This is a genomic window from Delftia sp. 60 (genome assembly GCF_002754395.1).
Lineage (GTDB): Bacteria > Pseudomonadota > Gammaproteobacteria > Burkholderiales > Burkholderiaceae_C > Comamonas > Comamonas acidovorans.
In genome coordinates this window covers 2,445,139-2,501,871 of the sequence record NZ_PEFD01000001.1, presented here as the reverse complement: position 1 = coordinate 2,501,871, position 56,733 = coordinate 2,445,139, and the positions used below count along the sequence as shown (strand labels likewise).

Sequence of the window (56,733 nt, the reverse complement as noted above, 5' to 3'; positions counted from 1 at the left end):
CTTCCTGTCGCGCATGTTCAACCCGCTGATCAGCCTGCTGCGCCCGGTGTCGCCGCTGGCCTGGCTGCCCATCGGCCTGCTGGTCTTCAAGGGCGCCAACCCGGCGGCCATCTGGACCATCTTCATCTGCTCGATCTGGCCCATGCTCATCAACACCGCCGTGGGCGTGCAGCGCGTGCCCCAGGACTACATGAACGTGGCGCGCGTGCTCAACCTCAGCGAATGGAAGATCGCCACCACCATCCTGTTCCCCGCCGTGCTGCCCTACATGCTGACCGGCGTGCGCCTGGCCGTGGGCACGGCCTGGCTGGTCATCGTCGCGGCCGAGATGCTCACCGGCGGCGTGGGCATCGGCTTCTGGGTCTGGGACGAGTGGAACAACCTCAACGTCAAGAACATCATCATCGCGATCTTCGTGATCGGCATCGTGGGCCTGCTGCTGGAGATGGCCCTGGTCAAGCTGGCAACGGCATTTACGTTCGAAGAGGTGAAGGCATGAATGCATCGTCCAAGTTCATCGAGGTCCAGGGCGTGGAGCAGAGCTTCAAGACCGCCAAGGGCCTGTTTCCGGCGCTGCGCAATATCGACCTGACCATTGCGCGGGGCGAGTTCGTCTCGCTGATCGGCCACTCGGGCTGCGGCAAGTCCACCCTGCTGAACCTGATCGCGGGCCTGACCACGCCCACCACGGGCGTGCTGCTGTGCGCCAACAAGGAGATCAAGGGCCCCGGGCCCGAGCGCGCCGTGGTCTTCCAGAACCACTCGCTGCTGCCCTGGCTGACCTGCGAGGGCAATATCCACCTGGCCGTGGAGCGCGTCTATGGCCGCACGGAAAGCCGCGCCCAGCTCAAGGCACGCACCCTGGCCGCGCTGGAGCTGGTGGGCCTGGCCCATGCCGCGCACAAGCGGCCCGGCGAAATCTCCGGCGGCATGAAGCAGCGCGTGGGCATTGCGCGCGCGCTGTCGATGGAGCCGCAGGTGCTGCTGATGGACGAGCCCTTCGGCGCGCTCGATGCGCTCACGCGCGCCAAGCTGCAGGACGAGCTGCTGGAGATCGTGGCGCGCACGCAAAGCACCGTGGTCATGGTCACCCACGACGTGGACGAGGCCGTGCTGCTGTCCGACAAGATCGTGATGATGACCAACGGCCCGGCAGCCACCATCGGCGAGGTGCTGGAAGTCGGCATCGCCCGGCCGCGCAACCGCGTGGCGCTGGCCGAGGACGACCGCTACCGCGAGTGCCGCAAGGCGGTGATCGACTTCCTCTACACACGCCAGGGGCATGTGGAAAAGGCGGCCTGAACCTTCGCCGGTCCTGCCGCCTTCCGGGCCCTGCACATTGCGGGCCGGCCGGGCCCCGGTTCAGTGCCGGCCCGAGATGTAGTGCTCCAGCTGCTCGATGATGAACTTCTGCTCGGAGATGATGTCCTTGACCAGGTCTCCGATGGAGATCAGGCCCAGCAGCTTGCCGCCCTCGTCCACCACGGGCAGGTGGCGCAGCCGGTTCTCGGTCATCACCGCCATGCATTCCTGCGTGGTCTGGGTGGGGCCGACGAAGAGCACGTCGCGCGTCATCACGTCGCGCACCAGGGTGGCGCCCGAAGTGCGCCCCAGCAGCGCGATCTTGCGCGCGTAGTCGCGCTCGGTGACGATGCCTGCGATCTCGCTGCCCTCCATCACGAGCAGGGCGCCAATGCCCTTGTCGGCCATGAGCCGCAGCGCGTCGAGCACGGAATCGGTAGGCGCGATGCTGTACACCGCGCCGCTGGCCTTGGACTTGAGAATGTCTGCAACTGCTGTCATGGGTGCCTTTCAGTCGTTCGCCAATTCGGTTCTAGTGTCATCCGAACTGCGCCCAAAAAGCAACAGGGCCAGCGCGTGTATGCACACGCACCGGCCCTGCCCGTTCCCCTGATCCCAACCTATCCGTTGGTCCTGCAATAGAGCCGCCTGCAGCGCATAAGACTGGCGCTACCTAAGCGAGGGACGCCGAGCAAGAGCCGCCTCGCAGGGACGGCGTCGTTCCCCTCCCGCGAAGCGAGAGAGGGGGCGCCGTGCAACGGGAAGCCGCGAAGCGGCTCAGGGGGTGTTGCATCATTTCAGCGGCGGCCGCCCAGCAGGCTGCCACCAATCTTCATCAGATCGCTGAGACCTACCTGGCCGTCGCCATCCTGATCGAGCAGGCTGCCCAGCAAGCCACCACCCAGGCCGCCCTGCTGCTGCGCCTGCGCATGCTCGCGGCCCAGCACCTGGCCCAGGCCGCCGGCATCCATGCCGCCTGCGCTCACGCGCTGTGCAAGAAAGGACATGACGATGGGTGCCAGCAGCTGCAGCAGCTGGGCCGCGCCGCCGCTGCCCAGGCCCGTGGCCTGGCCCAGTCCGTCCTGCGCGCGCTGCTGGTTGCCACCCAGGATGTGGCCCAGGATGGCCGCGCCATCGAGCCCGCCACCTGCATTGCCGCCCGCGCCTGCGCCGCCGCCCAGCAGCGAGCCCAGCAGGCCGCCGAGGTCCAGACCACCGGCGCCGCCGCCGCTGGCCGCGCCATGGTCGCGCTGCAGAGCGCCGAAGAGATTGGCCGCGCCCTGCGGATCGGCCGCATTGCGGCCCAGCGAGGCCAGCAGCACGGGCAGGGCCGCGCCCACGGCGCTTTCGGTCTGGGCGGGGCTGGCGCCGATCTGGTCCGCCATCTGCTGCATGGGCGCGCCCTGCAGTTGGGCCATCAGTTCGGCGGCCAGGGAAGAGCTGGAGTTCATGGTCGTTCCTTCATCCGGTCGCCCGGTCAACGCAAAGCCACATGGTATGCGCAAGCCGGCGCAGTGCACATGACGGTGCCACGTCCAAGTGTCAACGATGTTTTCCAGCGGCCGCAGGCCCCCGCAGGGGTCAGCTCGTGGTCAGCACCCTCTGCGGCTGCGCGCGCGCCTGCCGCATCTGTGGCGGGCTCTGCACCTGGCTGCGTGACTGGCTCTGTGCCTGGGCCTTCATGGACCGGCGCAGGGCCACGGCATCACCCGCTGCGGCAGGCGAGCGGCCCGTGGCGTCCAGCCGGAACACCTGCACGGTTTCCGACACGGTCTGCGCCTGGGCCTGCAGGGCCATGGCCGATGCCGCGTTCTGCTCGACCAGGGCCGCGTTCTGCTGCGTGATGCTGTCCAGATGCGCCACGGCCGCGTTGACCTGCGAGATGCCGCTGAGCTGCTCGCTGGAGGCGCTGTGGATCTCGCCGATCAGCAGGCTCACGCGCCGCACCAGATCCAGCGATTCGATCATGGTCTTCTGCGCCACCTCGGTCCTCTGGTTACCGTCCAGCACCTTGGCGGCGGAATCGTCGATGAGCTCGCGGATCTCCTTGGCCGCCGCCAGCGTGCGCTGCGAGAGGCTGCGCACCTCGGCCGCCACGACCGCAAAGCCCCGGCCCTGGTCGCCTGCGCGCGCGGCCTCCACGGCAGCGTTCAGCGCCAGGATATTGGTCTGGAAGGCGATAGAGTCGATGAGCTGCGTGATCTCGCCAATGCGCCCCGACGCGGCCTGGATCTGCTTCATGGTGGCGGCCACGCCATCGACGGCGCCGCTGCTGCGTTCGGCCACCTCGCTGGCCTGGGCGGCCAGGTCCGTGGCCTGGCGGGCCGAGTCGGCCGTGTGCTTGACGGTGCCCGTGATCTCCTCCATGGAGGCCGCCGTCTGCTGCAGGTTGCCCGCCTGGGTTTCGGTGCGCGCGGACAGGTCATGGTTGCCCTGCGCGATTTCCCGGCTGGAGATCTGCATCTTGTCGCTTTCCTCGCGCGCATCGCGCACGATGGACAGCAGGTTCACGTTGAGCTGGCTCAGCGCCTTCTGCAGATCGCCTACCACGTCCTTGCGCGTGATGCGTATGGTCTGCGTCAGGTCGCCGGCCGCCAGGCGGTTGGCCAGCAGCACCATCTGCGCCAGCGGCGCCACGGTCAGCCGGTAGGCCCAGGCCCCGGCCAGGCCCGTGAAGATGCAGACCGCCAGCCAGGCCAGCGCAGACCATGCGTCCAGCGTATGCCCACCGGCCAGCGCCGCGCCAAAGGCCGCCGCCACCACCATGAAGAAGATCAGCACCAGCTTGCCGGCCAGGCCCAGGCTCAATGCGCTGGCCAGGCGGCCGCGCAGGTTGTTGCGCAGCAGGTGGCCGGCACGCAGCACGTGGACCCGGCGCCCGGCGTCCTTTTCTGCCCGCATGGTGGCGTAGAGGCGCTCGGCCGCATCGGTCTGCTCGCGCGTGGCCTCGGTGCGCACCGACATGTAGCCCGAGGGCCGGTCGCCATCCATCAGCGGGGTGACATTGGCCATGACCCAGTAGAAGTCGCCGTTCTTGCGCCGGTTCTTCACGGGGGCGGACCAGGGCAGGCCCGCCGAGATGGTCTCCCACATGTCGCGGAAGGCTTCCTCGGGCATGTCGGGGTGGCGGATCATGTTGTGGGGCTGGCCCAGCAGGTCTTCGCGCTCGTAGCCGCTGACCTCGATGAACATCGGGTTGCAGTAGAGGATGCGGCCCTTCAGGTCCGTGGTGGAGACCAGGGTCTGGCCCTTGGGAAACGAGTACTCGCGCGTACTGACCGGCAGATTCACTCTCATAGGCATCCTCCCTTGAAGAAGAAAATCCTGCGTGCCCCATCCGGCCCAGCGAACCGCTGGCCGGAGTTCACAGTTTTTACCCCGAATCGCCACATTTGAAACAAATAAAAACAAAACCTCCATTGGATTCAGACATCTGATATGACCGTATCGATAGCACGCGCACCGCTTTGATGCATGCGGCGCACCAGCCTGGCACGGCCGCGCGGACTCGCGTCCCCGGGCGATCAGTCGCCACAGGGCAGCAGACCTGGCACGCAGCTTGCTAAATCCAGGGCGTGGCCATGCAGGGCCGCAGGGCCAGGCGCAACGACGTGCCACGGCCCGGGACAAAGGCGTCACCCCGCGCGCAGCCATCGGCCGCGCAGCGTGGGGACGCCTTTTTTGTTTTCTGAACCGCAACGGGGGCACGATGAAAAAATCCAGGCTGGTGATGGTGGGCAACGGCATGGCCGGCGTGCGCACGCTGGAGGAGCTGCTCAAGATCGCGCCCGACCTCTACGAGATCACGGTATTCGGGGCCGAGCCCCACCCCAACTACAACCGCATCATGCTGTCGCCCGTGCTGGCGGGCGAGCAGCGGCTGGACGAGATCATCCTCAACGACTGGTCCTGGTATGCGCAGCACGGCATCACCCTGCATGCGGGCTGCCGCGTGCACGCAGTCGACCGGGCGCGCCGCGTGGTGCACGCCCTGGACGCGGCCGGACAGCCGGTGAGCGCCGAGTACGACCGGCTGATCCTGGCCACGGGCTCGCGCCCCTTCATGCTGCCCGTGCCCGGGCGCGAGTTGGAAGGCGTGCTGGGCTACCGCGACATTGCCGACACCCAGGCCATGATCGCGGCGGCCGCCAGCCACCGCCATGCCGTGGTCATCGGCGGCGGCCTGCTGGGCCTGGAGGCCGCCAACGGACTCATGAAGCGCGGCATGGACGTTACCGTGGTGCATGCGGGCGAGCGCCTGCTGGACCGCCAACTGGACGAGACCGCCGCCGCCTTGCTGCAGGCCTCGCTGGCCGAGCGCGGCATGCGCTTTCTGATGCAGGCCCAGACCCGGGCGCTGACGGGCGACGGCCAGGGCCGCGTGGCCTGCGTGCACCTGCAGGACGGGCGCGAGGCACCGGCCTCGCTGGTGGTCATGGCCGTGGGCATCCGGCCCGAGACCACGCTGGCCGAGCAGATGCACCTGCACGTGCAGCGCGGCATCGTGGTCAGCGACACGCTGCAGACCGTGACCGACCCGCGCATCTACGCCGTGGGCGAGTGCGCGGCGCACCGGGGCGTGGCCTACGGGCTGGTGGCGCCGCTGTTCGAGCAGGGCAAGGTGCTGGCCAACCACCTGGCGGAGATGGGCATCGGCCGCTATCCGGGCTCGCAGACCTCGGCCAAGCTCAAGGTCACGGGCATCCATCTGTTCAGCGCGGGCGACTTCCGCGGCGACGAGGGCACGGAGGAAATCGTGCTCAGCGACCCCGGCGCGGGCGTGTACCGCAAGCTGGTGCTGCGCGGTGACAGGCTGGTCGGCGCCTGCCTGTATGGCGACACCGAGGACGGTGGCTGGTACTTCCGCCTGTTGCGCGATGGCGTGGCAGTGCAGGAACTGCGCGACCGCCTCATGTTCGGCGAAAGTCAAGCCAGCCAAGCCAGCCAAGCCAGCAAGGCCAACCAGGCCAGCGGCGCGTGACGGCGCCCGTGCCCTGACCCTCCCTCATCCACCCCAGGCCCACCATGCAAGAAACCCGATCCACCTGCCCCTATTGCGGCGTAGGCTGCGGCGTCCTCATTGAAAGCGATGGTGCGCGCATCACGGGCGTGCGTGGCGATCCGGCGCACCCCGCCAACCACGGCCGCCTGTGCACCAAGGGCAGCACCCTGCACCTGACGGCCTCGCCCGCCCTGGCACAGCAGACGCGGCTGCTGCAGCCCGCGCTGCGTGCCACGCGCGGCGCAGCGCCCCAGGATGTGGGCTGGGATGCCGCACTGGACCTGGCCGCCGGCAGGCTGGCCTCCATCGTGCAGGAGCACGGCCCCGACGCCGTGGGCCTGTATGTGAGCGGCCAGTTGCTGACCGAGGACTACTACGTCTTCAACAAGCTGGCCAAGGGCCTGATCGGCACCAACAACATCGACACCAATTCGCGCCTGTGCATGAGCAGCGCCGTGGCCGGCTACAAGCTCACGCTGGGCGCCGACGCGCCACCGGCCTGCTACGAGGATGTGGACCATGCGGACTGCCTTTTCATCGCGGGCAGCAACGCGGCCTGGGCGCATCCCGTGCTCACGCGGCGCATCGAGCAGGCGCGTGCCGCGCGGCCGCAGATGAAGATCATCGTGGCCGACCCGCGCCGCACCGACACGGCCGGCATGGCCGACCTCTTCCTGCCGCTGCGCCCCGGCAGCGACACCCTGCTGTTCCACGGCATGCTGCACATCATGGAACTGGAAGGCTGGCTGGACCAGACCTACATCGCACGCCACACCAGCGGCTTTGCCGACCTGCAGGCCCTGGTGCGGGAGGCCACGCCCGAGCGCGTGGGCGAGCTCTGCGGCCTGCCCCGGCACGATCTGTTCCAGGCCGCGCAATGGTTTGCGCTGGGCGGGGATGCACGCGACGGCGCCGCCCGTGGCGCCACGCTGAGCCTGTACTGCCAGGGCCTGAACCAGAGCAGCAACGGCACGGCCAAGAACGCCGCGCTGATCGGCCTGCACCTGGCCACGGGCCAGATCGGGCGCGCGGGCGCGGGGCCGTTCTCGCTCACGGGCCAGCCCAATGCCATGGGCGGGCGCGAGGTGGGCGGGCTGGCCAACCTGCTGTCGGCCCACCGCGACCTGGCCAACCCGGCCCACCGCGCCGAAGTGGCCGCACTGTGGGGCGTGGACGCCGTGCCGCCCCGCCCCGGCAAGACCGCCGTGGAGATGTTCGAGGCCGCCGCCGAGGGCGAGATCCGCGCGCTGTGGATAGCCTGCACCAACCCTGCGCAAAGCATGCCCGACCAGGCCCTGGTGCGGCGCGCGCTGCAGCGGGCCGAATTCGTCATCGTGCAGGAGGCCTTTGCCACCACCGCCACCTGCGCCTACGCCGACCTGCTGCTGCCCGCCACCACCTGGGGCGAGAAGATCGGCACGGTGACCAACAGCGAAAGGCGCATCTCGCGCGTGCGCCCCGCCGTGGCCGCACCCGGCGCCGCGCGCCATGACTGGCGCATTGCCGTGGACTGCGCGCGGCGCATGGAGGCGCGGCTGCGCCCGGGCCGGCCCAGCCTCTTCCCCTACGACACCGAAGACGCCGCTGCCGGCGCCCAGGCCATCTGGAACGAGCACCGCGAGAGCACGCGCGGGCGTGACCTGGACATCACCGGCCTGTCCTGGGATCTGCTGGACGCGCAAGGCCCCCAGCAATGGCCGCTGCCCGAAGGCGCAGCCCAGGGCCGCGCACGGCTCTACGAAGACGGCCGCTTTCCCACGCCCGATGGCCGCGCACGCTTTGCCCTGCTGCCCTGGCAGCCGCTGGCCGAGCCGCCCGATGCGCACTATCCCTTCAGCCTGACCACGGGCCGGCTGCGCGACCAGTGGCACGGCATGAGCCGCACGGGCCAGCTGGGCCGCTTGTTCGGCCATGCGGCCGAGCCCTGCCTGCAAATGCACCCGCGGGACATGGCCGAGCGCGGCCTGCGCGCGGGCGACCTGGTGCAGATGAGCAGCCGGCGCGGCGCCCTGCTGGTGCCGGTGCAGCCCGACGACACGCTGACGCCCTCCCAGCTCTTCATGGCCATGCACTGGGGCGGCGAGTACCTGGGCGGCACTTCAATGGGCGGCGTCAATGCCCTGACCACACCGGCCTTGTGCCCCGGCTCCAAGCAGCCCGAACTCAAGCACACGGCCGTGAAGCTGCAAAAGGCCGAACTGCCCTGGACCCTGCTGGCCATGGCCTGGCTGCCCGAGGACCGGGTGCTGGCCGTGCGCGAGCAGTTGTCCGCCCTCATGCCGCACTTCGGCTTTGCCAGCTGCGTGCCCTTCGGCAATGCCGTCCCGCTGCAGGACGCCGCCCGGGCCCGGCACGGCGTGCTGCTGCGCGCCGCCGCGCATGAGGCGCCGGGCGAGGCCGTCCTCGCACGGATCGAATCCCTGCTGGGCCTGGATGTCGCCGACACCCTGCGCTACAGCGACCGCCGCCGCCAGCACAGCCGCGCGCTGCGGCTGGACCGCCACAGCCTGTCCACCACGGTCGAGGCCCTGCTGCTGGCGGGCGACACGCGCGCGGGCAGTTGGCTGTCCACCCTGCTGCAGGACCAGATGCCGGCACAGGACTATGGCCGCCTGCTGCTCATGCCCTCGGGCTCGGCGCCGCTGGCCATCCAGCCGCGTGCACGCCAGGTCTGTACCTGCTTCGATGTGGACGAGACCGCCATCGCAGGCGCGCTTGCGCGCTGCGAGGGCAGCGACGACGCTCGCCTGGCCGCGCTGCAGGGCCAGTTGCGATGCGGCACCAATTGCGGCTCCTGCCTGCCCGAGCTCAAGCGTCTGGTGCGTCACATCCCCCTGGCGAAGAGCCAGGAGGCCGCATGAAAGAGGCGATTGAACAACGGGTTTGCATATATAGCGAAAAGTAATGAAACCTGCGGGAAAATATGCCCCCACAGGATTCCACCCACGATTGCAACGCCATGGGCATCAGCCAATACATCAAGGAAATAGGCCGCGGCGCACGCGGAGCCAAGGCGCTGGAGCGCCCGCAGGCGGCCGACCTGTTCGGCCAGGTGCTGGACGGCGGCGTCAGCGACCTGGAGATCGGGGCCTTTTGCATCGCCATGCGCATCAAGGGCGAGACCGTCGAGGAGATGAGCGGCTTCCTGGACGCCGTGCATGCGCGCGTCGCCCGTTTTCCCGCCGCGGCCAATGGCCGCCCCGTGATCGTGCTGCCCAGCTACAACGGCGCGCGCCGCCTGCCCGTGCTCACGCCCCTGCTGGCCCTGCTGCTGGCGCGAGAAGGCCTGCCCGTGCTGCTGCACGGCATGCGCACCGAGGCGCGCCGCATCCTGGCCAGCGATGTGCTGCAGGCCCTGGGCATTGCGCCGCTGCCATCTCCCCAGGCCCTGGCCGGCGGCCAGGTGGCCCATATCCATACCGAGCATCTGCACCCGGCCCTGGCGCGCCTGCTGTCCGTGCGCGAGGTCATCGGCCTGCGCAACCCGGGCCACAGCGTGGTCAAGCTGCTGGCGCCCTGCGACGGCCCCTGCCTGCTGGTGACGGCCTACACCCATCCCGAGTACCTGCCCATGCTGCACGGCACCTTCGGGACACTGGGCATGAATGTCCTGCTCTCGCGCGGGCTGGAAGGCGAGGTCGCGGCCGACCCGCGCCGGCTGCCGCGCTACGACGGATTTGTGGCAGGCGCCCACCAGCTGCTGGCCGAGCAGCAAAGCGGCACCGCCTCCGACGTGCCGGGCCTGCCCGCCGAGATCGACGTGGACACCACGGCGCGCTACACCGAAGACGTGCTCGCGGGCAGGCTGCCCGTGCCGCCCGCGCTCACACGCCAGGTGGAACACATCGTCCACCTTGCCGATCAGATTCGCTGAATACCCCAGAAAAAACGGAGCCCCGCCATGACGACCCCGTCCCACACCCCCGCGAACACCGCCCGGCGCGGCACCTGCACCCTGGTCGGCGCCGGCCCCGGCGACCCGGAGCTGCTGACCATCAAGGCCCTCAAGGCCATACAGGCCGCCACCGTGCTGCTGGTCGATGACCTGGTCAGCGACGCCATCGTGGCCCATGCCGCGCCCACGGCGCGCATCGTCTACGTGGGCAAGCGCGGCGGCTGCAAGAGCACGCCCCAGGCCTTCATCGAAAAGCTCATGCTGAGCGCCGTGCAGGAGGGCGAGACCGTGGTGCGCCTGAAGGGCGGCGACCCCTTCATCTTCGGGCGCGGCGGCGAAGAGGTGGAGCACCTGCGCGAAGCGGGCGTCGAGGTCCAGGTCATCAACGGCATCACCGCTGGCCTGGCCGGGCTCACCAGCCTGGGCGCCCCGCTCACGCACCGCGACCGGGCGCACGGCGTGGTCTTCATCACGGGCCACGCCAAGCCCGGCGACAGCGGCACTGACTGGCGCCAGCTGGCCGCCACCGCGCGCGATGCGCGGCTCACCCTGGTGATCTACATGGGCGTGAGCAGCGTGGAGCACATCCGCGCCGAGCTGCTCAATGGCCTGCCCGCAGCCACGCCCGTGGCCGTGATCCAGCACGCCAGCCTGCCACAGCAGCGCCACGCGCTGACCACGCTGGGCGCGCTGGTGGAGTGCATTGCCGACACGGGCCTGGGCAGCCCCAGCGTCATCGTCGTTGGCGATGTGGTCCATGGCGTACGGGCAATGGCCGAACCTCAGACGCAGCTCACCGCTGCGGTTGCAGCCGCCTGAGTGCGAGATTGCTGCAATCAAAAATCTATCGATTCATAAAAGTCATTAGTTTTCATTAAAAATCCCCTGTTGGCTGCCGAAACGGCGTTTAGACCGTTTTGGCAGACCGTCAGCTCCGCCAGGCGGCGGTAGCGCCATCGGGGGATTCCATGAAAACACCAGGCCTTAATTTCACTTCCACAGCTGCGCAGATACGGCTGTCCGCATGGCGGCGCACGTGGTCGCCGCTGCTGGCCGGCTGCGCGCTTGGCATGGCCCTGCTCATGCCCGGCCTGGCTGGAGGCGCCGAAATGGTGCTGGCCACGCGCGTCACGGCCGGTGCAAAACCCTGGCTCACGCCCGCGCACCGCCAGTGGCTGCAGGCGCGCGGGCCGCTGACCGTGGGCATTTCCCTGCCCGACCATCCTCCCCTGGAAATGATCGATGGCGAGCGCTTCCAGGGCATCACGGCCGACCACCTGGGCCTGCTGTTTCCCACGCCGGTGCGCTTCAAGACCTATGGATCGCGCGTGGCCGTGCTCGATGCGCTGCGGCGCGGCGAGATCGACCTGGCCTGCGAGGGCACCGAGCTGGAGGCCGAACGCGCCGACCTGGCCCTGAGCGTGCCCTACCTGCCCAGCCAGCCCGTGCTGGTGTCGCTCTCGCATGCGCCCTTCGACGCGGAGCGCCGGGGCGCGCGGCTGGCCATGACGCCCGACCAGCTGTTGCGCTCCCAGGTTGCGGCCGCCTATCCTCTCAGCGAGCTGCTGACCTATGAAACACCCCGACGCGCGCTGGAGGCGCTGAGCCTGGGCGAGATCGACGGCTTCGTCGGCGACACGGTCACGGTGCACTACCTGATCCAGGCCAACTACCTGCTCAACCTGCGCGTGCAGGGCTTTGCCCCCATAGAAAGCCGGGGCTTCGGCATGCTGGTGCGGCATGACGATACGCAGTTGAAGGCCTATCTGGACCAGGCCCTGCCCGCCATCACCTTGCAGCATGGCGACGACATTCTGCACAGCTGGAGCGGCAGCCGCCGTCCGCTGCTGGGAAGCGACCGCGTGGCCCTGACACCCTCGGAAAAGCAGTGGCTGGATGCCCATCCCCGCATTCCCGTGGTGCTCAACAGCTCGCTGGGATCGCTGGGAAAGCTGAATGCCGACCGCCAGGCCGAGGGCATAGGACCCGACTACCTGGACCTGATCAGCCACCGCGCCGGCCTGCAGTTCGACTACGTGACCGCACGCAACTACACCGAACTCGAGGCCATTCTGGGCTCGGGCAAGGCCCTGCTCACCCCCGTCTACACCTCGCCGCCGATTGCATCGCCCGATATCAAGCTGCTGCCGCCCTACCTGCGCAGCGCGGTGGTGGTGCTGGCCCGGCCCGAGGCGAATGCGGGCACACAGCGCGACAAGGGCATACACCACCTGCAGGGACTGGAGGGCAAGCGCGTGGCCATGGTGGCTGGCTTCTTCCTGGAGGACACGGTGCGCCGCGAGCATCCGCGCATACGGCTGCAGCTGTATCCCGACCTGGCCCAGGCCCTGGCCAGCGTGGCGGCCGATGACAGCGATGCCTTCGTCGGCAACGACTACGCAGCGCGCTATGCCAACGCCCAGCAATTGGGCAACCAGTTGCAGCTCACCGGCATCCTGGAGGACTACACCCGCCCCGTGAGCCTGGCCGTGCATGCCGCCGAGCCCGAGCTTCTGAGCATTCTGGAGAAGGCCCAGCTGTCCATCTCACCCGAAGAAATGGCCGAAATCGTGCGCCTGTGGGCGCCGCGCGATAGCGGCAGCGGCACGCGCTTTTGGCGCGAGCACCGCCAGCGCCTGCTGCTGCTGCTGGCAGCGCTGGCGCTGGCCACGGCCACCTCCCTGGTCTGGGGCTTTTACCTGAGCCGCCAGATGCGCAGGACGCGCCGTGCCGAGCGGCGCGCCGAGGCCGCCAACCGGGCCAAAAGCCTGTTCCTGTCCACCACCAGCCACGAGATACGCACGCCGCTGAGCGCCATCATCGGCCTGCTGGAGCTGGCGCAGGACCGCGAAAAACTCGGCCTGCCCCACCGCGATACCCTGGCCGCGGCCCACAAGGCCTCCCAGGGCATGCTGCTGCTGCTGGGCAATGTGCTGGACCTGCACCGCATCGAGTCGGGCCACATCGACTCCACGCCCCAGCCCGTGGCGCTGCGGCCGCTGATCGAAGATATGGCCCCGCTGCTGCAGGGCCTGGCGCACGGCAAGCGGCTGTCGCTGCGCACCCAGGTTGGCAAGGGCGTGGACCACAGCGTGACGGCCGACCCGCTGCACCTCAAGCAGGTGCTGTTCAACCTGCTGAGCAATGCCATCAAATTCACCGAACGCGGCAGCGTCACCCTGCGCGCGCAAGGCACCCGCCGCCATGACCGCCTGCTGCTGCAGATGGAGGTGGAGGACACCGGCATCGGCATTGCCCCGCAGGACCAGGCCCGGCTGTTCAAGCCCTTTTCGCAGGTGCCGGGCGCCCATCAGGACCAGGCCTTCGGCAGCGGCCTGGGCCTGAGCATCACGCGCCGCCTGCTGGAGCACATGGGTGGGACCATCACCCTGGAGAGCGTGCCGTGCCGGGGCTCACGCTTCACGGTCAGGTTGAGCCTGCCCCTGGTGGAGACGGACGACAGGCCGTCGGCCGAAGAAGTATTGCCCCGGATCATGCCCGCGCCCCTGGAGCTGCGTGCAAAGGCCGATACAGGCACCGGGCCCCTGCCCGAAGTCCCGGCCGAGCCTGAACTCAGAATCCTGGCCGTGGAAGACTATATGTTCAATCGCGAGCTGCTCAAGAGCCAGCTCACCGCGCTGGGCCACGGCATCTCGCTGGCCGGCGATGGGCAGGAGGCCTGGGCGCGTTGCCTGGTCGAGTCCTTTGATCTCATCATCACCGACGGCCGCATGCCGATCATGGACGGCTTCGAGTTCATCCGGCGCCTGCGTCGGCGGGAAGCCGAAAACCAGCTGCGCCGCTGCCGCGTGATTGCGCTGACCGCCAGTCCCGAGGCCTCCGAGGCCCTGCGCTACCTGCAGGCCGGTGCCGACGAGGTGCTGTCCAAGCCGGCTTCCATGGAAGACCTCAGGCGCGTCATCGAGCAGGTGCGGGACGAGTTGCAGGGCAGCGCGCCCGGCACCTGGCATCGGCCACCGGCCGCACCCTCCACGCTCAGCCCGGCTTGACCGAGCTGCTGGCCGTCACGCGGCTTTGCTCGAAGCGCTGGGCCAGCTCGCGGCGCAGGTCCTTGCGGATCAGCGCGGCCTGCCAGCGGCGCTTTTCCTCGTCGGTGGCCGGCACCAGCGTGGGCACGGGCGCAGGCTGCTTGTTCTCGTCCACCGCCACCATGGTGAAAAAGCAGCTGTTGACATGGCGCACCACCTGGGTGCGGATGTCCTCGGCCACCACCTTGATGCCGATTTCCATCGACGACTTGCCCGTGTGGTTGACGCTGGCCAGGAAGGTCACCAGCTCGCCCACGTGGATGGGCTGCAGGAACATCACCTGGTCCACGCTCAGCGTGACCACATAGCGGCCCGCGTAGCGGCTGGCGCAGGCATAGGCCACCTGGTCGAGCTGCTTGAGAACGGCGCCGCCATGGACGTTGCCCGAAAAGTTCGCCATGTCGGGCGACATGAGCACGGTCATGCTCAGCTGGTGCGATGGGAAATTCATCGCTGGATTTTAGGTCCCCCCTGAGTCGCTGCGCGCCTTCCCCCAGAGGGGGACGACACCCTCGGTGCGGGGCGGCCCTTCCTCGGTGTCCCTGGCTTCAGGACACGCCAGTTTCACAGGGCACGCGAAGGGCTGGCACAAGTGCGCGAGAATGGGCGCCCTTTTGCCCCCCGAGTGACGTTTTTGTGACCTCTTCCCTCTCTTTCGACGCCATCGTCATCGGCGCCGGCGCGGCCGGCCTGTTCTGTGCGGCCCAGGCCGGACAGCGTGGCCTGTCGGTGCTGCTCCTGGACCACGCGGAGAAGGTAGCCGAGAAGATCCGCATCTCGGGCGGCGGCCGTTGCAACTTCACCAACCGCGATCTGGACGTGCGTGCGCCGCACAAGCACTTCGTGGGCGGCAACCCGCAGTTCTGCCGCTCGGCCCTGTCGCGCTACACGCCGGCCGACTTCATCGCGCTGATGGACAGGCACGGCATTGCCCACCATGAAAAGCACAAGGGCCAGCTGTTCGCCGACCGCTCGGCCGAGGACATCATCGCCATGCTGCTGGCCGAATGCCAGGCCGGCGGCGTGCAGCGCTGGCAGCCCTGCAAGGTCGATTCCGTCGCGCATGCGGATGGCCAGTACCGCCTGCAGACCAGCCGTGGCGCCGTGCAGGCGCCCAGCCTGGTCATCGCCACGGGCGGGCTGTCCATTCCCAAGATCGGCGCCACCGACTTCGGCTACCGCCTGGCCCAGCAGTTCGGCCTGCCCCTGGTCGAGCGCACGCCGGGCCTGGTGCCGCTGACCTTCGACGGCGATGCCTGGGCCCCCTACGCCCAGCTCGCGGGTCTGGCCCTGCCCGTGGAGATCAGCACCGGCAGCAAGAAAGAGCGCATGGCCTTCATGGAAGACCTGCTGTTCACGCACCGCGGCCTGTCCGGCCCCGCCGTGCTGCAGATCTCGAGCTACTGGAAGCCCGGCACGCCCCTGTGCATCAACCTCGCCCCCGAGGTGGACCTGCAGGACGAATTGCTCAAGGCCAAGTCGCGCTCGCGCAAGCTCATCGCCAACGAACTGGCGCAGTGGCTGCCCTCGCGCCTGGCCGATGCCTGGGTGCAGCAGGACGCGGCCTGGCAGCGCCCCATTGCCGAAGCCTCGGACAAGGCCCTGAACCAGCTGGCCGAGCGCCTGTCGCGCTGGGAGATCGTGCCCACCGGCACCGAAGGCTACAAGAAGGCCGAAGTGACGCTGGGCGGCGTGGACACGCGTGCGCTTTCGCAACAGACCATGGAATGCAAGACCCAGCGCGGCCTGTACTGCATCGGCGAAGTGGTGGACATCACCGGCTGGCTGGGCGGATACAACTTCCAATGGGCCTGGGCCAGCGGGTATGCGTGCGCGCAGGCCTTGCCTTGTGCGTGATTTGTCAGATCGCTTTCGTCTCGCGTATAATCGCCCGCTTTGCTGGCAATTGCCCCGTCGGCCAATACTAGTTAACTATTGACGGGGACCAACCGCTGAACATGGCTCTCAGGCCCGATCTTCCCGAGAACCCGCTGTCAGCACAGATATCTGGAAATCTAGCTAATGACCACCATCCGCGTAAAAGAAAACGAGCCCTATGAAGTTGCCCTGCGCCGCTTCAAGCGCACCATCGAAAAGCTCGGCCTGCTGACCGACCTGCGCGCTCGCGAGTTCTACGAGAAGCCCACATCCGAACGCAAGCGCAAGAAGGCTGCCGCCGTCAAGCGTCACTACAAGCGCGTTCGCAGCATGCAGCTGCCCAAGAAGCTGTACTGATCAGCCCTTGACCAGCCGGCTCTCGTCAGCCGCAAAACCCGCGCTCGGGACGCCAGGCGCGGGTTTTTTGTTTTTGTTTTTTGGTTTTTGTTTTCCGACGCCACTACCTCAGGAGAAATGCCATGAGCCTCAAGGCCCAGATCACCGAAGACATGAAGACCGCCATGCGCGCCAAGGACAGCGAACGCCTGGGCACCATCCGCCTGCTGCTGGCCGCGATGAAGCAAAAGGAAGTCGATGAGCGCGTCGAGCTCGACGACGCCGCCGTCATCGCCATCGTGGACAAGCTGATCAAGCAGCGCAAGGACAGCATTGCCGCCTTCGAGGGCGCGGGCCGCCAGGACCTGGCCGACAAGGAAAAGGCCGAAATGGCCGTGCTGACCGCCTACCTGCCCGCACGCATGTCGGCCGAGGAAGTGGCCACCGCCGTGAAGGCCATCGTGGCCGAGCTGGGCGCCTCCGGCCCCGGCGACATGGGCAAGGTCATGGGCGCGGTCAAGGCGCAACTGGCTGGCAAGGCCGACATGGGCCAGGTGTCCGCTGCCGTCAAGGCCGCCCTGGCAGGTTGAGCCTGCTGCGGCAGCCGCGCCCTTTTCAGGACGCTGCTGCCGCCCATTCCTGCTGAAAGTGCTCCTGCAGGAATTCGACACAGACACGCACCTTGGCCGACAGCTGCAGCCGCGTCGGATAGACCGCCCAGACATTGGCCTCCTGCCGCCATTCGGGCAGCAGCTGCACCAGGCGCCCGGCCTGCAGATGGGCGCCCACATCCCACAACGAGCGCAGCGCAATGCCGCGCCCGTCCACGGCCCACTGCACCACCATCTCGCCGTTGTTGGCCGACAGCGGCCCCGTGACCTTCACCGATTGCTCGGCGGCGCCCGCGCGCAGCCGCCACACGCCAAAGGCCTGGTCGCGCTCCTTGATGGCCAGGCAGTCGTGGGCCGACAGCTCGGCCGGCGTGCGCGGCGTGCCCCGGCGCGCCAGGTAGGCAGGCGCCGCGCACAGCACGCGGTGGTTGTCGGCCAGCCGCCGCGCAATCAGGTGGGGCGCGATCTCGTCGCCCACGCGCACATCCAGATCGAAGCCCTCCCCCGCCACATCCACCAGCCGGTCGAACACATCCAGCCGCACCTGCAGCCCCGGATGGCGCTCCACCAGCCGGGACAGCGCCGGCGCGATCACATGCCGCCCAAAGCCGAAGCTGCTGCTCACGCGCAGCAGGCCGCGCGGCTCGCTGCGCGTGATGGCCACCTCCTGCATCAGCTGGTCCATGTCGTCGAGGATGCGCTGCGCCCAGTGGAATACGCGCTCGCCCTCCTCGGTCACGGCCACGCGGCGCGTGGTGCGGTGCAGCAGCTTCACGCCCAACTCCTGCTCCAGCAGGCGGATGCGCTTGCTCACATAGGCGGGCGATGCACCCAATTCCTCGGCCGCAGCGGCAAAGCCGGATTTGCGGGCCACCACGGTGAAGACACGCAGGTCTTCGGGAGCCGGTTGTTTATTCACGATCTGTAAACAATGGAACCACAGTTGGCCGATTGTATTTAGCCCTGGCGCAGCCAACAATGCCATGCATGCGGCCAGGCTGTCAGCGGCGCCGCTTCATATCCATCCATTCGATCCAAGGACAGACACCATGCAAGACACATTCAAGATCGCCGTCATCGCCGGTGACGGCATTGGCAAGGAAGTCATGCCCGAAGGCCTGCGCACGCTGGAGGCCGCCGCCAGCCGCTTTGCGATCAAGCTCGAATTCCACCATTTCGACTGGGCCCACTGCGACTACTACCTGGCCCACGGAAAAATGATGCCCGACGACTGGAAGGCGCAGCTCTGCGGCATGGACGCCATCTTCTTCGGCGCCGTGGGCTGGCCCGCCACCGTGCCCGACCATGTCTCGCTGTGGGGCTCGCTGCTCAAGTTCCGCCGCGAGTTCGACCAGTACATCAACCTGCGCCCCGTGCGCCTGTTCGAAGGCGTGCCCTGCCCGCTGGCCGGCCGCAAGCCCGGCGACATCGACTACTACGTGGTGCGCGAGAACACCGAAGGCGAATACACCTCGCTGGGCGGCATCATGTACGAAGGCACGGACCGCGAAATCGTGATCCAGGAATCGGTCTACTCGCGCAAGGGTGCCGAGCGCCTGCTCAAGTACGCCTTCGACCTGGCCCAAAGCCGCGAGCGCAAGCACGTCACCCTGGCCACCAAGAGCAACGGCATCGCCATCAGCATGCCCTGGTGGGACCAGCGCGCCGAGGACGTGGCCAAGGCCTACCCGGACGTCACGCTGGACAAGCAGCACATCGACATCCTGACCGCGCGCTTCGTGCTGCAGCCGGGCCGCTTCGACGTGGTGGCCGCCACCAACCTGTTCGGCGACATCCTCAGCGACCTGGGACCGGCCACCACGGGCACCATCGGCCTGGCCCCCTCGGCCAACCTCAACCCCGACCGCAGCTTCCCCAGCCTGTTCGAGCCCGTGCACGGCTCGGCCCCCGACATCTATGGCAAGAACATCGCCAACCCCATCGCCATGGTCTGGTCGGCAGCGCTGATGCTGGACTTCCTGACCCACGGCCAGGGCGCAGGCCGCGCGGCGCACGACGCCATCGTCTCGGCCATCGAGGAAGTCATCAAGAACGGCCCCCGCACGCCCGACCTGGGCGGCACGGCCAGCACCACCGAAGTGGGCCAGGCCATCGCGGCACAGATCGCGGGCAGGTAGGCCTCAGGGCTGCTGCGCCTGCCGGGGCCGGCGCACGGCCCTGATGCGGCCGCTTTCTCCGCCGCCGCAGAAGAAGCGGTCGCCGCCGTCGGATTCCAGCCCCGACACGCCGGTGCCGGCCGGCATCTCCAGCCGCTGCAGCACGGCACCGCTGTCCGGGTCCAGGCGCCGCAGATCGCTCTGGCCCTCTTCCCAGGTGCCGTGCCACAACTGGCCGTCCACCCAGGTGACGCCGGTGACGAAGCGGTTGGACTCCAGGGTGCGCAGCACCGCCCCGGTGTCCGGATCGATCTGATGGATCTTGCGGCCGTGGTACTGACCCACCCACAGCGAGCCCTCGGCCCAGGCCATTCCCGAATCGCCGGCATCGCCGCCGCCCCCGGGTGCAGGAATGGTGGCCAGCACATGGCCGGTGGACAGGTCGATCTTCTGGATACGGTCATTGGCGATCTGGAACAGATGCCGGCCATCGAAGGCCGTGCCGGCATCGCCCGGCACAGGGATGCTGCGCACGATCCGGCCGCTGTCGGGGTTCAGCGCCTGCAATTGGGTGCCGGTGGCGAACCAGACCTGGCTGCCGTCGTAGGACACCCCGTGCACGCAATCGATGCCGGGAAAGGGACCGTATTCGCGGATGATTTCTGCAGCTTCTGTCTTCATGCGGAACTCCTGGTTGCGTTGGTCGGCCCATGCTAGCCAGCCGGCAGCACAGCGGGGAGTAACAAAGTCGTCGTGAATCCCGGCGCAGGCCGGGCCACCCAGCGGCGGGCGCGTCCCCGGCCCACGGGCTGCGCCAGCGCGTCGCGCTCCAGCGCCTCCAGGGCCCTCTGGACGCTGCGCTGGCTCGCGCCCAATGCCAGGGCCAGCGCCGAACTGGCCCAGGCCTCGCCATCGGAGAGCAGCGCCAGCACCGGCCCGCACAGCGTCCCTTGCACTGCTTCCAAGGGCCGTGCCAGCACGGCCACCCGGGCCTGCCGGGGCGCCAGCACAAATCCCAGGGGCGTGGCGTGAACTTCGGCCAGCGGCCGCAGCAGCCGGCGCAGGCGGCCGATTTCGACACGCAGACGCGCACGGTACGACTCATCGGCCTGCCGGGCGCGAAATACCTGCGCCACCAGCGCCTCGCGTGGGACATCGCCGGGCCAAGCCTCGCCCAGCGCGCGCGCCAGCGCAAACAGCACCGGGCGCCCCGCCAGCGAGACCGCCACCGCTCCGGCGCGCACCGCATGGCGGCAGGCATCCACCACCAGCGCGCCCGAGGCCAGCAGGGTCCCGGCCTCATCCAGCGACAGCAGCTTCTGAGCCTGCGGTCCGGCCGGCTCCCGCTCCAGCAGCACTGCAGCAGGCGCGTGCAGGGCCTGGGCGGCCTGCCCCACCTCGGCGGCCAGTGCTGCAATGCCGGCGGCGCCGGCCGCCTGCGCGGCATCGGCCAGCGCACCGTGCGCCGCACGGATGTCCAATCGGCGCATGGCGATACCCGCCAGGGCCAGGCCATGGAACGCCTGCAAGGCGGCAGGCAGCAGCGCGGGCCGCAGTCCGCCCAGCAGACCCTCGGCCTCACCCAGGCGGCCCAGCAGCAGGCAACGGCGTATTTCCAGATAGCCTGCATGCGCGGCGTTCACAGGATCGCCATGCGCCTGCAGCACCGCCCGCGCCGCAACCAACCTGCGGGCCGGCCATGCCAGCTCGCGCAGGGCCAGTGCAATCTCGGCCTCGGCCACTACGCAGCGGGCGCGGGCCACGGCCTCATGGGGGCCGAAGGCGCGCGCAGCGCTGCGCAGCAAGGCCCGGGCCCGTACCAGATCGCCCAGTTGCGCCATGGCGATGCCACGCAGTGCCAGCGCGGGCGCATCGTCGCGCAGCGCCACCCGGTTCAGCGCACCAAGGGGGTCGCCAACCGCGAGCGCACGGGCCGCCGCCGTGATCAGAGAATCCATGCCCATCCCATCCATCGTGTGCGGCACGGCTGTGCCTGCAATCCATCCCGGGCCAACGCACGGTCACGGCCCGGTCATCGGTGGGCGCTAGGCTGGGTCGCCAAACGCCCTGCCAAACGCTCTGCCAAACGCTTTGTCACGCCCACTCCCCCGCCATGATGCTCCGCCGCCATCTTCTGCTGTCCGCCGCTGGCGGCTCGCTGCTGCCCTCCATCCTCCGGGCCCAGTCCGCACCCGCCGCCATCACGCGCGACGCGGCGCGGCCGCTGCTGCCCTCGGGCGTGCAAAGCGGCGACGTGCTGGCTGACCGCGCCATCGTCTGGGCGCGCGCCAGCCGCGATGCGCGCATGTGGATCGAATGGTCCACCACCTCCGGCTTTGCCAACCCCACGCGCGTGCGCGGGCCTGATCTGCTGATGGACAGCAGCGACGGCACGGGCCGCATCGACCTGCAGGGCCTGCCTGCGGGCCAGGACATCTTCTACCGCGTGGTGCTGGAGGACTTTGCCAGCGCCAATGTGCGCTCGCCCGCCGTGCAGGGACACTTTCGCACGCCGCTGGCGGCGGGCATGCCCGCCACGCGGCCGCTGCGCCTGGTGTGGAGCGGCGACACCGCAGGCCAGGGCTTCGGCATCAACGAGGCCTTTGGCGGCATGCGCATCTACGAGGCCATGCGCAGGACCGACCCCGACGTGTTCCTGCACAGCGGCGACACCATCTATGCCGACGGCCCCATCGCCGCGCAGATGAAGCTGCGCGACGGCACGCTGTGGAAGAACCTGGTCACGCCCGAGGTCGCCAAGGTGGCCGAGACGCTGGACGAATTCCGGGGCCGCCACCGCTACAACCTCATGGACGCCAACGTGCGCGCCCTGGGCAGCGAGGTCGCCCAGATCTGGCAGTGGGACGACCACGAGGTCACCAACAACTACTCGGACAGCAAGAGCGTGGCCAACGACGCGCGCTACACCGAAAAGAACGTGCAGCTGCTGGCGGCGCGCGGTCAGCGCGCCTTCATGGAATACGCGCCCATGCGTCCCTTCGGCGCGGCCATGCACCAGCGCCTGTACCGCCGCCTGCCCCAGGGCCCGCTGGCCGACATCTTCGTGATCGACATGCGCAGCCACCGCGGCCCCAACAGCCACAACCTGCAGGCGGCCGAAGGCCCGGACACCGACATGCTGGGCCGCCCCCAGGTGCAGTGGCTGCTGGACGGCCTCAAGCGCAGCCGCGCCACCTGGAAGCTGATCGCCAGCGACATGCCCATCAGCCTCTTCGTGCCCGATGGCAAGGATGCCGAGGGCCGCGCCCAGTGGGAGGCCGTGGCCAATGGCGAGCATGGCGCGCCCCGGGGCCGCGAGCTGGAGATGGCGCGCCTGCTCAAGGGCATCAAGGACGCGGGCATCCGCAACGTGGTCTGGCTCACGGCCGACGTGCACTACACGGCGGCCCACCATTTCAGCCCCGAGCGCGCCAGCTTCCAGGACTTCGACCCGTTCTGGGAATTCGTCTCCGGCCCGCTGAACGCGGGCGGCTTCGGCCCCAACGAGATGGACAAGACCTTTGGCGGCGAAGTCGTTTTCCAGAAAAGCGCGGGCCACGCCAACTCGGCGCCCAGCGAAGGCTTCCAGTTCTTCGGCCAGCTCGACATAGACCACCGCAGCCAGGCGCTGACCGTGGTGCTCAAGGACCTGGACGGCAAGGCGCTGTACACGAAGACGCTGGAGCCGCAGCGCAGCTGAGCCTGCCGCCTGGAGATCACGGCATTGCCCCCGCCGCAGGCCCCTGGCCGGCGAACAGGGCAAGATGGCCGGCTGCGGCATTCGGGCCGCTCAGACACAGCACGGAATCTCCATGAAGCACTACGACTACATCGTCATCGGCGGCGGCAGCGGCGGCATTGCATCGGCCAACCGCGCCGCCATGCACGGGCGCCACTGCGCGCTGATCGAAGCCGGCGAGATCGGCGGCACCTGCGTCAACGTGGGCTGCGTGCCCAAGAAGGTCATGTGGCATGCGGCCCAGATCGGCGAGGCCATGCACCGCTACGGCCCCGACTACGGCTGGGATGCCACCGTCCACCGCCTGGACTGGCAACGCCTGCTGGACAGCCGCAGCGCCTACATCGACCGCATCCATGCCTCGTATGAAAGCGGCCTGGCGCGCAACAAGGTCGAGCTGATCCAGGGCTTTGGCCGCTTCGTGGATGCGCGCACCGTGGAGGTGGGCGGCCAGCGGCTCAGTGCCGATCACATCCTCATCGCCACGGGCACGCGCCCGGCACGGCCCGACATTCCGGGCGCCGAGCTGGGCATCGACTCCGACGGCTTCTTCGCCCTCAAGGCCCTGCCTGCGCGCACGGCCGTGGTGGGTGCCGGCTATATCGCCGTGGAGATTGCCGGCGTGCTGCACGCGCTGGGTTCGCAGACCCATCTGTTCCTGCGCCAGAACTCGGCACTGCGCGGGTTCGATCCGCTGCTGAGCCAGACCCTGATGGAGATCATGGAGGCCGAAGGCCCCGCCGTGCACCGCCAGGCCACCCCGAAGGCCGTGGTCCGCAACGCAGACGGCAGCCTGGACCTGCAACTGCAGGACGGCAGCAGCCACACCGTGGACTGCGTGGTCTGGGCCGTGGGCCGCAGGCCCGACACCTCGGGCCTGAACCTGGAGGCCGCAGGCGTGGCGCTGCAGGACAGCGGCCACATCGCGGTGGACAAGTTCCAGGACACCAATGTGCCCGGCATCCACGCCGTGGGCGACATCACGGGCCGCATCGAACTCACGCCCGTGGCCGTGGCCGCCGGCCGGCGCCTGTCCGAGCGCCTGTTCAACGGCAAGACGGGCGAGCACCTGGACTACGACAACGTACCCACCGTGGTCTTCAGCCACCCGCCCATCGGCACCGTGGGCCTGACCGAGCCGCAGGCACGCGAGCGCTTTGGCGACGATCAGGTCAAGGTCTACCAATCGGCCTTCACCGCCATGTACACGGCCGTCACGCGCCACCGCCAGCCCGCGCGCATGAAGCTGGTCTGCGTGGGCCCAGAGGAGCGCATCGTGGGCATACACGGCATTGGCCTGGGGATGGACGAGATGCTGCAGGGCTTTGCCGTGGCCCTGAAGATGGGCGCCACCAAGCGCGACTTCGACGACACCGTGGCCATCCACCCCACGGCGGCCGAGGAGTTCGTGACCATGCGCTGAACAGGCGCACAGCCTGCACTCAGCGGTTGACCACGGCCTTGGGCAGGGCCAGCGTCAAGAGGCTGCCGGCCACCAGGCAGGCGGCGAACAGCAGCAGGCCTGCGCTCGACGAGTGCGTGAGATCCTTGAGCCAGCCCAGCAAATAGGTGGCCGCAAAGCCTCCCAGGTTGGCAATGGAGGCGATCAGCGCAATGCCTGCGGCCGCCGCCGGCCCCGTCAGGAACGTGGCGGGCAGGCACCAGAACACGGGAAAGGCTGCCATGATGCCCGCCGTCGCCAGAGAGAACAGCAGCACCGTGGCGAACACATGGCCGGTGTACAGCGTGCTCAGCGCCATGGCGGCCGCGCCCGCCAGTGCCGGCAGCACGATGTGCCAGCGCCGCTCGCGGCGCCGGTCGGAGCTGATGCCGTTGAGCAGCAGCGCAGCGATGGCAAAGGCATTGGGAACGGCCGTGAGCAGGCCGATCTCGGCCGTGCTCCTGACCCCGGCCTCGCGGATGATGGTGGGCAGCCAGAAGCTGATGGCATAGGTGGACATCATCAGGCTCAGGTCGATCATGCCCAGCAGCCAGACCCGGCCGCTGGACAGCGCCGCCCACAGCGAATGGTGGGACTCGGCCAGCCTGTCGCTGTCGAGGTTGGCGCGCAGCACGCCCTTGTCGCGCGGCGACAGCCATTTGGCCGACTCGATGCTGTTGGGCAGGTAGACGAAGACCAGCAGGCCCAGCACCACCGAGGGGATCGCCTCCAGGAAGAACAGCCACTGCCAGCCCGCATGGCCACGCACGCCGGCAAAGGCCGTCATGATCCAGCCCGACAGCGGCGCCCCGACCAGGCTGGCCAGCGGCAGGCCGATCAGGAACAGCGCCATGATCTTGCTGCGCATGCGCGTGGGATACCAGTAGGTCAGGTACAGCATGACGCCGGGAAAGAACCCCGCCTCGGCCACACCCAGCAGAAAGCGCAGCACATAGAACTGCATGGGCGTGCTCACGAACATGGTCGCGCCCGAGATCAGGCCCCAGGTGATCATGATCCGCGCGATCCACAGCCGCGCGCCCATGCGCGCCAGCACCAGGTTGCTGGGCACCTCGAAGAGGATGTAGCCCACGAAGAACAGGCCCGCACCCAGGCCGTAGACCGTCTCGCTGAAGCCCAGGTCCTGCTGCATCTGCAGCTTCGCCAGCCCCACGTTGATGCGGTCCAGATAGGCGGCCAGGTAGCACAGGCAGAAGAAGGGCACGAGCCGCCACGTCACGCGCCCGTACAGCTGCCGCCGCTCCTTCTCCTGCTCCCGCAAATGGACCCCCTGCCCCTGCATACCGCCAATGCCTGCATTGCTGTGAACTGACATTTCAGCTCCTTGCTGTGTTGACCATTGCCACCGTTCATGGCCCTGCGTCGCCGCGTTGGCGCACTGCAGCCGGATCCGGCGGAAACATCTGTCTGCAGTGGAAATTTCAAGTGCCTACGCTCAATGCTACGCACGATAGTAAAAAACAAATCAAGTAGTTTCCCGATAGTCATCATCCATCAATGCGCACAAAAATCCCTGCACGCAAAGGAAACAAGGGGCATCAACTCACGCAATGCCTTGGTGCTCCTTTGTAGTGAACCCGACTCAATTCAAGTGCATACGCTTCAAAACCCCGAATCTGCGGAACGAAATCCGTGATCAGAACCGAGGAGACAACCCATGCCCAGACTGCAATCAAGGACAGGACACGCCATTGCCCTGGCCGCCCCGGCACTTGCCCTGCTCCATGCCATCGTCCCGCTGCCGGCGGGTGCGCAGGTCACGCTGCAGGGTCAGATCGATGCCTTCGCGGGGTTCTCGCGCCCGCTGGGCGCGGACAAGGGCACGGGCGTGCTCACGCCAGGCGGCATGCAGACGAATTTCTGGGCCTTGCGCGGAACGGAGGACCTGGGTTCTGGATTGAAGGCCGTGTTTGCACTGGAGGCCTTCTACCGCGCGGACAGCGGCGCCGAAGGGCGTTTTGCCAATGACGCCTTCTTTGCGCGCAGCGCCTATGTGGGCCTGAGCGGCGGCTGGGGCACGCTGCAACTGGGGCGCAACACCACGCCCTACTGGCTGGCCACCATCGCCTTCAACCCGTATGCAGGGTCCTTTTCGTTCTCACCCGCGGTGCTGCACAGCTTCGGGCCCAACGGCACGGCCGCCGCGCCGCTGCGGGGCGACTCGGGCTGGAGCGACAGCCTGCTCTACACCAGCCCGTCCTGGGGCGGATTCACGGCACGGCTGCAGTATTCGTTCGAGCCGCCGGCCGGCACGCCCGCATCCCAGCGCCGCGATGCGGACAAGTACGGCGCCAGCCTCAGCTATGCGGGCGGCGCATTCGCCGCCGCCCTCGCCTACCAGAGCGTGGCCTATCCCAATGCCGCCACCACCGCTACCGCCACCAGCTTTGACCGCCAGAGCGCCTGGCTGCTGGGCGGCTCCTACGATCTGGGCATGGTCAAGCTGTTCGCCCAGTACCAGCGGCTGGCCGACACCGTGGCCGGCGCGGACCGCCGCAGGAACAGCGGCCAGTTCGGCCTGTCCATTCCCGCAGGCCCGGGCGCCGTGCTGGCCTCATATGGCCATGCGCGCACCTCGGGCGCCGAAGACGCCAGGCGCAACACCTGGGCCGTGGGCTATGACTATCCCCTGTCCAAGCGCACGGACATCTACCTCAACAGCCTGCACGACCGCATCACGGGCACGGGCGCCGGCAGCGGCCAGACCTGGGGCCTGGGCCTGCGCCACTATTTCTGAGCCCTGGGCTGGGGCTGGGCCGGTGGCTGCTGCACCACGCGCAACACCGTCTCCACCATGTGGTCGCCCCAGCGCTGCAGCTCGGCCTGCTGCAGCAGCTCCTTGTCGAAGAAGGCGCTCAGCGTGTGGCGATTGGAGAGGTAGAAGTAGCCCAGTCCCATGACCGTGATGTAGAGATCGTCGATGTGCACATCGGGACGGAACAGGCCCTGGGCCATTCCCGATTCCACGGCCTTGCGCAGCAGCGTGATGGCGTTGGGAAAGAAGTCGCGTATGCCCGAGGCCTTCTTCAGGTGCTTGCCCTTGAGCAGGTTTTCGGTGTTGAGCAGGAAGATCAGTTCCGGGTGCTCCTGGTAGTAGCGCCACATGAAGCGCACCACGGCCTCCAGCGCCGCGCGCGGATCGTCGAAGTCCACCAGCAGCTTCGCCTCGGCCTCCACCAGCTTGCGGTAGGCGTTCTCCAGCACGGCGGCGAACAGCTTGTCCTTGCTGCCGTAGTGGTAGTAGAGAAGGCTCTCGTAGCACTTGGCCTGCTTGCCGATGCGCTGCACGCTGGCGCCGTCGTAGCCACTTCTGGCGAACTCGATCTCGGCCGCCAGCAAGATGGCCTCCTTGGTCGTCTTGCCGGTCTTGGCAGTCCGCTTGCGCCCCGCAGACGCCTTGGCAGGGGCCTTGGAAGGTGCCGACTTCGCAGCGGCTTTCCTGGCGGGCGCAGCCTTGCGCTTCGGGGTGGCGGGAACTTCCTCGGGATCAGTGGTCATGGGCACGGCGTCAGGTGAAGGGGGCGTTGCGTCGGCCATTCTAGGGAAAAACGCCATATTGAAATTGAGTGTTCACTCAAACAAAATTGAGTGAACACTCAACAAGGAGAGGCCCCATGGAAACCTATGTACTCGATACCTGGTACCCGCTGACCTGGTCGCGCAACGTGGGCCGCCAGCTGTCGGCGCACCGCATCGTCGAACGTGACGTGGTGCTCTACCGCACCGAGGCCGGCGCCGTCGTGGCCATGGAGGACGCCTGCCCCCACCGCCTGCTGCCGCTGTCCATGGGCAAGCTCAAGGGCGATGCCATCGAATGCGGCTACCACGGCCTGACCTTCGACTGCAGCGGCCGCTGCACGCGCGTGCCGGGCCAGGACATGATCCCGGGCAACGCCGTGGTGACCACCTATCCGGTCAAGGAGAACATGGGCCTGGTCTGGATCTGGATGGGCGATCCCTCGCGCGCCGACAGCGTGCCGGTGTTCGACCTGCCCCAGTACCACGACCCGGCGTGGAGCGCCGTCGAAGGCGATGCGCTGCGCATCCAGGCCAACTACCTGAACCTGGCCGACAACCTCTGCGATCCGGCCCATGTGAGCTTCGTGCACCTGAGCACGCTGGGCAACGCGGCCAGCGAGGACATCCCCGTGCACCACGAGGAGCTGGACGGCCGCATCGTCACCTGGCGCTGGATCATCGATGCGCCGGCCATTCCGCTGTTCGCCAAGTACGGCAATTTCAGCGGCAACGTGGACCGCTGGCACTACTACCACTACCACGCGCCCAGCATCGCCATCATCGACTTCGGCAGTGCCGCCACGGGCACGGGCGCCCCCGAGGGCCGGCGCGACAACTGCATGCAGATCTATGCCTGCCACTTCATGACGCCCGTGGACCGGAACACCTCCATCGACCACTGGCTGCACGTCAAGAACTTCACGGCCGATGCCGACACCAATGCGGCCCTCTCTGCCGACTTCCGCGTCGCCTTCGCCGAGGACAAGGCCATCCTCGAAGCCATAGAGCGCAACGAAAAGCGCTTTGCCACGCGCAAGACCATCAAGATCGCCATCGATGCGGCCCCCCGGCGCATGCGCCGCATGGTGGACCGCATGATCGAGGGCGCGCCCACGGGCGGCTGAGGAGCGGGCCATGCACGACGACACCCACCCGACCCTCCCGCCGATCGGCTGCAACGGCCGTGGCGTGCAGCGCTCCTCGCGCCACCAGCCCATCGGCCTTCAGGAGCTGCCCATACGCGAGCAGTTCCGCCTGGTCAGTGAAACCGGCGCCTTCGACTGCTTCGACCGCCTGCCTCTGCGCACGCAAATGGCCGAGTACGAGGCCGCCATCGCCGAGTTCAACCTGCCCGTGCACACGGCCAGCTGGTTCTACCGCCTGGGCGAGGACGAGGCCCTGCTGGCCCACAACCTGCGCATCTGCCAGGCCATAGGCGCGCGCTGCCACAACATCATGACCTTCAAGCACCACCGCGACGGCCATGTGCTGGACGATGCCGAGATCACCGACCACTACCTGCGCGTCTACGACGACGCCATGTCTCTGGGCGTGGAGCCCAGCTTCGAGCTGCACGTCAACATGTGGACCGAGGATTTCCTGCGCGTACGCGAGGTGGCCCGGCGCGTGCAGGCGCATGGCGTGCCCTTCCACTTCACGCTGGACTACAGCCATGTGAACTTCAAGATCGGCAACCCGGCCGAGCAGGAACTGTCGGGCGTGCGCGAACTGGTCGAGAGCGGCGAACTGGTGCTGGACCCCTTCGAGCCCGGCTCCCTGTGCGAACAATGGCTGGACATGGGCATCGTGCGCTGGGCCCAGCTGCGCGCAGCCGGCCCCAACCAGCCCCTGAACCTGTGGCACCGCAACGAGGACGGCAGCCCGGGCCGGGGCATTCAGTACCCCATGCTGCGGCCCGGCCCCGGCGAATGGCATTCGCCCTGGCACGCCTATCTGCTGGAGCCCTCCAAAGAGGCCATCCGCAAGGTGCTGGCCTACCACCACGCGCACCCGCACAGCCCGCTGCGCCACCTCACCACCGAATTCATCAACCTGCCCGACTACGGCCTGGGCGCACGCTATGACCTGCTGGCGCAGAACGTGGCGGCCGCACGCTTCATGCGGCAAGCCTGGGACGAGATCTGCGCCCGCCCCGCAGTCCAGGCCTCGTGCAAAGGTGCATCATGACCCCCGCACAACACGCCCAAGGCCACGCCGTCATCATCGGCGCCGGGCATGCCGGCGGCACCCTGGCCGCCCTGCTGCGCCAGTACGGCCACCTGGGTCCCATCACCCTGGTCGGCGGCGAAGACCTGCCGCCCTACCAGCGCCCGCCGCTGTCCAAGGCCTGGCTGCAGCAGGCCATGGGCCCGGACGATCTGCTGCTGCGGCCCGCCAGCGCCTATGCCGACCAGGCCATTGCCCTGCGCCTGGGCGTGCGCGCCATGGCCATAGAGCCGGGCTCGCGGCAGGTAGCGCTGAACGACGGGTCGGCACTGCACTACGACCACCTGGTCATTGCCACAGGCGCCGCACCGCGCTGGCTGACCCTGCCCGGGGGTGAGCGGCCCGGCGTGACCTACCTGCGCACCATGGAAGACGCGCAGGCGCTGCGGGGCCACCTGCAGACCGCCCGCTGCCTGGCCATCATCGGCGGCGGCTATGTGGGTCTCGAAGTCGCGTCCACGGCCCGCAAGCTGGGGGTGCAGGTCCGGGTCATCGAGCGCGAAGGCAGGCTGCTGTCGCGCAGCGCCTCGCCCCAGTTGGCCGCACATCTGCACGGCCTGCATGCAGGCCAGGGCGTGGAGGTGCATTTCAACGCTTCGGTCACCGCCATCCAGGGCGACAGCCCCACCGGCATCACGGGCCTGAGGATGGCCGATGGCTCCCGCCTGGAGTGCGATGCCGTGCTCATCGGCGTGGGTGCAGCGCCCAGCGTGGAGCTGGCGCAGTCCCTCGGCCTGGACTGCGCGGGCGGCATTGCCGTGGACGGCGAAGGCCGTACCGCCATGGCCGGCATCTACGCCATAGGCGATGCCACGCGCCGCCCGCTGGCCGGCTATCCCGGGCTGCACCGGCTCGAAAGCGTGCCCAGCGCGCTCGAACAGGCCCGGCGCGCAGCCTGCGCCATCACGGGCCGCGCACTGCCCGCCCATGAAGCGCCCTGGTTCTGGTCCGATCAGTACGACACCAAGCTGCAGATCGCCGGCCTGCCCGGCCATGGCGACCAGACCGTGCTGCGCGGCGACCCGGCCAGCGGCAGGTTCGCCGTCCTGCACCTGCGCAGCGGCCAGCTGTGCGCCGCCGAATGCGTGAACTCACCGGGCGAATTCATGGCAGCGCGCAAGGCCATCGCCGCCACGCACTGCGCCGACCCCGGTTTCCCGCCCCGCCCCCCCAAAGCCCCACCCACGCCATGACCACCATCACCTTCATAGAACACAGCGGCCGCGAGCACGTGGTGCAGGCCACGGACGGCCAGAGCCTCATGCGCGCCGCCGTCTCCAACGGCGTGCCGGGCATCGATGCCGAGTGCGGCGGCGCCTGTGCCTGCGCCACCTGCCATGTCTACATACAACCGGAGTGGCTGGACCGCGTGGGCCCGGCCCAGGGCGGCGAAAGGGAGATGCTGGACTTCGCCCTCGACGTGCGCGGCGACTCGCGGCTGGCCTGCCAGATCACGGTCTCGCCACAGCTGAATGGGCTGGTGGTGGGCATGCCGGTGGCGCAGAGCTGACGCGGCATCCGGCCGGCCCCAGGCTCACTTCCGCTTCCGCTTCCTCTTCCCAAGACGATTTCAGCGCGACGCCAGGCCGTTCCCCACCGCCCGCAAACACTCCACCAGCAACCGCGTCGTCGCCGTCATCGGCTGACCGCGCAGGGTGATCAGACCCACGGCCGGCAGGTCGATGGGCACGGGCAGGTCCAGCACGGCGACCAGCCCCTGCTGCGCGAAATGCTGCGCCACGCCGCACGCCATGAAGGCCACGGCGCCGCGCTGGTGCAGGAAGCTGATCTGCGACAGGAATGAGGCGGACTCCACCAGATCGGCCGGCGGATGCAGGCCGTGGGCGAAGAACTGCTGCTCCAGCTTCACGCGCAGCGATGCCCAGGGCGGGGGCATGACGCAGGGCATGTCGGCCAGCGCCTGCCAGCTCGCAGCCTGCGCCAGCAGCGCATGGCCGGGGCGCACGACGGCGACCATGGGCTCGTCGTACAGGGCTTCGGTCTCCAGGTCGGGCGAGGCATAGCCGGGTTCGAGCCGGCCCACGAACAGGTCCAGCTCGCCCATGCGCAGCTTGGGCAGCAGCCGCGTGAGATCGCCCTCCTCGACCAGCACCGTGGTCTGGGCCGATCGCGCCTTCAACTGCTCGACGGCCCGGGCCAGCAGCACGGGCGTGGCCACGACCATGGCGCCCACGCTGGTGCGCCCGCGTGTGCCGCTGGCCTCGGCCGCCATTTCATCGCGCGTGCGTTCGAAGCCCGCCAGCACCGAGCGCGCAAAGCGCACCATGCTGACGCCGGCCGCCGTGGGCTCGGTGCCGCGCGTGGAGCGCTCGAACAGCGTCATGTCCAGCATGCGCTCTATCTCGGCCAGGGTCTTGGAGACGGCGGGCTGGGTCACGGCCAGGAACTCGGCGGCACGGCCCAGGTGGCGGAACTGGTCCAGCGCCACCAGCAGCTGCAGGTGGCGCAGCTTGAGGTTGGAGCGCAGCACGCGGTCTATCTTGCTCATGGGGTCTTCATAGCTTTGAGGTTATGAAGCCAGTCTATCTTTTCATTGGATTGTCATGATCAGGCGCTGAACAATCGCGCCAGTCAGCCCAAGGCCCGGATCACAGGGCTGCAAAAAGCCAATACAGGAGACAAGCGATGAACACCCCACGCACACGCCATGCAAGCCGGCGCGAATTCGTGCTCGCCACGCTCGGCGCCAGCGCACTGGCCGCCACCGGACCTCTTTTCGCCCAGAACTGGCCCGAACGCCCCATCACCTTCATCTGCCCCTGGCCTGCGGGCGGCACGGCCGACCAGTCCATGCGCGCGCTGTGCACCGTGGCCGGCAAGCTGCTGGGCCAGCCGATCGCGGTGGAGAACCGCGCGGGCGCCTCGGGAATGATCGGCGCCAAGGCACTGGCCTCGGCCAGGGCGGACGGCTACACCATCGGCCAGATTCCCATCTCGGTCACGCGCTTTTCGCAACTGGGCAGCCTGCAGGCCGATCCGCGCAAGGACTACACCTACATCGCGCGTACCTCGGGCCAGACCTTCGGCATTGCCGTGCCCGCCAATTCGCCGTTCAAGACGCTCAAGGACTTCGTGGCCGCCGCCAAGGCCAGGCCCGGCCAGGTGACCTATGCCCATGCAGGCGTGGGCGGTGCCACGCATGTGGGCATGGAGGAATTTGCGGGCGTGGCCGGCATACAGCTCAACCATGTGCCCTACAAGGGCGGCGCCGAGGCACTGCAGGGCGTGCTGGGCGGCCATGTGGATGCGCTGGCCGACTCCAGCTCCTGGGCTCCCCATGTGGAGGCCGGCAAGCTGCGCCTGCTGGCGACCTGGGGCGAGCAGCGCACGGCGCGCTTCAAGGACGTGCCCACGCTGCGCGAATGCGGCTACGACGTGGTGGTCGATGCGCCCAACGGCATTGGCGCGCCGCGTGGCCTGGACCCGGCCGTGGCGACCAGGCTGCGCGAGGCCTTCCGCGCCGCCGTGGCCAGCCCCGAGTTCAAGTCCGTGGCCGAGAAGCTGGATGCGCCGCTGCTGTACCTGGACGGCCCGGACTACGAGAAGTACGTGAACACGGTCTACCAGAAGGAGACCGTGCTCATCGACAAGCTCAAGCTGCGCGAATTGATGAAGGGCTGACAGCCCGCGAACCCACACCGATGAAAGCCCCGCATGTCCCGCACCGATAGCCCCCTGCTGCACCTGCATCCCAACGACAACGTGCTGGTCGCCAAGACCGCTCTGTCGCTGGGCCAGGATATTCCCGAACTGGGCGTGCGCGCCCGCGCCCAGGTGCCCGCGGGCCACAAGATCGCCGCGCGCCGCATCGCAGAGGGCGAGCAGGTGAAGAAGTACGACACCGTGATCGGCGTGGCCATGCGCGAACTGGAGGCCGGCGACTATGTGCACAGCCACAACCTGCGCATCGTGGACTACTACCGCGACCCGGCCTTCGGCGCCGATGTGCGGCCCGTGGACTATGTGCCCGAGGCGCAGCGCGCCAGCTTCCAGGGCTTTGTGCGCGCGGGCGGCGGCGTGGGCACGCGCAATTTCATCGGCATCCTGTCGTCGGTGAACTGTTCGGCCACGGTGATCAAGCGCATTGCCGCGCATTTCACGGCCGAGCGCATGGCGGCCTTCCCCAACGTGGACGGCGTGGTGGCGTTTGCCCAGACCAGCGGCTGCGGCATGTCCTCGCCCAGCGAGCATTTCGATGTGCTGCGCCGCACGCTGGCCGGCTATGCGCGCCACCCGAACCTGGCCGGCGTGCTCATCGTGGGCCTGGGCTGCGAGCGCAACCAGGTCGATGCCCTGGTGCAGTCGCAGGGCCTGAGCGAAGGCCGGCTCATGCGCACCCTGGTGATGCAGGAGGTCGGCGGCACGCGCGTGACCATCGAGGCAGGCATCCGCGCCATCGAAGAGATGCTGCCCGAAGCCGACGCCGCGCGGCGCAGCACGGTCAGTGCCAGCCACCTGAAGATCGGGCTGGAGTGCGGCGGCTCGGACGGGTTTTCGGGCATCACGGCCAACCCGGCCCTGGGCGCGGCCATGGACATCCTGGTGCGCCACGGCGGCACGGCCATCCTGTCGGAAACGCCCGAGATCCATGGCGTGGAATTCATGCTCACGCGCCGCGCCATCACGCCTGCCGTGGGGCAGAAGCTGCTGGACCGCCTAGCCTGGTGGGAGCGCTACGCGGCCGGCCAGAACGCGCAGTTCAACGGCGTGGTCGGCCACGGCAACCAGGCAGGCGGCCTGGCCAACATCTTCGAGAAATCGCTGGGCTCGGCCATGAAGGGCGGCACCACGCCGCTGCGCGCCGTCTACGAATACGCCGAGCCCATCACCGAGCCGGGCTTCGTCTTCATGGATTCGCCGGGCTACGACCCCGTGGCCTCCACGGGCCAGATTGCCAGCGGCGCGCACCTGATCTGCTTCACCACGGGGCGCGGCTCCATGTTCGGCAGCAAGCCTGCGCCCACCATCAAGCTGGCCAGCAACACGCCCATGTACCGGCGCCTGGAGGAAGACATGGACATCAACTGCGGCCTGATCGTGGACGGCGAATGCGGCGTGCCCGAGATGGGGCAGCGCATCTTCGCGCAGATCCTGCGCCACGCCAGCGGCGAGCCCACCAAGAGCGAGGCCCTGGGCCTGGGCGACCATGAGTTCGTGCCCTGGCACCTGGGCATCGTGAGCTGAGCCGCCTCTTACAACACCTGCATCCACCGATTCCATGCCACTGACCCTGACCCGCCCCGAGCTGCTGCGCAGCGCCAACTTCATCGCCGGCCAATGGACGACCGCGACGGCCACGCCCGCCGCACCCGCCCGCGCCTGGCCGTGACCGACCCCGCCACGGGCGCACTGATCACCGAGGTGCCCGACTCCGGCGCCGCCGAGGCCCACGCCGCGCTGGACGCCGCGCATGCCGCCTTCCCCGCCTGGCGCAGGACGCCCGCCAAACAGCGCGCCGCCATCATCAAGCGCTGGAACGACCTGGTGCTGGCCCACCAGGACGACCTGGGCCGCCTCATCAGCCGCGAGCAGGGCAAGCCCCTGGCCGAGGGCAAGGGCGAGGTCGCCTATGCGGCCAGCTACATCGAATGGTTCGCCGAAGAGGCCACGCGCATGAACGGCGAGATCATTCCCGCACCCGTGCCGGGCCGGCGCATGTTTGCGCTGCGCGAGCCCGTGGGCGTGGTGGCCGCCATCACGCCCTGGAACTTTCCGGCCGCCATGATCGCCCGCAAGATCGCGCCCGCGCTGGCCGCCGGCTGCACCGTGGTCTGCAAGCCCGCGGAAGACACGCCGCTGACCTCGCTGGCCCTGGTGCTGCTGGCCCAGGAGGCGGGCGTGCCTGCGGGCGTGCTCAACATCGTCACGGCCTCGCGCGAGAAGACGCCCGAGGTGGTGGATGTCTGGCTGGACGATGCGCGCGTGCGCAAGATCACCTTCACGGGCTCCACGCCCGTGGGCAAGCATCTGGCGCGGCGCAGCGCCGACACGCTCAAGAAGCTCTCGCTGGAGCTGGGCGGCAATGCGCCCTTCATCGTCTTCGAGGACGCCGACATCGAGGCCGCCGTCGATGGCTTCATGGCCGCCAAGTTCCGCAATGGCGGCCAGACCTGCGTGTGCCCCAACCGCGTCTTCGTGCACCGCAGCGTGCACGACACGTTCGCACAGAAGCTGGCCGCGCGCGTGGCCGCGCTGCACGTGGGCCCGGCCAGCGACCCGGCCTCGCAGATCGGCCCCATGATCAATGCGCGCGCCGTGGAAAAGATCGAGCGCCATGTGCAGGACGCCGTGGCGCGCGGCGCCAGGGTGCTCACGGGCGGCAGGCGCCTGGATGCCCTGGGCGCCAACTACTACGCGCCCACCGTGCTCACGGGCGCCGATGCATCCATGGCCTGCGCCTGCGAGGAAACCTTCGGCCCCGTGGCGCCGCTCACCGTCTTCGACAGCGAGGACGAGGTCATCGCCGCCGCCAACGACACGCCCTTCGGCCTGGCCGCCTACTTCTACAGCAACGACGCACGCCGCATCTGGCGCATGGCCGATGCATTGGAGACCGGCATCGTAGGCATCAACGAAGGCGCACTGGCCGCCGAGGCAGCGCCCTTCGGCGGCGTCAAGGAATCCGGCTACGGCCGCGAGGGCTCCACCCACGGCCTGGACGACTACCTGCACACCAAGTACGTCTGCCAGGGCCTGCTGGACTGAATCTTTCCCTCAACGAAATCACCGGACACCATGCCAGCCCACAACCCCTTCAAGACCGCCCTGGCCGCAGGCCAGCCCCGCATCGGCCTGTGGCTGTCCATGGCCGACCCCTACCTGGCCGAGGCGGCCGCCACCTGCGGCTATGACTGGCTGCTGATCGACGGCGAGCACGCGCCCAACGACGTGCGCAGCACCCTGGCCGCGCTGCAGGCCGTGGCCCCGCACCCGGCCCAGGCCGTGGTGCGCGTGGTCGAAGGCAGCACGGCCCTGATCAAGCAGATGCTGGACATAGGCGCCACCACCTTGCTCGTGCCCATGGTGGACACGGCCGAACAGGCGCGCGCCGTGGTGGCCGCCACGCGCTACCCGCCACTGGGCGTGCGCGGCGTGGGCAGCGCCGTGGGCCGCGCATCGCAGTGGAGCGCACGCGCCGACTACCTGCAGGTGGCCGACGACGAGGTCTGCCTGCTGGTGCAGGCCGAGACCGTGGCCGCGCTGCACAACCTTGAAGCCATCTGCGCGGTGGACGGCGTGCACGGCGTCTTCATCGGCCCCGCCGACCTGGCCGCCTCCATGGGCCACCGCGGCAACCCCGGCCACCCCGAAGTGCAGGCCGCCATCGAGGGCGCCATGAAGACCATCATCGCCAGCGGCAAGGCGGCCGGCACCCTGACCTCGGACCCCGCCCTGGCCCGCCGCTACCTGGATCTGGGCTGCAGCTTCGTGGCCGTGGGCGTGGATGTGCTGCTGTTTGCGAATGCGGCGCGCAGGCTGCGGGGGCAGTTCGATGATTCGCCGTTGGCCGCGCCTGCACAGCAGGCAGCTGCCGCCTATTGAATCAGCCAGCCACCAGCCAGGCCAGCAGCCCCGCCGCCGCTGCAGCGGCCGCCACACGCCGCGCGAACTGCGGCGCATAGGTCAGCAGCAGGCCCAGGGCCAGCGCGGCAAAGGTCAGCAGGCCCAGCCAGGCGGCCACGGCCACCGAGGCATTCCAGCGCAGCAGGCAAGGCGCCAGCGACACGGCCAGCAGCGCGTAGCCAGCCAGCCGCCAGGCCTTCAGGCGCGCGGGTGCCAGGCCTTCGGTGCCCAGCTGGTCCTGGTGCCGGTCCATGGAAGCGGCGATGACGGCAAAGCCTGCAAAGGCCAGGCAAAGGGTGGCAAGAATCATCATGACGCGCGCTCCAGCGTGGGGGCATGGCTGGCGGCCCGGGCTTGCGTGCGGGGCACTGCAGCCGCTGCCGGCTTGCCGCGCAGCAGCCACCAGACCACCACGCCGTGGATGGCGGCCAGGCCCAGCATCAGCAGCTCGAAGCTGGCGATGCTCCACTGCCCGTTGGCCAGGGTCTGCACCAGCGAAGCGCCGCCCGTCAGCAGGTTGAGCAGGGGCAGCAGCGCATACAGCACGGCGGCCAGCGCCATCTGCTGCAGCCAGGCATTGCGGTGCGAGACCAGCAGCGGATGCAGCAGGCACAGCAGCCAGATCAGGAAGAAGCCGTTGATTTCCCAGTCGGCACGCCCCTGCATGGGCACGGGCAGCAGGCGGTTGAGCCAGAAGAAGCCGGCCACGGCCACCGACAGGCCCGCGATGGAGCCCACGTTGAGCACCTCCACCAGACGGTGACCGAAGGGCGTACGGCCCAGCTTGCGGCGCTCGGGCATGCGCTTGACCACCCACAGCACCATGCCCGACGCGGCCATGAAGGTGCCGACCACGCCGCTGAGCAGCAGCAGCCAGCGCGTGGCGGGCTCTGCAAAGCGGCCCAGGTGCACGCCGGTGATCACGTTGCCGGTGGCGCGCACCCAGGAGATGGCGGGCGCCTCGGGGCTGGCCTGCAACTGGCCGGTCACGCCGTCGAAGCGCAGGGTCTCGGACTGGCCCCGGTTGATGAGGCTCATGCCGCCACCTTCGCGCAGTTCGACCACCGCGCGCGAGGTGCCGGGCGCGTTGACGGTGATGCTGCCCACGCCGTGCTCGGGCCAGCGGCGCGCGCCCTCGGCCATCATGGGCGCGATATCGGCCAGCGCGGCAGCCTGGCGCTCCTGTTTGCCACCGCGCGCGCCCGGGCCCTGGTTGGCCGCCTGCCCGCGCGCACCGCGCACATCGGCGAAGTAGGCATTGGTGTCGCCGTTGTAGGCCGCCTGTATGCCCCAGGGCATGAGCATGAACATCAGCAGCACCAGGCCGCTGAAGGTGATGACGATGTGAAACGGCAATGCCAGCACGGCCGTGGCGTTGTGCGCGTCCAGCCAGGAGCGCTGGCCCTTGCGCGGGCGGAAGGTGAAGAAGTCCGTGAAGATCTTCTTGTGCGTGATCACGCCCGTGATGATGGCCACGAACATCAGCATGGTGGCGAAGCCCACGATCCAGCGGCCCCAGATGCGCGGCATGGCGTGCAGCTCGAAGTGGAAGCGGTAGAAGAAGTTGCCGGCGCGTGTCTCGCGCGGCTCCAGCTTCTCGCCCGTGGCGGCGTCGATCTCGGCGCGCTTGGTGCCTGCGCGGCCCGTGGCGGCGCCGGGCTCTCGCCAGGATGCGGCCACCGCCACCTGGCGCGGGCCGGGCAGGCTCAGCGTCCAGGTCGTGGCCTCCGGCGCGATGCGCTGCATGGCGTCCAGTGCGCGCTGCGCGGTGTCGGCGTCCTGCACCGAGCCGTGCAGCTCCGGCCGCATCCAGTCGTTGATCTCGTCGCGGAAATAGCTCAGGGTGCCCGTGAAGAACACCGCGTAGAGCAGCCAGCCCAGCAGCAGGCCGCTCCAGGTGTGCAGCCAGGACATGGACTGGCGCAGTCCCTCGGGTTTGCCGTCTGCCCTCATGCGGCGGCTCCGTTCGACAGCATCCAGGCCAGAAGTCCCAGGCCCGCGCCCGGCAGGCCGATCACGGCCCAGGCGCGCCAGGCGCTGGCGCAGCCAAAGGCCCACATGGCCGCCACGGCGTAGATGATGAAGGCCAGCAGGGTCGAGCCCAGCGCCGCATCGGCCCGTTCCACGCCCAGCCAGACCATGGCGCGCGCGCCCGTGGCGGCGCAGGCGGCCGACAGCAGATAGCCGCCGCCGATCGCCGCCAAGGCGCGCGAGGCCACGGCCACGCGGTAGCGCAGCAAGGATGGAGAGGACCCTCCCGGGGTCGAGGCTTGCATGGGGATGACCTTTCTTGCGGATCGTTGCCCGTTCCGGACGCCGCGGCCGCAGCGCAGGCCCGGACGGACAAAGGCGCCACAACAGTTCAAGGTCTGTGCGGCGCCGGGCGTTGGCCGCGCGCCTGAAGCACGCCGCCTTTCAAAGAGCGGGAATGATAATGATTTTTATTACCCGAGTCATTTAAAGAAATGCAAAGCCGGCCTCCTGCCACCGGCCCCGACCATCTCCCTGGCGCCTTTTTCCCTATCGCGTCCGCCCCGCCAGCCAGCGCCCGCCGAACTGGTTGATCACCATGCCCGCCAGCACGGCCAGCGTGCCCATCCACTGCATGAAGGTAGGCCGCTCGCCCAGCAGCAGCATGGCCGAGACCAGGCCCACCACGGGCACCATCAGAGACAGCGGCGCCACCGTGCCGGCCGCATAGCGCTGCAGCAGGCGCGTCCACAGGCCATAGCCCAGCAGCGTGGCCAGCAGCGCCAGGTACAGGATGGAGGCCACGGCGGTCAGGTCGATCCCCGCCAGTTGCTGCACGACCGTATCCGCGCCATCGGTCCAGACAGCCAGGGCCATCAGCGGCGCGATGGGGAAGATGCTGCTCCAGACGATGAAGGGGAAAGGCTCGTAGGGGCCGCTGCGCGCCGCATAGCGCGTGATCATGTTGGACACGGCCCACATGCAGGCTGCGCCCACGGTCAGCAAAAAGCCGGCCAGCGTCATGGCGTTGTCGCCTTCGCCATGGGCGCTGCCAATGGCAACCAGCCCACCCAGCGACACCACCAGGCCCAGCCAATGCCACAGGCGCGCGGGCTCGCCCAGCAGGAAGGCGGCCAGCAGCAGCGTGACGAAGGCCTGCGTCTGCAGCACCACCGAGGCCATGCCGGCCGGCATGCCCAGCTTCAGGCCCAGGAACAGCATGCCGAACTGGCCCACGCCCTGCACCAGACCATAGGCGGCCAGATAGCGCCAGCCCACCGACTTGGGCGGGCGCACGAACAGCAAAAAGGGCAGCGACGCCACCACGAAGCGCAGCGCGCTCAGCAGCATGGGCGACAGCGTCAGCAGGCCGAACTTCATGGCCACGAAGTTGGTGCCCCAGATCAGGATGACCAGCAGCGCACGCGCCCAGTCGCCACGGCTCAGGTGCTGCGCGGTCATGCCCTGCCCTCGGTGCAGCGGGGCCTGCAATGGTCAGGGACAGCGGCCGGCAGCACCGGCAAGGAACAGGAAGAAGGCATGGCGGGCAATGGGCAAAAAGAAAAGGGGCGGATCACATCCGCCCCCGGCGTTTGTACCACCGCAGCCCGTGCGCTGCCGGGCGGCCGTGGCTCGGCCCTGCGTTTCAGTCCGCCGCGTAGTCGATGGGGTCGTGGGCATGCTGGCGCCCCAGCGCGCCGGCCATGGCCAGCATGAAGGCCAGGCCGCGCCGCACATCGGGCTCGCGCGCCATGCGCATCAGGCCGATCAGGGTGGGCGTTTCCTCCATGGCCTGCACCTGGGCCGCCGCCATGCGCGCGGCATTGCCCGCGGCCCAGGCCCCGCCCACGCCATCCTCGAAGGCCTTGGCGACCTTCTCGACCATGTAGTCGTCTGCCATGTCCACCAGGTCCGCCGTGGCCGACAGCAGATCGACCACGCGGTTCAGGCGCCGGCCCGCCAGCAGCGGCTCCAGCTTGCCCATCAGTTCGGCCAGCCCCTGCAGCGCGGCGTCGTCCTGCAGCAGGCCGCCAGCGGCGGGCTGCGCCACAGGAATGTCGGAAGCGATGTTCATCTCGGTGCTCCTTGTCTTCGTGCTTGGAATGACAATGCAAAGGCCCTGGCCTCAGACCAGGGCGCGGGCCACGGCCCAGTACATGCCGCGGTTGAAGCCCTTGCGCATCATCGAGCCGACCTTGGTCGGCGGCGTGGGCTTGACGTCGACCTGGTAGTCGTACCAAAGCGGCATGCCGCCGTCCAGGCCCATCTGGGCGATGGCCACCACGCGCCCGTCGTAGGCATCGCTGGTGCGGCCGAAGCGGATCTGCGAGGCGATGTTGTTCACCACCACGGGCGACTGGTTGTGGCAGGCGCCGCCGGCCTTGCTCACCGGCAGGTCCACCGTATCGCCCAGCACATAGACATGGCTCTGGCCCAGCACCTGCATGGTCTCGTGGTCGGTGGGCAGCCAGCCTTCGCCGTCCTGCGCCTGCGACAGGCCGCAGTCGCGCACGGCCTGCACGGCGCGTATGGGCGGCGTGGCCATGAGGATGTCGAAGTCCTCGGCCTGGCCCTCCTCCGAGTGGGCCACCTTGGCCTCGGGGTCCACGCGCGCCAGCGTGAAGCCGCGCTGGTGGCGAATGCCGCGCTGCTCGAACACCGTGGGCAGGATCTCGCAGGTGTCCTTCTGCAGGAACAGGCAGTTGCGCAGCAGCTGCGAGACCGTGGGATAGGTGTAGACGATCTCCACCTTGTCGCGCACGCCGCGCCGGCGCAGCAGGTCGTCCAGCATCAGCGTGGTCTCTATGGGCGCGATGCCGCACTGGTGCGGCACATTGGGCGTCTTGGGAAAGGTCACGGTGACGAAGATGCGGCCCTTTTCTATGCGCGCCAGCTTGTCGGCCAGCTGCCGCGCGGGCGCGTGCTGGTAGAAGTGGTCGCCGGCCTCGGCCAGGCCTTCGATGCGCTCGGGCGAGGGCACGCAGCCCGTGGAGATCACCAGGTGGTCGTAGCCGAAGCGCTTGCCGCTCTTGCAGTGCACGGCCTGCAGCGCGAAGTCGAAACGCTCCACCTCTTCCACCTGGAAGTCGATCTCGGGCCGCAGCAGGCCGCGCTGCCTGCGCCGCAACTCGTCGCGGAAGAAGGCATTGAAGGCCACGTACATGAAGGCCGGCTTGTAGTAATGCCAGGGCGAGTTCGACAGCATGGTGATGCGCACCTTGCCCGTGACCACCTCCGGATACAGCTTGCTGACCAGGTGGTTGGCGGTCATGGTGCCGCCAATGCCCCCTCCGATGATCAATATGTGATGCGCCATCCCTGCTACTCCTTGTGCTTTCGCCTCAGTGGAACAACCGCTGGCGCCGCACGGCGCCAGCGCCGGAAAATGCGCCGCTCAGTCAGGCTTGAGCGATCGCCACACCCCGTCCCAGAGCGCGTCGAACAGGGGCTCTATGGGCGTGTCGATGATGCCGTCCAGCCGCAGGCAGATCATGCGGATCGCGCTGCCGTACATCAGGCTGGCCGCCACCATGGGCTCCATCTGGCGGATCTCGCCATCGGTCATGCCGGCGAACACGAAGCCGCGCATGCGCACGAAGGCCGAGGCCGAGCAGATGGCCTGCTCGTCGGGCAGAAACTCGCGGTGGCGCGCATTGACCACGAAGCCCATGGCCTCGGGCTCGGCCTCGGCCAGCCCGAACAGCATGCGCAGCACCTCGCGGCAGCGCTGGGCGCTGCCCGCGTGCCGCTCCTCGATATCGTCGAGCAGCACATTCATGCGCGCCAGCAAATGCCGGTACAGCTCGCGCGCAATGCCTTCCTTGTCGGCAAAGTGGTTGTAGAAGAAACCGATGGACACGCCGGCCTCGGCGCACAGGTCCTGTATCGAGGTATTGAAGAAGCCCCGCTCCACGAACAGCCTGAGCGCCACGCGCAGCGTCTGCACATGGCGCGATCCCGCGTGCGGGAAGAAGGTCCAGGCCTCGTCTTGCATGGGAACCGATAGTAGAACGAATCTTCATTCTATTTTCACAAGCACTTGCAAACCGCACCAGGGTTTTCCAGAAAAAGACGGTACCCAGTGCATCAGCCGCAATGCCTGGCCCATTCCCGGCCATTGCCCTGCGGGACCGTAGAATCCGCGCGCAGCCATTGGAGACAGAGACAAGAATGACCGGCTGCACACGAATCCGATCCAAAGGCCTTTTGCAAATGCAACTCCCCATCCACGTCATCGACGCATTCACATCGGAACGATTCAAGGGCAATCAGGCCGCCGTCATTCCCCTGGATGCATGGCTTGCCGATTACACGCTGCAGGCCATTGCCGCAGAGAACAATCTCTCGGAAACCTCGTTCCTGGTCTGGAGTGCCGAGCGCGACGCCTTCGAGATCCGCTGGTTCTCCCCGCTCACGGAGATCGCGTTCTGCGGCCATGCCACGCTGGCAAGCGCCTTCGTGCTGTTCGAGGCCGACCCGGCGCTGCGCAGCATCACGTTCTGGGCCGCTGCCGTGGGCAAGGTCACCGCCACGCAGGAGGATGGCGGACGCATCGTCATGACCTTCCCGCGCCGCGATGCCAAGCCGCTGGATGAGGTGCCGGCCGCGCTGCGCGAAGGCCTGACGCCCGCACCCACGGCCTATCTTGTGAACCAGCAGGCCTACGTGGCGGTCTACGCCGCCGAGGCCGATGTGCTGGCCGTCAAGCCGGATCTGGAACGCCTCAAATCGCTGGGCCCGCTGGACGTGGTGGTGACGGCGCCTGCGGATGCGGGCGCCTCGTATGACTTCGTCAGCCGCTACTTCTGGCCCGCCAATGGCGGCGAGGAAGATCCCGTCACCGGCTCCATCCATGCGGCGCTTGCGCCTTACTGGGCCGGCAGGCTGGGCAAGAACCGTCCGATCGGCCACCAGGCCTCGCGCCGCACGGGCACGCTGTTTTGCGAAGTGACGGATGCCAGCGTCGAGGTGGCCGGCCACTGCGCGCGTTACCTGACCGGGACGATCACCGTCTGACTGCGGGCCCGTCCCGATGGAGCCGACGCGGAAGGCGCATCAGCGCCGCAGGCAGCGGCCGGCGCCATCGATCAGGCGGGCCATTTCCCTGTCCACTCCCAGGTCGGCGCAATAGGCACCCGCCCCGCGCAGTGACAGATCCAGAGTGGCAGGCTTGCTCCTGGACACCTCGGCCCTCAGCCGAAAGCCCGCCACGTTGGGCGCGCCGTAGTCGGCCGTCTCCAGCACGCCCGCCCGGGTGTCGCGGATGGCATGGTCGTTGCCAAGGTGGTAGGCGCCCTCGTTGCCAGCCATGGCTTCGCCAAGGCAGGCAAAGGCCTGCTCGGCCGAGGCACCTTGGGGCAGGACCAGCGACGCGGTTGTGCCTGGGCCCAAGGCATCGCACATGCCTGCAGAGATTGCGCAGCCGCTCAACAGGCCTGCAAGGCCCAGAACCCATATCCGCATTCACGCTTCCTTTCCAGAGGCCATGGAATCCGCGGCAGTGTATCGGCCTGGCGGCGGCGCCGGGCTCGCAATGCGCAGGGAATAGTCTCTCGCCTTGCCGATACCCCCGGGACACGCAGGTACCATCCGCGCATGAGTACCCACTACGAATCCCTGTCGCAAGCCGACGCCTACCGCGACGCCTTCGACGTGGAAGCGCCCGCGGCCAGCGAGCGCAACATGACGCCGCGCAAGTCCGGCTTTTTCATCCGCAGCGTCGCCGTGGCTGCAGAGGCAGCCGCTGAACAGGCAGAGCCTGCAGCTCCCGACACACCGCCTGCAGCACCCACCACTCCCGCACGCGAGCTGGTTGCCGCCCAATGGGGCCTGGTGCCGCACTGGGTGAAGTCAGCTTCGGACGGCCGGCTGCGCGCGCTCAAGCTGGTGAATGCGCGCTCCGAAACGGTGTCCACGGCCCAGGCCTTCCGCGATGCCTGGCTCAATGGCCAGCGCTGCATCGTGCCCATGGCCGCCTTTTTCGAGGATGACTACCGCAACGGCAAGGCCCTGCCCACGCGCATCTCGCGCATCGACGGCAAGCCCATGGGCGTGGCCGGCGTGTGGGCGCAGTGGACGGGCCCCGACGGCGAGGTGCTGCTGAGCTACGCCCTGCTCACGGTCAACGCCAACAGCCATGCGCTGCTGCACCGCTACCAGCAGCCCGGCGCGGAAAAGCGCATGCCGGCGATTCTCAACGAAGGCGCCTACGACGCCTGGCTCAACGCGCGCGTGGAAAAGGCGCGCGAGTTCATGCGCCAGTACCCGTCCAACTGGCTCACCGCCAATCCGGTGGAGCGCAAGGCCGACAAGCGGCCTCCAGGCCTGATGGGCTGACGGGCTGGCGCATGGCCCTTGTCCCGCGCGCTACGGCGCCTTGGGCAACGCGTTGATGGAGCGCAGGATGTCGCGCGCGATGCCCTGGCGCTTGGGCAGGTCGACCAGCCGGTGGGGCGTGTCCATGTTCATGGCGAAGAACACGGGGCCGGCAGGCCATTCCACCCAGCCCACCCACCAGCCGATACGGCCCGTCCAGCCGGTTTTGGCGCGCAGTATCCAGTCCGGGCCGGCCTCGTTGATCATCACGTCCTTCACCAGCCGCTGGTGCTCCACCGGCAAGGGCAGCCGATTGCGGTACAGCCGCTGCAGGAAGGCCACCTGCTCCAGCGCCGAGATGGCCAGGTCGCCGTCCACCCAGAAAGGCGCCTCGCCCGTGGCCAGCGCATTGCCGTAGTCGATCTTGCGCATGTAGGCAGCCTCGCGCGCGCTGCCAAGCTCCCTGGCAAAGCCTTCGTACACCCAGACGGTGGAGTTGCGCATGGCAGAGCGCAGGTCCTGATCGGCATTCCAGGCCGGCAACTGGCGCTTCACGCCATCCCAGGGAATGCGCTGGAATTCATCGCGCAGCAGCCCGGCGTCCAGCGCGAACAGGCTGTGCGGGATCTTGAAGGTGGAAGCGGGCGAGTAGCGCCGCGCCGCGCGGTCACGGTTGTGGACGTAGACGGCTTCGGCCTGGCCTCTGGCATCGACCACGACGATGCTGCCATCGACCTTGGCATCGGCAAAGAAGCGGTCCCACTCGGGCTTGTCCTGCAGTTCGGCAGCCGCCAGCGCCGCCTGTGACAGACAGGCGAGCAGCGCGGCGCACATCAGATTTCTTCGATTCATGCAGGCAGTTTAAGAGCTGCACCACCGCACGGCGATGGTGCACCGCCTGCCCGGCTGCCCTGTTTTGACTCGCGGTTTTCCCGTTTTGGTGTTCCGGCTGCATCGCGCGGGCCCCAAGGGCCCCGTGTGCGCTGGCACGACTTGTGCAAGGCCGCTACAGGCCGGCCAATGCAGCCATGGCGGCAACGGCAGACGGCCCCATGACCACAACAAACAAGGGAGTCATTGCATGCACAGGTGCGCACGGGCATTGAGAACATTGGTGGGGGAGGATGGGTCGCGGTCCTGGGTGCGGCGCAGACGGCGCAGGCGGCCGAGCAGGCGATCACCCGGCCGTCGCTGGTGGCGGTGGAATCCATCAGCGCCGTGGACACGGTCTGGCTGATGACGGCCACGGTGCTGGTGCTGCTGATGACGCTGCCCGGCATTGCGCTGTTCTATGCGGGTATGGTGCGCCGCAAGAACGTGCTCAACACCATGGCCAGCGTGGTGGCGATTGCCTGCCTGGTGAGCATTCTGTGGTTTGCACTCGGCTATTCGCTGGCCTTCACGCCCGGCAATGCGTGGATAGGTGGTGATTCTCGCGCCTGGTTCGCGGGGCTGGATTTCAACGCCGCCAAGGGCCTGGTGGCCGTGAGCCACCTGGCGCCGCATGTGCCCGAAGCGGCCTATGCCATGTTCCAGCTGGCCTTTGCCGTGATCACCGCCGCCTTGCTGGTGGGCGCCTGGGTGGAGCGCATGCGCTTCGGTGCCATGCTGATCTTCGTGGGCCTGTGGAGCCTGCTGGTGTATGCGCCGGTGGCGCACTGGGTGTGGGAGCCGGGCGGCTGGCTGGCGCGCATGGGCGCGCTGGACTTTGCCGGAGGCACCGTGGTGCATGTGAACGCGGGCGTGGCCGGCCTGGTCTGCGCCTGGTTCCTGCGGCCGCGCCGCGGCTACGGGCACGAGCCCTTCGAGCCCTACAACCTGGCCTTGACCATGATGGGCGCAGCCCTGCTGTGGATGGGGTGGTTCGGCTTCAACGCAGGCTCATCGCTGGCCGGGGACAGCCGCGCGGCGCTGGCGCTGGCCGTCACCCACATTGCCGCCAGCGCGGGCGCCCTGGCCTGGTCGTTGGCCGAGTATGTGGTGCGCGGCAAGGCCACGCTGCTGGGGCTGTGCTCGGGGCTGGTCGGCGGCCTGGTGGCGATCACGCCGGCAGCGGGTTTCGTGACACCGCTGTCGGCGCTGTGCATCGGCCTGATCGCTGGTGTCGCCTGCTACTGGGGCGCCACGGGCCTCAAGCGGCTGCTGGGCGCGGACGATTCGCTGGATGTGTTTGGCGTGCATGGCGTGGGCGGCATCGTGGGATCGCTGCTGACCGGCGTGTTTGCCAGCCCGCAGATCGGCGGCGTGCAGGGCAGCGTGCTCACCCAGGCCGTGAGCGTGCTGGCCGTGGCCTTGTTCACGCTGGTGGCCACGGCCGTGCTGCTGTGGCTGCTGGACATGCTGATCGGCCTGCGCGTGGATGAGGAAAGCGAGCTGCAGGGCCTGGACCTGGCGCTGCACCGCGAGCGCCTGAGTGGATGAACGGCCGAGCCGCAAAGCGGCCCGGCGCCCGATGATCGTCAAACCGAAGGAGTGCCCCTACATGCCCGAAAGCGAACTCCTGGCCATCGCCGCGCACCTGCATGTGCTGCTGCGCAGAAGCTGCGGCCGCGTGACCGATACCGAATGGCTGGCGGCCAATGCCGAATACGCCGCCGAAATCATCCGCTTCGCCCGGGAGCAGGAAGGGACGCGCAGCACGCCCGAACTGGTGGATTGGACCCACCGCTTCGAAGCGGCCTGGAATGCCGCGCTGGCCGGGCCCGCCGAGCGCTCGCCGCTCATGCAGCGCGCCGGCGAGCTGATGCGCCAGCGCGCGGAAAACCGAAAGTACGTGGGCACGCTGCGCTAGCGTCTTGCCTGATCAGGCCGGTGGCGCGGGCACGGAGTGCAGCAGCACGGGCGCGTCGCCATCGCCGTTGACGCTTTCCATCTGCACGCCAAAGCCCCACAGGCGCGCTGCGTGCTTGAGCACTTCCAGCGCATCGTCGGACAGGGGCCGGCCCTGGTAGCGCGTGTGGCGCAGGGTCAGGCAGCGGTCGCCGCGCAGGTTCACGTTCCAGACCTGGATATTGGGCTCGCGCGCGCCCAGGTCGTACTGCTGCGACAGGGTCTGGCGCAGGGTGCGGTAGCCGTCGTCGTCGTGGATGGCGCTGACCAGCAGCTCGCGTTCGCTGGCATCGTCATGGATGGAGAACAGGCGCATGTCGCGCATCAGCTGCGGGCTCAGGTACTGGCCGACAAAGCTCTCGTCCTTGAAGTTCTGCATGGCATGGTGCAGCGCCGGCAGCCAGGGCGTGCCGGCCAGGTCGGGGAACCAGCGGCGGTCTTCCTCGGTCGGGTCCTGGCAGATGCGGCGGATGTCGCGGTACATGGCAAAGCCCAGCGCATAGGGATTGATGCCGCTGTAGGCGCGGTGGCCGGCCGGGGGCTGGTAGATCACGTTGGTGTGGGAGGACAGCCATTCGATCATCACGCCGTCGGTCAGCCAGCCTTCGTCGTACAGGGTGTTGAGCAGGGTGTAGTGCCAGAACGTGGCCCAGCCCTCGTTCATCACCTGGGTCTGGCGCTGCGGGTAGAAGTACTGGGCGATCTTGCGCACGATGCGCACGATCTCGCGCTGCCAGGGCTCCAGCAGCGGGGCGTTCTTCTCGATGAAGTACAGCAGGTTTTCCTCGGGCTCCTTGGGAAAGCGCTCGCTGTGCTGCGCCGCGCTGTCCTTGCCCGGGCGCGCCGGCAGGGTGCGCCACAGCTCGTTGACCTGCTGCTGGGCATAGGCCTCGCGCTGCTCGCGCTCGGCCCGCTCGCGCGCCAGGCTTTTCTTGGAGGGGCGGCGGTAACGGTCCACGCCCAGGTTGGACAGGGCGTGGCAGGAGTCCAGCCATTGCTCCACCGTCGTCAGGCCATGGCGCTCCTCGCACTGGGAGATGAAGTCGCGCGCATAGACCAGGTAGTCGATGATGCTGCCCGCATCCGTCCACATGCCGAACAGGTAGTTGTTCTTGAAGAAGCTGTTGTGGCCGTACGCCGCATGGGCGATCACCAGGGCCTGCATGGCGGTGGTGTTCTCCTCCATCAGATAGCTGATGCAGGGATTGGAGTTGATGACGATCTCGTAGGCCAGGCCCATGTGGCCGCGCCGGTAGCGCCGCTCCGTCGCCATGTACTCCTTGCCATAGCTCCAGTGGCGGTAGCCCACGGGCATGCCCACGCTGGCGTAGGCGTCCATCATCTGCTCGGCCGAGATCACTTCCAGCTGGTTGGGATAGGTGTCCAGGCCATAGCGTTCGGCGGCGGCCGCAATCGCTGCGTGATAGCGCTCGATGAGCTCGAAGGTCCAGTCGCTGGGATCGGGCAGAGGCTCGGCTGGCCGCGCCCCCGCCGGCAGCGGCGCGGAGGGCACGATGCGCTGGACCCGGTCGCTGGCCAGATGGGATTTCCACTGCGGCGTGGCATGGCGGGGCGCCAGCACGGGATAGTGAGAGAGGTTCATACCGATACCCCCTCTTTCTTGAACAGGTCGCGGAACACGGGATAGATCTCGCTGGCGTCCGACACCTTGCGCATGGCGAAGTGCGAGAACAGCGGCAGCACCTGGCTGTATTCCTGCCACAGGCTCTGCTCTTCCTGCACCACCTGCACATAGGCGAAGTAGCGCACCAGCGGCAGGATTTTCTCGACCAGCAGGTTGCGGCAGTTGGAGCCGTCGTCGCCGAAGTTGTCGCCATCGCTGGCCTGGGCCACGTAGATGTTCCAGTCCGCGGACGGATAGCGCGCGCGGATGATCTGGTCCAGCAGCACCAGCGCACTGCTGACCACCGTGCCGCCGCTTTCCTGGGAGTGGAAGAACTCGTCCTCGCTGACCTCGGCCGCCTGCGTGTGATGGCGGATGAAGACGATGTCGATCTTCTCGTAGTGCCGCGTCAGGAACAGGTACAGCAGGATGAAGAAGCGCTTGGCCAGGTCCTTGCGGTCCTGGTCCATGGAGCCGGACACATCCATCACGCAGAACATCACGGCCTGGCTGATGGGCGCAGGCACGCGCGTGCGGTTGCGAAACCGCAGGTCGATGGGGTCGAGAAAGGCCACCGTGCCCATGCGCAGCTTCAGCGCATCGATGCGCTGCTGCAGCTCGGCCGCCGCCTCGCTGGTGCCATCGTCCTGCGCCAGCAGCGCTTGCAGCTGCTCCTCCAGTGCCTTGAGTTCGCGGTGCGGCGCCTTGGTCAGCGCAATGCGCCGGCCCAGGGCGCCGCGCATGGTGCGCAGCAGGGCCAGATTGTGCGGCGTGCCGTCGTGGCTGTAGCCGGCACGGCGCGTCTTGTACTGCATGGTGTTGCCGATGTGGGTGCGCAGCAGCCGCGGCAGGGCCAGGTCTTCAAAGAACAGTTCCATGAACTCTTCCTTGGTCAGGGTGAAGGTGAAGTCGTCCTCGCCCTCGCCGCTGTCGCTGGCCTGGGAGCCGCCGCCGCCGCCTCCGCCCTGCGGCCGGGCAATGCGGTCGCCGCGCACATGCTCGGTGTTGCCCGGGTGCACCGTGTCATGGACGCCGCCCTGCCCGTGGTGGAACACGGGCTCGCGGATGTCCTTGCGCGGGATGGAGACGCTCTCGGACTCCTCCATGTGGCGGATGCCGCGCTTGTCCACCGCGCGGCGCACCGCCTCGGCGATCTGCGCCTTGTAGCGGCGCACGAAGCGCTCGCGGTTGCCCACCGACTTGTTCTTGCCGGCCAGCCTGCGATCGATGATTTGCAATGCCATCTGTTCCCCCAGCCCGGGCGCGCCGAAGGGCGGCGCACCCACCCGTCAGTTGCTCTTGCGAACGCGCAGGTACCACTCGCACAGCAGGCGCACCTGCTTGGACGTATAGCCCTTGGCCTCCATCCGGGTGACGAAGTCCTCGTGCTTGCGCGCGTCCTCGGCACTGGCCTTGGCGTTGAAGCTGATCACGGGCAGCAGCTCCTCGGTATTGGAGAACATCTTCTTCTCTATCACCACGCGCAGCTTCTCGTAGCTGGTCCAGCTCGGGTTCTTGCCCTGGTTGTTGGCCCGCGCGCGCAGCACGAAGTTGACGATCTCGTTGCGGAAGTCCTTGGCATTGGCAATGCCCGCGGGCTTCTCGACCTTCTCCATCTCGGCGTTGAGCGCGTTGCGGTCGAAGGCCTCGCCGGTATCGTTGTCGCGGTACTCGCTGTCCTGTATCCAGTAGTCGGCGTAGGTGACGTAGCGGTCGAAGATGTTCTGGCCGTACTCGCTGTAGCTCTCCAGATAGGCGGTCTGGATTTCCTTGCCGATGAACTCGGCATAGTGCGGCGACAGGTACTCCTTGATGTAGCTGGTGTACTTGGTCTCCAGCTCGGCAGGGAACTGCTCGCGCTCGATCTGCTGCTCCAGCACATACATCAGGTGCACCGGGTTGGCCGCCACCTCGGTGCTGTCGTAGTTGAAGACCTTGGACAGGATCTTGAACGCGAAGCGCGTGGAGATGCCTGACATGCCCTCGTCCACGCCCGCATAGTCGCGGTACTCCTGGAAGCTCTTGGCGCGCGGGTCCGTGTCCTTGAGGCTTTCGCCGTCATACACCTGCATCTTGCTGAAGATGCTGGAGTTCTCGGGCTCCTTCAGCCGCGTGAGCACGGCGAACTGGGCCATCATCTTGAGCGTGCCGGGCGCGCACACGGCGCTGGCCAGGGACGACTCGCGGATCAGCTTCTCGTAGATGCGCACCTCCTCGGAAACACGCAGGCAGTACGGCACCTTGACGATGTAGACGCGGTCCAGGAAGGCCTCGTTGTTGCGGTTGTTGCGGAAGGCCTTCCACTCGCTCTCGTTGCTGTGGGCCAGCACCATGCCGTCGAAGGGAATGGCGCCAAAGCCCTCCGTTCCCTTGTAGTTGCTCTCCTGCGTGGCCGTCAGCAGCGGGTGCAGCACCTTGATGGGCGCCTTGAACATTTCCACGAACTCCAGCAGACCCTGGTTGGCCAGGCACAGGCCGCCCGAGTAGCTGTAGGCGTCGGTATCGTCCTGGGCAAAGTTCTCCAGCTTGCGGATGTCCACCTTGCCCACCAGGCTGGAGATGTCCTGGTTGTTCTCGTCGCCGGGCTCGGTCTTGGCAATGCCCACCTGCCTGGAGATGCTGGGATAGCGCTTGACCACGCGGAACTGGCGGATGTCGCCGCCGAGCTCCTCCAGACGCTTGACGGCCCAGGGCGACAGCACATGGTTGAGGCAGCGCCGAGGAATGCCGAACTGCTCCTCCAGCAGCGGCCCGTCCTCCACGGGGTCGAACAGGCCCAGCGGCGACTCGTTCACGGGCGAGCCCTTGAGGGCGTAGAACGGCACCTTCTGCATCAGGTATTTGAGGCGCTCGGCGATGGAGCTCTTGCCACCGCCCACGGGACCCAGCAGATAGAGGATCTGCTTGCGCTCTTCCAGGCCCTGGGCCGCATGGCGGAAGAAGCTCACCACCTGCTCGATGGAGTCTTCCATGCCGTAGAACTCGGCGAAGGCCGGATAGCGCCGGATGACCTTGTTGGCAAACAGCCGCGACTGGCGTGGATCATTGCGCGTGTCCACCATTTCAGGTTCGCCGATGGCTGCCAGCATGCGCTGGGCAGCACCTTCGTAAGCCATGGGATCGCGCTGGCACAGGGCGAGAAATTCGTCCAGCGACATCTCTTCTTCGCGAAGGCGAACGTAACGTGCAGCCGAGTTGCTGATGACATCCATACGACCTCTCCCGGCGGCACCCGAGGGCGAACAGTGCCGCGAAGTTGCAAGGCATTCGCTACCGTGTGGAACTGTTGTAGCACCTTGCATCGGCTTTGAATAGCTCATACGTCCCACATGTCTGCATTGCGCGCGAGGTCACAATGTCAGGTTCCTGGACTACCCCGCTTTTTGCGGCGCCGGGACAGGGGCTTGAGCCAGCCGGGCCTGCAGCAAGGCCCGTGAATACAGCGCCTGACGCTCCCACTTTTGACAAATGATAGTCCGCACTCACACAGCGGCACAGGCCCGAATTCAGAACCGATGTCTCCTGCCGACAACCCCCTACTTGCCGCCGGTCGCCCATCGCGCAAACTGGCTGCCGTGACGCCGATGCACCTGCTGCGGGCCATGTGCCTGGCGCTCGGCCTGCTGCTCGCCCTGCTGGCACCGGACCTGGCCAAGGCCGCACCGGCAGCAGGCCCTTTGGGTGCCTTGCAGGGCACGCTGGGCGGTGGCTCCGCGTCCGACAAGGAACGAAGCAACGCCATTCAGGCCCAACTGGATGCCGCCGCATCGGCGACAAAGGAAGCCGATGCACTGGCGCAGGAACTGGACCGCCTGCGCGCCAGGGCACGCACGCCCGTGCCGGCCCTGCCCGCGCCGCTGAGCGACGAGCAGCTGGGCAGCCTGTTCGATCGCTGGAAGGAACGCGTTCCCGCCAACGCCAGCCAGGAAGTGCTGGAACGCCTGCTGGCCGATGAACGCGATGCCATCGCCGCACTCAAGGTGGGCATCGAAAAATCCGCGGCCGACCAGGCCAACCTGGTGTCCCAGCCCGGCCCGGGACGCATCGATCTGTCCATCCTCCAACAACGCGCGCAGGAAAACGCCGAGCCCGTGACCGCCGAGCCCGGCGAAGCCCCCGACCTCACCCAGGCCCGCCAGGCACGGCGCAGCGCAGAGCACCGCCGCGCCCTGCTGGAGCTGGCGCTGCGCCAGGAGGAGCAGTCCACCATCGAAGCGCGCCAGCGCCTGCTGGCCGCACAACTGCAGGCCCAGCGCCGCGAGCTGCTGGAGCGCATGCCGCGCGCCGCCTGGCTGACCCAGCGCATTGCCGAGCGCAGCCGCCAGCAACTGGAGCAGCAGGTGCAGGAGATGGAGCTGGCCGCCCAGCACGCTTCCGCCGCCGATCCCGCCATACGCGACCTGGCCCAGCGCAATGCGGCGCTGGCCGCGCAGATCCTCAAGAACTCCAATGAACTGGCGCAGGAGCGCAAGACCCTGGCCAATGACGAATATGTCCGCGACCAATTGAGCGCCACGCTGCGCGATACCCAGGCACGCCTGCGGCTGGGCGGTGGCAGCGCGGCCGTGGGCCAGTGGCTGTGGCAGCAGCGCGTGGAGCTGTCCTCCGGCAACACCTTGCAGTCCAGGCACCGCGCCGTGCAGCGCCAGCTGGCCGAGCTGCGGCTGATGCTGTTCAACTCCAGCAAATGGCGCCAGAACCCCGGCGCGGACACGGCGGCACAGGCCCCGGCCGACGCTGCGGATGCAGGCGGCGTGGCGGCACCTGAACCTGCCGCCAGCGTCACCACGGCCAGCAATGCCTCCACCTCGGCACAGCAGACCGCCCTGCTGGCCCGGCAGGTGGCGCTCACCGATCAATTGCAGCCCGTTTTGCTGCGCCGCATTGCCGTGCTGGAGCAGACCGATGAAGCGCTGCGCGCCGCCCTGCGCAGCGGTAACGAACTGCGCCAGGTGCTGGACAAGGAACTGCTGTGGTTCCCCAGCCACCGCCCCATGGACCGCACCTGGCTCAGCGAGTGGCAGGCGCTGGAGCAGGACATCGAAGGCAGCAGCTCCCCCTGGAAAACCGCGCGCGCCCTGGCCGCCAGCATCTGGAACGATCCCTGGGCGTTTGGCGCCGTCGGCCTGATCGTGGCCCTGCTGCTGGGCCTGCGCCGCTATGCGCTGCGCCAGCTGCAGTCCATCGCCGTGCGCGTGGGCGACTTCATGCGCGACAACTTCGGGCTGAGCCTGCTCGCGCTGGGCTGGAGCCTGCTCTACACCCTGCCCTGGAGCTTTGCGGCCGCGGCGCTGGGCAGCCTGCTGCAAGGCCCGGAAACCGTGGGCACGGCGCTGGAGCCGCTGGGCGCCACCCTGGTCCAGCTCAGCGATTTCATCTTCGTGGCCACCTTGCTCAACGCCCTGTTCTGCCCGGGCGGGCTGGCACTGGCCCACTTCGGCTGGCCGGCCGCTCGCGTGCAGATGCTGCGCCAGATGGTGCGCCGCGCCGCCTGGCTCATCGTGCCTGCCGAACTGCTGGGCGGCCTGGCCTTCTACAGCCATGACAACCACGCCATCAGCACCTGGGGGCGCATCTCCATCCTCATGCTGTCGCTGGGCCTGGCCTGGATGGCCTGGCTGTACTTTCGCCGTGTCATGCAGCAAAAGCGGCCTGGCATCCACTGGGGCCAGATCGTCAGCGTGGTGCTGATGCTCATGCTCAGCGCGCTGGCCGTGGGCATCGTGCTCGGCTATGTCTACACGGCCACCGAATTCATCCAGGCCCTGATGGCCAGCTTCGTGTTCTTGGGCGCGGTCGAGGTCGTGGTCAACCTGCTGCGGCGCTGGCTGCTGCTGGGCGAACGGCGCCTGGCGCTGAACCGGCTGCGCGAAGCCGCCAGGCTGGCGCAGAGCGGCTCGGGCGTGGACACCGGCAAGGCCCCCACCGACGAAGCCACCCAGATGGCCCTGGTCACCGTGGGCGCCCAGGCGCACAGGCTGCTGGGCCTGCTGCAGCAGGTGCTGGTCGTGCTGACCCTGGTCTACGCCTGGCTGCCCGTGCTGCCTGCGCTTCTGCGCTCCGAAGGCGTGGTGCTCTGGTACACCACCAACACCGGCGCCGACGGCATCGCGCATGCCGCCCCCGTGAGCCTGATGGACGCGCTGCTGGGCGTGATGATCCTGCTCCTCACCTTCAGCTTTGCACGCAACCTGCCGGGCCTGCTGGAAGTGACGCTGTCGGCCTCCAACCGCATCAGCAGCTCAGCGCGCTACACCCTGGCCACGCTGGCGCG

General features: G+C 68.2%; 48 protein-coding genes and 1 pseudogene (2 of these 49 cut by a window edge). 27 read left to right on the top strand and 22 right to left on the bottom strand.

All coding sequences use genetic code 11. The annotated features are described in order from the left end of the window. Both ntrB and CLV01_RS11300 read left to right on the top strand, forming a co-directional pair. Positions 1–499, top strand: the 3' portion of a protein-coding gene (gene ntrB, locus CLV01_RS11305) for a nitrate ABC transporter permease (protein ID WP_099734271.1). 437 nt of this gene lie to the left of the window's left edge; 499 of the gene's 936 nt are visible here — the last part of the coding sequence; its start codon lies beyond the left edge, outside the window; the stop codon is at positions 497–499. Then, entirely contained in the window at positions 496–1,302 is an 807-nt protein-coding gene (locus CLV01_RS11300; protein WP_013803472.1) for an ABC transporter ATP-binding protein, read from the top strand. The genes ntrB and CLV01_RS11300 overlap by 4 nt, the downstream gene beginning before the upstream one ends. A 60-nt stretch (positions 1,303–1,362) precedes the next feature. Here CLV01_RS11300 and CLV01_RS11295 read toward each other — a convergent pair whose 3' ends face one another. From CLV01_RS11295 to CLV01_RS11285, 3 genes are all read right to left on the bottom strand, one after another. Then, positions 1,363–1,803: a CBS domain-containing protein gene (locus tag CLV01_RS11295; protein ID WP_012204294.1), complete on the bottom strand. Its 441-nt coding sequence runs from the start codon at positions 1,801–1,803 to the stop codon at positions 1,363–1,365. Between the two features lie 296 nt (positions 1,804–2,099). After that, positions 2,100–2,753 (bottom strand): DUF937 domain-containing protein, encoded by a 654-nt coding sequence (locus CLV01_RS11290; RefSeq protein ID WP_012204293.1) that lies wholly within the window; start codon positions 2,751–2,753, stop codon positions 2,100–2,102. Positions 2,754–2,883: 130 nt separating this feature from the next. After that, the gene (locus CLV01_RS11285) at positions 2,884–4,599 is read right to left on the bottom strand and encodes a methyl-accepting chemotaxis protein (RefSeq protein ID WP_099734272.1); all 1,716 of its coding nucleotides are present in this window, start codon (positions 4,597–4,599) and stop codon (positions 2,884–2,886) included. A gap of 412 nt (positions 4,600–5,011) precedes the next feature. Between CLV01_RS11285 and CLV01_RS11280 the strand changes: the two genes are divergently transcribed. The 5 genes from CLV01_RS11280 to CLV01_RS11260 all read left to right on the top strand — a co-directional run bounded on the left by CLV01_RS11280 (position 5,012) and on the right by CLV01_RS11260 (position 14,209). Further along, positions 5,012–6,283: an NAD(P)/FAD-dependent oxidoreductase gene (locus tag CLV01_RS11280; RefSeq protein ID WP_099734273.1), complete on the top strand. Its 1,272-nt coding sequence runs from the start codon at positions 5,012–5,014 to the stop codon at positions 6,281–6,283. A gap of 44 nt (positions 6,284–6,327) precedes the next feature. Continuing rightward, complete coding sequence (locus CLV01_RS11275) at positions 6,328–9,165, top strand: nitrate reductase (protein WP_099734274.1); 2,838 nt, start codon at positions 6,328–6,330, stop codon at positions 9,163–9,165. Positions 9,166–9,263: 98 nt separating this feature from the next. Further along, entirely contained in the window at positions 9,264–10,178 is a 915-nt protein-coding gene (gene ybiB, locus CLV01_RS11270; protein WP_063326787.1) for a DNA-binding protein YbiB, read from the top strand. Positions 10,179–10,205: 27 nt separating this feature from the next. Then, entirely contained in the window at positions 10,206–11,018 is an 813-nt protein-coding gene (gene cobA, locus CLV01_RS11265; RefSeq protein ID WP_013803477.1) for a uroporphyrinogen-III C-methyltransferase, read from the top strand. A gap of 251 nt (positions 11,019–11,269) precedes the next feature. Beyond that, the gene (locus CLV01_RS11260) at positions 11,270–14,209 is read left to right on the top strand and encodes an ATP-binding protein (RefSeq protein WP_099734275.1); all 2,940 of its coding nucleotides are present in this window, start codon (positions 11,270–11,272) and stop codon (positions 14,207–14,209) included. Here the strand turns inward: CLV01_RS11260 and CLV01_RS11255 are convergent. Further along, positions 14,196–14,699, bottom strand: a complete 504-nt coding sequence (locus CLV01_RS11255) for an acyl-CoA thioesterase (protein WP_013803479.1) — start codon at positions 14,697–14,699, stop codon at positions 14,196–14,198. The two genes, CLV01_RS11260 and CLV01_RS11255, sit on opposite strands and share 14 nt — an antisense overlap. 185 nt (positions 14,700–14,884) lie before the next feature. Between CLV01_RS11255 and CLV01_RS11250 the strand changes: the two genes are divergently transcribed. The 3 genes from CLV01_RS11250 (at position 14,885) to CLV01_RS11240 (ending at position 17,052) form a co-directional block, all read left to right on the top strand. Continuing rightward, positions 14,885–16,105, top strand: a complete 1,221-nt coding sequence (locus CLV01_RS11250; RefSeq protein ID WP_099734276.1) for an NAD(P)/FAD-dependent oxidoreductase — start codon at positions 14,885–14,887, stop codon at positions 16,103–16,105. A gap of 165 nt (positions 16,106–16,270) precedes the next feature. Continuing rightward, a complete protein-coding gene (gene rpsU / locus CLV01_RS11245; RefSeq protein ID WP_012204283.1) occupies positions 16,271–16,483 on the top strand; it encodes a 30S ribosomal protein S21 in 213 nt (70 codons plus the stop codon). 122 nt (positions 16,484–16,605) lie between these two features. Then, entirely contained in the window at positions 16,606–17,052 is a 447-nt protein-coding gene (locus CLV01_RS11240; RefSeq protein ID WP_012204282.1) for a GatB/YqeY domain-containing protein, read from the top strand. A gap of 25 nt (positions 17,053–17,077) precedes the next feature. Here CLV01_RS11240 and CLV01_RS11235 read toward each other — a convergent pair whose 3' ends face one another. After that, complete coding sequence (locus CLV01_RS11235; RefSeq protein ID WP_170962064.1) at positions 17,078–17,992, bottom strand: LysR substrate-binding domain-containing protein; 915 nt, start codon at positions 17,990–17,992, stop codon at positions 17,078–17,080. A gap of 130 nt (positions 17,993–18,122) precedes the next feature. Between CLV01_RS11235 and CLV01_RS11230 the strand changes: the two genes are divergently transcribed. Beyond that, complete coding sequence (locus tag CLV01_RS11230; protein WP_099734277.1) at positions 18,123–19,211, top strand: tartrate dehydrogenase; 1,089 nt, start codon at positions 18,123–18,125, stop codon at positions 19,209–19,211. Between the two features lie 3 nt (positions 19,212–19,214). Here the strand turns inward: CLV01_RS11230 and CLV01_RS11225 are convergent, their stop codons facing one another. Both CLV01_RS11225 and CLV01_RS11220 read right to left on the bottom strand, forming a co-directional pair. Beyond that, the gene (locus CLV01_RS11225; protein WP_099734278.1) at positions 19,215–19,871 is read right to left on the bottom strand and encodes a Vgb family protein; all 657 of its coding nucleotides are present in this window, start codon (positions 19,869–19,871) and stop codon (positions 19,215–19,217) included. Positions 19,872–19,903: 32 nt separating this feature from the next. Beyond that, on the bottom strand, positions 19,904–21,148 hold the full coding sequence (locus CLV01_RS11220) for a helix-turn-helix domain-containing protein (protein ID WP_099735184.1): 1,245 nt from the start codon (positions 21,146–21,148) through the stop codon (positions 19,904–19,906). A gap of 155 nt (positions 21,149–21,303) precedes the next feature. Here CLV01_RS11220 and CLV01_RS11215 point away from each other — a divergent pair, with 155 nt between their 5' ends. Both CLV01_RS11215 and gorA read left to right on the top strand, forming a co-directional pair. Then, the gene (locus tag CLV01_RS11215; RefSeq protein WP_099734279.1) at positions 21,304–22,890 is read left to right on the top strand and encodes an alkaline phosphatase D family protein; all 1,587 of its coding nucleotides are present in this window, start codon (positions 21,304–21,306) and stop codon (positions 22,888–22,890) included. Positions 22,891–23,002: 112 nt separating this feature from the next. Next, positions 23,003–24,352 (top strand): glutathione-disulfide reductase, encoded by a 1,350-nt coding sequence (gene gorA / locus CLV01_RS11210; RefSeq protein ID WP_099734280.1) that lies wholly within the window; start codon positions 23,003–23,005, stop codon positions 24,350–24,352. Positions 24,353–24,371: 19 nt separating this feature from the next. On the opposite strand, the gene CLV01_RS11205 is transcribed toward gorA, so the two are convergent. Next, positions 24,372–25,706 carry an MFS transporter gene (locus tag CLV01_RS11205; protein ID WP_373681046.1) on the bottom strand — a complete coding sequence of 445 codons (1,335 nt, stop codon included), beginning with the start codon at positions 25,704–25,706 and terminating at the stop codon, positions 24,372–24,374. Positions 25,707–26,048: 342 nt separating this feature from the next. On the opposite strand from CLV01_RS11205, the gene CLV01_RS11200 reads away from it, so the two are divergent. Then, entirely contained in the window at positions 26,049–27,128 is a 1,080-nt protein-coding gene (locus tag CLV01_RS11200; RefSeq protein WP_257221262.1) for a porin, read from the top strand. On the opposite strand, the gene CLV01_RS11195 is transcribed toward CLV01_RS11200, so the two are convergent. Beyond that, on the bottom strand, positions 27,119–27,889 hold the full coding sequence (locus CLV01_RS11195) for a TetR/AcrR family transcriptional regulator (protein WP_180288377.1): 771 nt from the start codon (positions 27,887–27,889) through the stop codon (positions 27,119–27,121). The genes CLV01_RS11200 and CLV01_RS11195 overlap by 10 nt on opposite strands. Before the next feature lie 116 nt (positions 27,890–28,005). Between CLV01_RS11195 and CLV01_RS11190 the strand changes: the two genes are divergently transcribed. The 4 genes from CLV01_RS11190 to CLV01_RS11175 are packed head-to-tail and all read left to right on the top strand — an operon-like array spanning position 28,006 to position 31,646. Then, positions 28,006–29,034 (top strand): aromatic ring-hydroxylating dioxygenase subunit alpha, encoded by a 1,029-nt coding sequence (locus CLV01_RS11190; RefSeq protein WP_013803490.1) that lies wholly within the window; start codon positions 28,006–28,008, stop codon positions 29,032–29,034. 10 nt (positions 29,035–29,044) lie between these two features. Beyond that, a complete protein-coding gene (locus tag CLV01_RS11185; protein WP_065346485.1) occupies positions 29,045–30,097 on the top strand; it encodes a xylose isomerase in 1,053 nt (350 codons plus the stop codon). After that, a complete protein-coding gene (locus CLV01_RS11180; protein WP_099734283.1) occupies positions 30,094–31,329 on the top strand; it encodes an NAD(P)/FAD-dependent oxidoreductase in 1,236 nt (411 codons plus the stop codon). The genes CLV01_RS11185 and CLV01_RS11180 overlap by 4 nt, the downstream gene beginning before the upstream one ends. Continuing rightward, positions 31,326–31,646, top strand: a complete 321-nt coding sequence (locus tag CLV01_RS11175; RefSeq protein WP_034391415.1) for a 2Fe-2S iron-sulfur cluster-binding protein — start codon at positions 31,326–31,328, stop codon at positions 31,644–31,646. The genes CLV01_RS11180 and CLV01_RS11175 overlap by 4 nt, the downstream gene beginning before the upstream one ends. Positions 31,647–31,706: 60 nt before the next feature. Here the strand turns inward: CLV01_RS11175 and CLV01_RS11170 are convergent, their stop codons facing one another. Then, positions 31,707–32,645, bottom strand: a complete 939-nt coding sequence (locus CLV01_RS11170; RefSeq protein ID WP_099734284.1) for a LysR substrate-binding domain-containing protein — start codon at positions 32,643–32,645, stop codon at positions 31,707–31,709. A gap of 137 nt (positions 32,646–32,782) precedes the next feature. On the opposite strand from CLV01_RS11170, the gene CLV01_RS11165 reads away from it, so the two are divergent. The 4 genes and pseudogenes from CLV01_RS11165 to hpaI all read left to right on the top strand — a co-directional run bounded on the left by CLV01_RS11165 (position 32,783) and on the right by hpaI (position 37,699). Next, positions 32,783–33,778: a Bug family tripartite tricarboxylate transporter substrate binding protein gene (locus CLV01_RS11165; protein ID WP_013803495.1), complete on the top strand. Its 996-nt coding sequence runs from the start codon at positions 32,783–32,785 to the stop codon at positions 33,776–33,778. A 33-nt stretch (positions 33,779–33,811) separates the two neighbouring features. After that, positions 33,812–35,341, top strand: coding sequence for a UxaA family hydrolase (locus tag CLV01_RS11160; protein ID WP_099734285.1), 1,530 nt, complete (start codon positions 33,812–33,814; stop codon positions 35,339–35,341). 34 nt (positions 35,342–35,375) lie between these two features. Further along, positions 35,376–36,862, top strand: a pseudogene (locus tag CLV01_RS11155) (NAD-dependent succinate-semialdehyde dehydrogenase). Positions 36,863–36,892: 30 nt separating this feature from the next. After that, positions 36,893–37,699: a 4-hydroxy-2-oxoheptanedioate aldolase gene (hpaI, locus tag CLV01_RS11150; protein ID WP_099734287.1), complete on the top strand. Its 807-nt coding sequence runs from the start codon at positions 36,893–36,895 to the stop codon at positions 37,697–37,699. Position 37,700: 1 nt separating this feature from the next. Here the strand turns inward: hpaI and CLV01_RS11145 are convergent, their stop codons facing one another. From CLV01_RS11145 to CLV01_RS11115, 7 genes are all read right to left on the bottom strand, one after another. Next, positions 37,701–38,033 carry a DUF3325 domain-containing protein gene (locus CLV01_RS11145; protein ID WP_096915665.1) on the bottom strand — a complete coding sequence of 111 codons (333 nt, stop codon included), beginning with the start codon at positions 38,031–38,033 and terminating at the stop codon, positions 37,701–37,703. Then, positions 38,030–39,673, bottom strand: coding sequence for a PepSY-associated TM helix domain-containing protein (locus CLV01_RS11140; protein ID WP_099734288.1), 1,644 nt, complete (start codon positions 39,671–39,673; stop codon positions 38,030–38,032). The genes CLV01_RS11145 and CLV01_RS11140 overlap by 4 nt, the downstream gene beginning before the upstream one ends. Beyond that, positions 39,670–39,996 carry a DUF3649 domain-containing protein gene (locus CLV01_RS11135; protein ID WP_012204261.1) on the bottom strand — a complete coding sequence of 109 codons (327 nt, stop codon included), beginning with the start codon at positions 39,994–39,996 and terminating at the stop codon, positions 39,670–39,672. Before CLV01_RS11135 ends, CLV01_RS11140 begins: the two co-directional genes overlap by 4 nt. Before the next feature lie 244 nt (positions 39,997–40,240). Then, positions 40,241–41,152 (bottom strand): EamA family transporter, encoded by a 912-nt coding sequence (locus CLV01_RS11130; RefSeq protein WP_074923149.1) that lies wholly within the window; start codon positions 41,150–41,152, stop codon positions 40,241–40,243. Between the two features lie 184 nt (positions 41,153–41,336). After that, positions 41,337–41,765, bottom strand: a complete 429-nt coding sequence (locus CLV01_RS11125; RefSeq protein ID WP_012204259.1) for a DUF1641 domain-containing protein — start codon at positions 41,763–41,765, stop codon at positions 41,337–41,339. A 51-nt stretch (positions 41,766–41,816) separates the two neighbouring features. Next, entirely contained in the window at positions 41,817–43,007 is a 1,191-nt protein-coding gene (locus tag CLV01_RS11120) for an NAD(P)/FAD-dependent oxidoreductase (protein WP_013803503.1), read from the bottom strand. Positions 43,008–43,085: 78 nt separating this feature from the next. Next, positions 43,086–43,685: a TetR/AcrR family transcriptional regulator gene (locus CLV01_RS11115; protein ID WP_012204257.1), complete on the bottom strand. Its 600-nt coding sequence runs from the start codon at positions 43,683–43,685 to the stop codon at positions 43,086–43,088. Positions 43,686–43,903: 218 nt separating this feature from the next. Here CLV01_RS11115 and CLV01_RS11110 point away from each other — a divergent pair, with 218 nt between their 5' ends. Beyond that, positions 43,904–44,707, top strand: a complete 804-nt coding sequence (locus CLV01_RS11110; protein ID WP_099734289.1) for a PhzF family phenazine biosynthesis protein — start codon at positions 43,904–43,906, stop codon at positions 44,705–44,707. A gap of 39 nt (positions 44,708–44,746) precedes the next feature. Here CLV01_RS11110 and CLV01_RS11105 read toward each other — a convergent pair whose 3' ends face one another. Further along, a complete protein-coding gene (locus CLV01_RS11105) occupies positions 44,747–45,082 on the bottom strand; it encodes a hypothetical protein (protein ID WP_257221261.1) in 336 nt (111 codons plus the stop codon). A gap of 204 nt (positions 45,083–45,286) precedes the next feature. Between CLV01_RS11105 and CLV01_RS11100 the strand changes: the two genes are divergently transcribed. After that, on the top strand, positions 45,287–46,027 hold the full coding sequence (locus tag CLV01_RS11100; protein WP_013803506.1) for an SOS response-associated peptidase: 741 nt from the start codon (positions 45,287–45,289) through the stop codon (positions 46,025–46,027). Positions 46,028–46,057: 30 nt separating this feature from the next. Here CLV01_RS11100 and blaOXA read toward each other — a convergent pair whose 3' ends face one another. After that, positions 46,058–46,858, bottom strand: coding sequence for a class D beta-lactamase (blaOXA, locus tag CLV01_RS11095; protein WP_257221260.1), 801 nt, complete (start codon positions 46,856–46,858; stop codon positions 46,058–46,060). A gap of 384 nt (positions 46,859–47,242) precedes the next feature. Between blaOXA and CLV01_RS11090 the strand changes: the two genes are divergently transcribed. Both CLV01_RS11090 and CLV01_RS11085 read left to right on the top strand, forming a co-directional pair. Continuing rightward, a complete protein-coding gene (locus tag CLV01_RS11090) occupies positions 47,243–48,427 on the top strand; it encodes an ammonium transporter (protein ID WP_257221575.1) in 1,185 nt (394 codons plus the stop codon). 61 nt (positions 48,428–48,488) lie between these two features. Continuing rightward, positions 48,489–48,797, top strand: a complete 309-nt coding sequence (locus tag CLV01_RS11085; protein WP_012204250.1) for a hypothetical protein — start codon at positions 48,489–48,491, stop codon at positions 48,795–48,797. Between the two features lie 12 nt (positions 48,798–48,809). Here the strand turns inward: CLV01_RS11085 and CLV01_RS11080 are convergent, their stop codons facing one another. Genes CLV01_RS11080 through CLV01_RS11070 form a run of 3 tightly spaced genes read right to left on the bottom strand, consistent with a single transcriptional unit; the run spans position 48,810 to position 53,671 of the window. Next, complete coding sequence (locus tag CLV01_RS11080) at positions 48,810–50,438, bottom strand: SpoVR family protein (protein WP_099734292.1); 1,629 nt, start codon at positions 50,436–50,438, stop codon at positions 48,810–48,812. Next, complete coding sequence (locus CLV01_RS11075; RefSeq protein ID WP_099734293.1) at positions 50,435–51,703, bottom strand: YeaH/YhbH family protein; 1,269 nt, start codon at positions 51,701–51,703, stop codon at positions 50,435–50,437. Before CLV01_RS11075 ends, CLV01_RS11080 begins: the two co-directional genes overlap by 4 nt. Before the next feature lie 45 nt (positions 51,704–51,748). Next, positions 51,749–53,671 carry a PrkA family serine protein kinase gene (locus CLV01_RS11070; RefSeq protein WP_012204247.1) on the bottom strand — a complete coding sequence of 641 codons (1,923 nt, stop codon included), beginning with the start codon at positions 53,669–53,671 and terminating at the stop codon, positions 51,749–51,751. 372 nt (positions 53,672–54,043) lie between these two features. On the opposite strand from CLV01_RS11070, the gene CLV01_RS11065 reads away from it, so the two are divergent. Further along, positions 54,044–56,733 carry the 5' portion of a mechanosensitive ion channel domain-containing protein gene (locus CLV01_RS11065; protein ID WP_257221574.1) on the top strand. The gene runs 751 nt beyond the window's last position, so the window shows 2,690 of its 3,441 coding nt (coding positions 1–2,690); its start codon is at positions 54,044–54,046; its stop codon lies off the right edge, out of view.

Bases quoted from the DNA above. Each gene is read 5' to 3' on its own strand.
- CLV01_RS11260 (WP_099734275.1), top strand. From the start codon at position 11,270: ATGGCCCTGCTCATGCCCGGCCTGGCTGGAGGCGCCGAAATGGTGCTG.
- gorA (WP_099734280.1), top strand. From the start codon at position 23,003: ATGAAGCACTACGACTACATCGTCATCGGCGGCGGCAGCGGCGGCATT.
- CLV01_RS11160 (WP_099734285.1), top strand. From the start codon at position 33,812: ATGTCCCGCACCGATAGCCCCCTGCTGCACCTGCATCCCAACGACAAC.
- CLV01_RS11255 (WP_013803479.1), bottom strand. From the start codon at position 14,699: ATGAATTTCCCATCGCACCAGCTGAGCATGACCGTGCTCATGTCGCCC.
- CLV01_RS11290 (WP_012204293.1), bottom strand. From the start codon at position 2,753: ATGAACTCCAGCTCTTCCCTGGCCGCCGAACTGATGGCCCAACTGCAG.
- CLV01_RS11195 (WP_180288377.1), bottom strand. From the start codon at position 27,889: ATGACCACTGATCCCGAGGAAGTTCCCGCCACCCCGAAGCGCAAGGCT.
- blaOXA (WP_257221260.1), bottom strand. From the start codon at position 46,858: ATGAATCGAAGAAATCTGATGTGCGCCGCGCTGCTCGCCTGTCTGTCA.
- CLV01_RS11295 (WP_012204294.1), bottom strand. From the start codon at position 1,803: ATGACAGCAGTTGCAGACATTCTCAAGTCCAAGGCCAGCGGCGCGGTG.
- CLV01_RS11225 (WP_099734278.1), bottom strand. From the start codon at position 19,871: ATGAAGACAGAAGCTGCAGAAATCATCCGCGAATACGGTCCCTTTCCC.
- hpaI (WP_099734287.1), top strand. From the start codon at position 36,893: ATGCCAGCCCACAACCCCTTCAAGACCGCCCTGGCCGCAGGCCAGCCC.
- CLV01_RS11140 (WP_099734288.1), bottom strand. From the start codon at position 39,673: ATGAGGGCAGACGGCAAACCCGAGGGACTGCGCCAGTCCATGTCCTGG.
- CLV01_RS11130 (WP_074923149.1), bottom strand. From the start codon at position 41,152: ATGACCGCGCAGCACCTGAGCCGTGGCGACTGGGCGCGTGCGCTGCTG.
- CLV01_RS11090 (WP_257221575.1), top strand. From the start codon at position 47,243: ATGACGGCCACGGTGCTGGTGCTGCTGATGACGCTGCCCGGCATTGCG.
- CLV01_RS11080 (WP_099734292.1), bottom strand. From the start codon at position 50,438: ATGAACCTCTCTCACTATCCCGTGCTGGCGCCCCGCCATGCCACGCCG.
- CLV01_RS11200 (WP_257221262.1), top strand. From the start codon at position 26,049: ATGCCCAGACTGCAATCAAGGACAGGACACGCCATTGCCCTGGCCGCC.
- cobA (WP_013803477.1), top strand. From the start codon at position 10,206: ATGACGACCCCGTCCCACACCCCCGCGAACACCGCCCGGCGCGGCACC.
- CLV01_RS11285 (WP_099734272.1), bottom strand. From the start codon at position 4,599: ATGAGAGTGAATCTGCCGGTCAGTACGCGCGAGTACTCGTTTCCCAAG.
- CLV01_RS11085 (WP_012204250.1), top strand. From the start codon at position 48,489: ATGCCCGAAAGCGAACTCCTGGCCATCGCCGCGCACCTGCATGTGCTG.
- CLV01_RS11070 (WP_012204247.1), bottom strand. From the start codon at position 53,671: ATGGATGTCATCAGCAACTCGGCTGCACGTTACGTTCGCCTTCGCGAA.
- ybiB (WP_063326787.1), top strand. From the start codon at position 9,264: ATGGGCATCAGCCAATACATCAAGGAAATAGGCCGCGGCGCACGCGGA.
- CLV01_RS11190 (WP_013803490.1), top strand. From the start codon at position 28,006: ATGGAAACCTATGTACTCGATACCTGGTACCCGCTGACCTGGTCGCGC.
- CLV01_RS11275 (WP_099734274.1), top strand. From the start codon at position 6,328: ATGCAAGAAACCCGATCCACCTGCCCCTATTGCGGCGTAGGCTGCGGC.
- CLV01_RS11300 (WP_013803472.1), top strand. From the start codon at position 496: ATGAATGCATCGTCCAAGTTCATCGAGGTCCAGGGCGTGGAGCAGAGC.
- CLV01_RS11145 (WP_096915665.1), bottom strand. From the start codon at position 38,033: ATGATGATTCTTGCCACCCTTTGCCTGGCCTTTGCAGGCTTTGCCGTC.
- CLV01_RS11205 (WP_373681046.1), bottom strand. From the start codon at position 25,706: ATGTCAGTTCACAGCAATGCAGGCATTGGCGGTATGCAGGGGCAGGGG.
- CLV01_RS11175 (WP_034391415.1), top strand. From the start codon at position 31,326: ATGACCACCATCACCTTCATAGAACACAGCGGCCGCGAGCACGTGGTG.
- CLV01_RS11075 (WP_099734293.1), bottom strand. From the start codon at position 51,703: ATGGCATTGCAAATCATCGATCGCAGGCTGGCCGGCAAGAACAAGTCG.
- CLV01_RS11220 (WP_099735184.1), bottom strand. From the start codon at position 21,148: ATGGATTCTCTGATCACGGCGGCGGCCCGTGCGCTCGCGGTTGGCGAC.
- CLV01_RS11185 (WP_065346485.1), top strand. From the start codon at position 29,045: ATGCACGACGACACCCACCCGACCCTCCCGCCGATCGGCTGCAACGGC.
- CLV01_RS11280 (WP_099734273.1), top strand. From the start codon at position 5,012: ATGAAAAAATCCAGGCTGGTGATGGTGGGCAACGGCATGGCCGGCGTG.
- CLV01_RS11215 (WP_099734279.1), top strand. From the start codon at position 21,304: ATGATGCTCCGCCGCCATCTTCTGCTGTCCGCCGCTGGCGGCTCGCTG.
- CLV01_RS11110 (WP_099734289.1), top strand. From the start codon at position 43,904: ATGCAACTCCCCATCCACGTCATCGACGCATTCACATCGGAACGATTC.
- CLV01_RS11135 (WP_012204261.1), bottom strand. From the start codon at position 39,996: ATGCAAGCCTCGACCCCGGGAGGGTCCTCTCCATCCTTGCTGCGCTAC.
- CLV01_RS11100 (WP_013803506.1), top strand. From the start codon at position 45,287: ATGAGTACCCACTACGAATCCCTGTCGCAAGCCGACGCCTACCGCGAC.
- CLV01_RS11180 (WP_099734283.1), top strand. From the start codon at position 30,094: ATGACCCCCGCACAACACGCCCAAGGCCACGCCGTCATCATCGGCGCC.
- CLV01_RS11170 (WP_099734284.1), bottom strand. From the start codon at position 32,645: ATGAGCAAGATAGACCGCGTGCTGCGCTCCAACCTCAAGCTGCGCCAC.
- CLV01_RS11120 (WP_013803503.1), bottom strand. From the start codon at position 43,007: ATGGCGCATCACATATTGATCATCGGAGGGGGCATTGGCGGCACCATG.
- CLV01_RS11240 (WP_012204282.1), top strand. From the start codon at position 16,606: ATGAGCCTCAAGGCCCAGATCACCGAAGACATGAAGACCGCCATGCGC.
- CLV01_RS11165 (WP_013803495.1), top strand. From the start codon at position 32,783: ATGAACACCCCACGCACACGCCATGCAAGCCGGCGCGAATTCGTGCTC.
- CLV01_RS11115 (WP_012204257.1), bottom strand. From the start codon at position 43,685: ATGCAAGACGAGGCCTGGACCTTCTTCCCGCACGCGGGATCGCGCCAT.
- CLV01_RS11230 (WP_099734277.1), top strand. From the start codon at position 18,123: ATGCAAGACACATTCAAGATCGCCGTCATCGCCGGTGACGGCATTGGC.
- rpsU (WP_012204283.1), top strand. From the start codon at position 16,271: ATGACCACCATCCGCGTAAAAGAAAACGAGCCCTATGAAGTTGCCCTG.
- CLV01_RS11125 (WP_012204259.1), bottom strand. From the start codon at position 41,765: ATGAACATCGCTTCCGACATTCCTGTGGCGCAGCCCGCCGCTGGCGGC.